Origin of the sequence: Haloferax mucosum ATCC BAA-1512 (assembly GCF_000337815.1) — an archaeon.
Taxonomy (GTDB): Archaea; Halobacteriota; Halobacteria; order Halobacteriales; family Haloferacaceae; genus Haloferax; species Haloferax mucosum.
Genome location: NZ_AOLN01000006.1, coordinates 282,804 through 340,474, shown reverse-complemented (window position 1 = coordinate 340,474; position 57,671 = coordinate 282,804). Strand labels below are relative to the sequence as shown.

At 59.7% G+C, this 57,671-nt stretch carries 46 protein-coding genes (2 of these 46 cut by a window edge); 20 read left to right on the top strand and 26 right to left on the bottom strand.

The window, feature by feature from the left end:
• On the bottom strand, positions 1 to 3,095 hold the 5' portion of the coding sequence (locus C440_RS04605; protein ID WP_049915302.1) for a surface glycoprotein. 844 nt of this gene lie to the left of the window's left edge; only the first 3,095 of its 3,939 coding nucleotides appear in the window; it begins with the start codon at positions 3,093 to 3,095; its stop codon lies beyond the left edge, outside the window.
• Positions 3,096 to 3,342: 247 nt separating this feature from the next.
• Complete coding sequence (locus C440_RS04600) at positions 3,343 to 3,543, bottom strand: hypothetical protein (RefSeq protein WP_008318699.1); 201 nt, start codon at positions 3,541 to 3,543, stop codon at positions 3,343 to 3,345.
• Positions 3,544 to 3,968: 425 nt separating this feature from the next.
• Between C440_RS04600 and C440_RS04595 the strand changes: the two genes are divergently transcribed.
• Positions 3,969 to 6,347, top strand: a complete 2,379-nt coding sequence (locus C440_RS04595; RefSeq protein WP_193788388.1) for a PGF-pre-PGF domain-containing protein — start codon at positions 3,969 to 3,971, stop codon at positions 6,345 to 6,347.
• 100 nt (positions 6,348 to 6,447) lie between these two features.
• Here C440_RS04595 and C440_RS04590 read toward each other — a convergent pair whose 3' ends face one another.
• The 7 genes from C440_RS04590 to C440_RS04560 all read right to left on the bottom strand — a co-directional run bounded on the left by C440_RS04590 (position 6,448) and on the right by C440_RS04560 (position 13,231).
• Positions 6,448 to 7,794 carry an alkaline phosphatase family protein gene (locus tag C440_RS04590; RefSeq protein ID WP_008318695.1) on the bottom strand — a complete coding sequence of 449 codons (1,347 nt, stop codon included), beginning with the start codon at positions 7,792 to 7,794 and terminating at the stop codon, positions 6,448 to 6,450.
• A 234-nt stretch (positions 7,795 to 8,028) separates the two neighbouring features.
• Positions 8,029 to 8,298, bottom strand: coding sequence for a hypothetical protein (locus tag C440_RS04585; RefSeq protein WP_049915300.1), 270 nt, complete (start codon positions 8,296 to 8,298; stop codon positions 8,029 to 8,031).
• A 175-nt stretch (positions 8,299 to 8,473) separates the two neighbouring features.
• Positions 8,474 to 8,803, bottom strand: coding sequence for a hypothetical protein (locus C440_RS04580; RefSeq protein ID WP_008318693.1), 330 nt, complete (start codon positions 8,801 to 8,803; stop codon positions 8,474 to 8,476).
• A 138-nt stretch (positions 8,804 to 8,941) separates the two neighbouring features.
• On the bottom strand, positions 8,942 to 9,442 hold the full coding sequence (locus C440_RS04575; RefSeq protein ID WP_008318692.1) for a metal-dependent hydrolase: 501 nt from the start codon (positions 9,440 to 9,442) through the stop codon (positions 8,942 to 8,944).
• The gene (locus C440_RS04570) at positions 9,435 to 9,965 is read right to left on the bottom strand and encodes a hypothetical protein (protein ID WP_008318691.1); all 531 of its coding nucleotides are present in this window, start codon (positions 9,963 to 9,965) and stop codon (positions 9,435 to 9,437) included. The genes C440_RS04575 and C440_RS04570 overlap by 8 nt, the downstream gene beginning before the upstream one ends.
• Before the next feature lie 112 nt (positions 9,966 to 10,077).
• Entirely contained in the window at positions 10,078 to 11,877 is a 1,800-nt protein-coding gene (gene glmS / locus C440_RS04565) for a glutamine--fructose-6-phosphate transaminase (isomerizing) (RefSeq protein ID WP_008318690.1), read from the bottom strand.
• Between the two features lie 190 nt (positions 11,878 to 12,067).
• The gene (locus C440_RS04560) at positions 12,068 to 13,231 is read right to left on the bottom strand and encodes a sugar phosphate nucleotidyltransferase (RefSeq protein ID WP_083893984.1); all 1,164 of its coding nucleotides are present in this window, start codon (positions 13,229 to 13,231) and stop codon (positions 12,068 to 12,070) included.
• Between the two features lie 260 nt (positions 13,232 to 13,491).
• Here C440_RS04560 and C440_RS04555 point away from each other — a divergent pair, with 260 nt between their 5' ends.
• The 8 genes from C440_RS04555 (at position 13,492) to C440_RS16980 (ending at position 22,489) form a co-directional block, all read left to right on the top strand.
• On the top strand, positions 13,492 to 14,079 hold the full coding sequence (locus C440_RS04555; RefSeq protein ID WP_008318688.1) for an acyltransferase: 588 nt from the start codon (positions 13,492 to 13,494) through the stop codon (positions 14,077 to 14,079).
• Positions 14,076 to 15,152, top strand: coding sequence for a DegT/DnrJ/EryC1/StrS family aminotransferase (locus C440_RS04550; RefSeq protein WP_008318687.1), 1,077 nt, complete (start codon positions 14,076 to 14,078; stop codon positions 15,150 to 15,152). Before C440_RS04555 ends, C440_RS04550 begins: the two co-directional genes overlap by 4 nt.
• Positions 15,145 to 16,125, top strand: coding sequence for a Gfo/Idh/MocA family protein (locus C440_RS04545; RefSeq protein WP_008318686.1), 981 nt, complete (start codon positions 15,145 to 15,147; stop codon positions 16,123 to 16,125). The genes C440_RS04550 and C440_RS04545 overlap by 8 nt, the downstream gene beginning before the upstream one ends.
• Positions 16,122 to 17,495, top strand: a complete 1,374-nt coding sequence (locus tag C440_RS04540) for a nucleotide sugar dehydrogenase (RefSeq protein WP_008318684.1) — start codon at positions 16,122 to 16,124, stop codon at positions 17,493 to 17,495. Before C440_RS04545 ends, C440_RS04540 begins: the two co-directional genes overlap by 4 nt.
• Positions 17,488 to 18,543: a glycosyltransferase family 2 protein gene (locus C440_RS04535; RefSeq protein ID WP_008318683.1), complete on the top strand. Its 1,056-nt coding sequence runs from the start codon at positions 17,488 to 17,490 to the stop codon at positions 18,541 to 18,543. The genes C440_RS04540 and C440_RS04535 overlap by 8 nt, the downstream gene beginning before the upstream one ends.
• A complete protein-coding gene (locus tag C440_RS04530; protein WP_008318681.1) occupies positions 18,540 to 19,577 on the top strand; it encodes a DUF354 domain-containing protein in 1,038 nt (345 codons plus the stop codon). The genes C440_RS04535 and C440_RS04530 overlap by 4 nt, the downstream gene beginning before the upstream one ends.
• Before the next feature lie 227 nt (positions 19,578 to 19,804).
• Positions 19,805 to 20,797, top strand: coding sequence for a glycosyltransferase (locus tag C440_RS04525; protein ID WP_161605910.1), 993 nt, complete (start codon positions 19,805 to 19,807; stop codon positions 20,795 to 20,797).
• Between the two features lie 132 nt (positions 20,798 to 20,929).
• On the top strand, positions 20,930 to 22,489 hold the full coding sequence (locus C440_RS16980) for an oligosaccharide flippase family protein (protein WP_008318679.1): 1,560 nt from the start codon (positions 20,930 to 20,932) through the stop codon (positions 22,487 to 22,489).
• Between the two features lie 63 nt (positions 22,490 to 22,552).
• Here the strand turns inward: C440_RS16980 and C440_RS17250 are convergent, their stop codons facing one another.
• Positions 22,553 to 24,424 carry a hypothetical protein gene (locus tag C440_RS17250; RefSeq protein ID WP_152417821.1) on the bottom strand — a complete coding sequence of 624 codons (1,872 nt, stop codon included), beginning with the start codon at positions 24,422 to 24,424 and terminating at the stop codon, positions 22,553 to 22,555.
• 251 nt (positions 24,425 to 24,675) lie between these two features.
• On the opposite strand from C440_RS17250, the gene C440_RS16975 reads away from it, so the two are divergent.
• Positions 24,676 to 25,881, top strand: a complete 1,206-nt coding sequence (locus C440_RS16975) for a glycosyltransferase (RefSeq protein WP_083893983.1) — start codon at positions 24,676 to 24,678, stop codon at positions 25,879 to 25,881.
• Between the two features lie 15 nt (positions 25,882 to 25,896).
• Here the strand turns inward: C440_RS16975 and wecB are convergent, their stop codons facing one another.
• Positions 25,897 to 26,955 carry a non-hydrolyzing UDP-N-acetylglucosamine 2-epimerase gene (wecB, locus tag C440_RS04520; protein ID WP_008318677.1) on the bottom strand — a complete coding sequence of 353 codons (1,059 nt, stop codon included), beginning with the start codon at positions 26,953 to 26,955 and terminating at the stop codon, positions 25,897 to 25,899.
• A 125-nt stretch (positions 26,956 to 27,080) separates the two neighbouring features.
• Between wecB and C440_RS04515 the strand changes: the two genes are divergently transcribed.
• The 4 genes from C440_RS04515 to C440_RS04500 all read left to right on the top strand — a co-directional run bounded on the left by C440_RS04515 (position 27,081) and on the right by C440_RS04500 (position 33,306).
• Complete coding sequence (locus tag C440_RS04515; protein ID WP_152417820.1) at positions 27,081 to 28,382, top strand: DUF6498-containing protein; 1,302 nt, start codon at positions 27,081 to 27,083, stop codon at positions 28,380 to 28,382.
• 186 nt (positions 28,383 to 28,568) lie between these two features.
• Entirely contained in the window at positions 28,569 to 30,233 is a 1,665-nt protein-coding gene (locus tag C440_RS04510) for an acyl-CoA synthetase (protein ID WP_008318674.1), read from the top strand.
• A gap of 912 nt (positions 30,234 to 31,145) precedes the next feature.
• On the top strand, positions 31,146 to 32,708 hold the full coding sequence (locus C440_RS04505; protein ID WP_008318673.1) for a sensor histidine kinase: 1,563 nt from the start codon (positions 31,146 to 31,148) through the stop codon (positions 32,706 to 32,708).
• A gap of 367 nt (positions 32,709 to 33,075) precedes the next feature.
• The gene (locus C440_RS04500) at positions 33,076 to 33,306 is read left to right on the top strand and encodes a hypothetical protein (RefSeq protein ID WP_008318671.1); all 231 of its coding nucleotides are present in this window, start codon (positions 33,076 to 33,078) and stop codon (positions 33,304 to 33,306) included.
• 100 nt (positions 33,307 to 33,406) lie between these two features.
• Here C440_RS04500 and phnE (C440_RS04495) read toward each other — a convergent pair whose 3' ends face one another.
• From phnE (C440_RS04495) to C440_RS04475, 5 genes are all read right to left on the bottom strand, one after another.
• Positions 33,407 to 34,213: a phosphonate ABC transporter, permease protein PhnE gene (phnE, locus tag C440_RS04495; RefSeq protein ID WP_008318669.1), complete on the bottom strand. Its 807-nt coding sequence runs from the start codon at positions 34,211 to 34,213 to the stop codon at positions 33,407 to 33,409.
• Positions 34,214 to 35,026, bottom strand: coding sequence for a phosphonate ABC transporter, permease protein PhnE (gene phnE, locus C440_RS04490; RefSeq protein ID WP_008318668.1), 813 nt, complete (start codon positions 35,024 to 35,026; stop codon positions 34,214 to 34,216). It abuts the gene before it with no gap.
• Between the two features lie 3 nt (positions 35,027 to 35,029).
• Complete coding sequence (phnC, locus tag C440_RS04485) at positions 35,030 to 35,824, bottom strand: phosphonate ABC transporter ATP-binding protein (RefSeq protein ID WP_008318666.1); 795 nt, start codon at positions 35,822 to 35,824, stop codon at positions 35,030 to 35,032.
• A gap of 18 nt (positions 35,825 to 35,842) precedes the next feature.
• Positions 35,843 to 36,988 carry a phosphate/phosphite/phosphonate ABC transporter substrate-binding protein gene (gene phnD / locus C440_RS04480; RefSeq protein ID WP_008318664.1) on the bottom strand — a complete coding sequence of 382 codons (1,146 nt, stop codon included), beginning with the start codon at positions 36,986 to 36,988 and terminating at the stop codon, positions 35,843 to 35,845.
• A 103-nt stretch (positions 36,989 to 37,091) separates the two neighbouring features.
• Positions 37,092 to 38,339 carry an MgtC/SapB family protein gene (locus tag C440_RS04475; protein WP_008318663.1) on the bottom strand — a complete coding sequence of 416 codons (1,248 nt, stop codon included), beginning with the start codon at positions 38,337 to 38,339 and terminating at the stop codon, positions 37,092 to 37,094.
• Between the two features lie 259 nt (positions 38,340 to 38,598).
• Here C440_RS04475 and C440_RS04470 point away from each other — a divergent pair, with 259 nt between their 5' ends.
• Together C440_RS04470 and C440_RS04465 are read left to right on the top strand one after the other, a co-directional pair.
• Positions 38,599 to 39,036, top strand: a complete 438-nt coding sequence (locus C440_RS04470; protein ID WP_008318661.1) for a universal stress protein — start codon at positions 38,599 to 38,601, stop codon at positions 39,034 to 39,036.
• Between the two features lie 120 nt (positions 39,037 to 39,156).
• On the top strand, positions 39,157 to 39,876 hold the full coding sequence (locus C440_RS04465) for a helix-turn-helix domain-containing protein (protein WP_008318660.1): 720 nt from the start codon (positions 39,157 to 39,159) through the stop codon (positions 39,874 to 39,876).
• 12 nt (positions 39,877 to 39,888) lie between these two features.
• Here C440_RS04465 and arcD read toward each other — a convergent pair whose 3' ends face one another.
• A complete protein-coding gene (arcD, locus tag C440_RS04460) occupies positions 39,889 to 41,358 on the bottom strand; it encodes an arginine/ornithine antiporter ArcD (protein WP_008318658.1) in 1,470 nt (489 codons plus the stop codon).
• Positions 41,359 to 41,702: 344 nt separating this feature from the next.
• Here arcD and C440_RS04455 point away from each other — a divergent pair, with 344 nt between their 5' ends.
• Positions 41,703 to 42,506, top strand: a complete 804-nt coding sequence (locus C440_RS04455) for an IclR family transcriptional regulator (RefSeq protein ID WP_008318657.1) — start codon at positions 41,703 to 41,705, stop codon at positions 42,504 to 42,506.
• Between the two features lie 277 nt (positions 42,507 to 42,783).
• Positions 42,784 to 44,109 (top strand): class-III pyridoxal-phosphate-dependent aminotransferase, encoded by a 1,326-nt coding sequence (locus C440_RS04450; protein ID WP_008318656.1) that lies wholly within the window; start codon positions 42,784 to 42,786, stop codon positions 44,107 to 44,109.
• A gap of 4 nt (positions 44,110 to 44,113) precedes the next feature.
• Here the strand turns inward: C440_RS04450 and C440_RS04445 are convergent, their stop codons facing one another.
• The 3 genes from C440_RS04445 to glpK are packed head-to-tail and all read right to left on the bottom strand — an operon-like array spanning position 44,114 to position 47,980.
• Positions 44,114 to 45,316, bottom strand: coding sequence for a Cdc6/Cdc18 family protein (locus C440_RS04445; RefSeq protein WP_008318654.1), 1,203 nt, complete (start codon positions 45,314 to 45,316; stop codon positions 44,114 to 44,116).
• Between the two features lie 49 nt (positions 45,317 to 45,365).
• Positions 45,366 to 46,439 (bottom strand): hypothetical protein, encoded by a 1,074-nt coding sequence (locus C440_RS04440; protein WP_008318652.1) that lies wholly within the window; start codon positions 46,437 to 46,439, stop codon positions 45,366 to 45,368.
• Positions 46,440 to 46,441: 2 nt separating this feature from the next.
• Positions 46,442 to 47,980: a glycerol kinase GlpK gene (glpK, locus tag C440_RS04435; protein ID WP_008318650.1), complete on the bottom strand. Its 1,539-nt coding sequence runs from the start codon at positions 47,978 to 47,980 to the stop codon at positions 46,442 to 46,444.
• A 474-nt stretch (positions 47,981 to 48,454) separates the two neighbouring features.
• Here glpK and C440_RS04430 point away from each other — a divergent pair, with 474 nt between their 5' ends.
• On the top strand, positions 48,455 to 49,474 hold the full coding sequence (locus C440_RS04430; RefSeq protein ID WP_008318648.1) for an NADP-dependent oxidoreductase: 1,020 nt from the start codon (positions 48,455 to 48,457) through the stop codon (positions 49,472 to 49,474).
• 78 nt (positions 49,475 to 49,552) lie between these two features.
• Here C440_RS04430 and C440_RS04425 read toward each other — a convergent pair whose 3' ends face one another.
• Positions 49,553 to 50,119 carry a TATA-box-binding protein gene (locus C440_RS04425; RefSeq protein ID WP_049915338.1) on the bottom strand — a complete coding sequence of 189 codons (567 nt, stop codon included), beginning with the start codon at positions 50,117 to 50,119 and terminating at the stop codon, positions 49,553 to 49,555.
• Positions 50,120 to 50,307: 188 nt separating this feature from the next.
• Between C440_RS04425 and C440_RS04420 the strand changes: the two genes are divergently transcribed.
• Positions 50,308 to 52,842 (top strand): methyl-accepting chemotaxis protein, encoded by a 2,535-nt coding sequence (locus C440_RS04420; protein ID WP_008318645.1) that lies wholly within the window; start codon positions 50,308 to 50,310, stop codon positions 52,840 to 52,842.
• Positions 52,843 to 52,869: 27 nt separating this feature from the next.
• Here the strand turns inward: C440_RS04420 and bluB are convergent, their stop codons facing one another.
• The 5 genes from bluB to C440_RS04395 form a co-directional block, all read right to left on the bottom strand.
• The gene (gene bluB, locus C440_RS04415; protein WP_008318643.1) at positions 52,870 to 53,553 is read right to left on the bottom strand and encodes a 5,6-dimethylbenzimidazole synthase; all 684 of its coding nucleotides are present in this window, start codon (positions 53,551 to 53,553) and stop codon (positions 52,870 to 52,872) included.
• Between the two features lie 166 nt (positions 53,554 to 53,719).
• Complete coding sequence (locus C440_RS04410; RefSeq protein ID WP_008318642.1) at positions 53,720 to 53,935, bottom strand: hypothetical protein; 216 nt, start codon at positions 53,933 to 53,935, stop codon at positions 53,720 to 53,722.
• A 292-nt stretch (positions 53,936 to 54,227) separates the two neighbouring features.
• Positions 54,228 to 55,340, bottom strand: a complete 1,113-nt coding sequence (locus tag C440_RS04405) for a FecCD family ABC transporter permease (RefSeq protein ID WP_008318641.1) — start codon at positions 55,338 to 55,340, stop codon at positions 54,228 to 54,230.
• Between the two features lie 6 nt (positions 55,341 to 55,346).
• Positions 55,347 to 56,543 carry an ABC transporter substrate-binding protein gene (locus C440_RS04400; protein WP_008318639.1) on the bottom strand — a complete coding sequence of 399 codons (1,197 nt, stop codon included), beginning with the start codon at positions 56,541 to 56,543 and terminating at the stop codon, positions 55,347 to 55,349.
• 407 nt (positions 56,544 to 56,950) lie between these two features.
• A protein-coding gene (locus tag C440_RS04395) for a helix-turn-helix transcriptional regulator (RefSeq protein ID WP_008318637.1) crosses the window boundary here: on the bottom strand, positions 56,951 to 57,671 show its 3' portion. It continues 140 nt past the right edge of the window; the window shows 721 of its 861 coding nt (coding positions 141-861); its start codon lies beyond the right edge, outside the window; its stop codon occupies positions 56,951 to 56,953.

Below are 57,671 nucleotides of genomic sequence, written 5' to 3'. Positions count from 1 at the left end.
AGGACCGCGTCCGTCGGATGCGGGTCGGTCGTATCGACGCTGGACATCTCGACCAGTCGCGTTCCACCGACGGGTCCGGCGACCGAGTAGCGGCCGTCAGCGTCGCCGTCGGCGTCCGACGGAATCGTGACCGTCGCTTCGTACGTTCCGGGTTTGACCTTGGTGAACTGAGAGGCGTTCACCAGCGTCTCGAATCGCTCGTCGAGTTCGAACTGTTCGAGCGAGTCGAGTTCGCGGTTGGTCTCGCGCACCATCATCCCGTTCGTCGCGTTTTCGATGTCGTTCGGAGACACGACGGTCAGGGTCATCGTCCTGCCGCTGACGTTGACGCGGAGGTCGGATTCGATGCCGATGGTGTAGGTGGCCGCGTTGGCAGAGCGTCCGGCCATGTCGTAGACCCCGTCGGCCGCGACGGTGACGGCATCGAATTCGAGGTCGTCGGGCGTGAGTTCCCCGTTAGTTTCGAGAACGACCGTCTGCGGACCGGTCTGACTCACTGCCTCGATGGCGGTGACACCGGAACTGTTGTTCTCGGTGTACCCGAAGTCGTCTACGGTAAACGAGTCGTTCTCACCGGGTGTAACGAGTTCAGAGAACGTGAGGACGATCCGCTCGTCGCCCGGTTCGGCGGTGACGCCCGACACCGTCGGGTCGTCGATGTCCACGAGTATGCTCTCGTTGTGAATCGGGTTCCCAGCGGGGTCCGTGACGCCCGATGCGGACAGCGTCACGTTGCTGTTGTTGATCGCCGTCGCCGGAATCGTCTCGTTCAGCGTGAGCGTCGTCTTTTCGATGGTTCGCGTCGTGTTGACCTCGGTCGTGAGGTTGGAAAACGCGAAGTCGGACGCTGACGTGTCGTTGATGTACTCGGTGTACCGTACCGTAACAACGTCGGACCCCGCGTTCGTCGAGACGACCGTGAGTCCCGGCGCGACCGTGTCCTTCTGGGTGAACGTCTCTGTGACTCTGCTGTTTCCGGCGACGTCGGTCAGGTTGACTGCGACCGTGGTGAACCCGTCTTGGAGCGTGGTGGCGTTCAGCGTGAGCACCGTTTTGCCCGTCACCGCGTCGTTACTCGTCGAGACGCTGTTTCCGCCTTCCCCGACGAGGGTTACTTCGACATCGGTCTGATGGGCAGGCGCGTGCACGACCACGTCGTAGCTATCGACGTTGCTCATGTTGATGGCGGTCAGGTTGACCGCCTCGGGCGTCGGCGGAATCGTATCTGCGAGCGCGACAGCGATCGGACCGACCGCGCGAGCGCCGCCCTCGTGAGTGTCTACGAGTTGCCCGCTTCGCGCGCTCACGGCGTCGCGTCCGAGGTCACCGAGCGTGACGTTGGCGTCGAGGTGGAGCGTTACCGTATCCTTGCTGTGGGCGACGACGCCCGAAATCGAACTCGCGCCGGCGTCGTTCCCGTCTTGGAACGCGAAGTCGGCACGAGTGATGTCGGCGTCGCCGTCACCGGCGACGACCGGTTCGGAAAAGCGGACGGTTACGATGTCGCTTCCGGCCTTGGCCTGCACCGAGTCGATACTCGGTTTCGCGGTATTGACGCCGATACGTCCGACTTCGCTGACGTTGCTCTGTCGGCCGGTCGCGTCCGTCACACCGACGAAGACGCTGTAGTTGCTGTTGTCGGGCACTCGGTAGGCGAGACCGACGGTGTGCGTTCGGTCGCTGACGACACCGTGATCAACCGACTGCTCGTAGGCCGCGTAGGTCGCGTTCTGTCGGTCTCCGGCGGTGAAGTTCGCGGTGTCGCCGCTCTCGACGACCCACACCGTGATGCTAGAGGCGTTCGGCGCAGACCCGTAGTCGTAAGAGAAGTTCACCGACCCGTCGAGCGGGATGTCGGTTCTGTTGCTCGTGATGGTCACGTTTTCGAGCGCCGGGCGCTCGTCGTTCACGACGACGACGGGGCCAGTCGTTCGAACCGTGTCCGTGTCTCCAGACGCGTTCGTGACGGAGATATCGACGTAGTACGCGCCGTCAGTGAGATTTCCGGCGGGTTTGTCGAGGTCGAGACTAACTGTTTCGACTGCGCCCGCCTCGTAGGCGGTCTTGCCGAGTGAGTAGTTGTACGACGCGCCCGCCCCGTCGGTGAGGGAGATTCGCGCGGACGTTACGTCGTCGGGAGCGTTTGCGACGTAGCCGTAGGCCACATCGAGGAAGCCGTCGGACCGAACGACGGTCTGGTTCGCCGGACGGACGATTTGGAGGTCCGGCGCGGCGGACGACTCGTCGAGCGTCGCAGTAGCGGTTTCGGAGGCATTCTGCGCCGTTCCGTTCGTCTCCGCCGCAGTCGTCTCGTTCTTCACGGTCGGACGCTCCGTCGTCTGCCCGTCGGGGTGAGCAGTGGCGTTGCCGTCGGAGCCGTCGCCGGCACCGGCCGTCTCGTTACCTGGCTTGGCTGTCTCGTTGTTCGATTCAGCGGTTTCGTTGCCGGACTCGGACGTTTCGTTGTTCGATTCAGCGGTTTCGTTGCCGGACTCGGCCGTTTCGTTGCCGGTTAGTCCGCTGGCGGACGCTTCGAGTGTTTCGGTCGCTCCGTCGGTGACGGCGGCCGTCTGACCGGCCGTCCCGTTTTCGGTCCAGTTGACTTTCGTCGAAACGCCGAGCACTGCGGTCTCGGAGACGTTGTCGGCCACAGTAACCGAAATCTGGAGCGTGGTGCGACCGTCGTCCGGGACCGACACGCCCGAGAGGTCGAACGTCTGGCCCGCGCCGAACAGACTGTCTGCGGCGGTGTCGCTCGCCAGTTCGTCGCCGTCGGCGTCGAGAATACGAACCGACGAGACGTCCGCCGCGGACGCCGTGTTGTCGGCGGCGGCGGTGACCGTCACGCCGGTCACTTCGACCGCGTTCGTGTCGTTTTCGTCCGAATCAGTTATCTCGATGGTCTGTACGACTGCCGTGTCACCGGGCGCGAGCGCGCCGGCGTCTGTTCCCGCATCGGCGATGCCGTCGGGACCGGCTGGTTGTGCGGCGATAGCACCGCCCGTAAACGCGATGGAGCCTCCCACGACGGAACACACCATCAGCGCCGCGAGCACTATCGCGCGCACCTGTTCAGTATTGCTACCTCGTATCATAGTTTAGTCTACGTACAGCGAATAGCGGGCCACAGCGCACCACGTTCACTAATGGTATGTTATGAGTACCCACTACCCACGTGTATCTCAGGTGTATACCAAATCGGATTAAAACAGTTTCGACTTCGATAGTTTGAAAATCGAACGACAGAATCGGAATCGGTTGCTTCGAGTCGCTCTTTGGCCGAGATACGGCTCACGCTAGTCGTTTGGGTACAGTCGGCGCGCCGTATCGTTGGAACCGGCTCTAAGAAATAACTTCGAATCGTCCGACCGATAGGTCGAGGGCCAGTTGCTCGCGCGGGTAAACGTACTCTTCGTCGTCGCCCGTGGTTCGAATTGTCTCTTCTGCTATCTCTACGACGGTCTGTTCCGTACACAACGTCGCGTGTCGAATCGTCGAACCCTCCGTGATTACGTGGGGGGCGACTTCGAGTGTCCGTGTCATCGAGTCAGAAACGTGTTGGAAGAATTAAATTTCTTTCGTCAGTTCCAGTATTTTGGGTCTATAGCCGTATGTACTCTCAGTATGTATGTCGAGTGATGGATTAGGCTCACCTTCAATTTCTCGCGCCGTCAACAATCACTGCTAACTGTCGTTTTCGGCGAGAGAACCCCGCTTCGACGCCGTTTCGAGCGGTGTCTGGCGTTAGTGTCGAGGCAGGTCATCGTCGGATTCTGCTTAATTGGTAGTACTCCGTTCATAACGAAACTCTTGGGTGCGTATCAGTCAGCTACCACTGATACTATGATTCCTCCAACCGTGTCTCAGACCGGCATTTCCGCGACGACAACCACCGCCAAACGGAACGGTTCGTTCCAGTATCCGTCACGGCCGGTGAGACCGACGGCGAAGCGCGACTGATGGTCTCTATGGTCCCCCGAAATCGCCTACTCGTCGTCGCGGTCGCGTTCTTCGTGGTCTTGTCCTCGACGACGGGCGGTGCCTTCGCACAACAGGATTCCCCCGAGCCGTCGGTTTACGCCGTCAGTCAGGGTGGGATGTGCTACACCGTCGAACTGTTCGGTGACGGGACGACGACCGTCGAGTCGTTCTACGACTACCGGAACAACGAGACGTCGCCGGTCGGGATTTACTCGTCGTACGGGACCGGCTACTTACAGGAAAATCAGGTGAGTAGTCTCTTCTTCTACAATGGCTCGCAAGGTATCAGTCTCGTCGTCCTCCACGACGAACTCGGCGACGCGCCATTCGCCGGGACCGCGACGATGATGTTCGAGGGCCTGCCGTCGGGTGACGGTTGGGTCGTCCAAGACGACTACTACGGCAACGGCACGCAGGACGACGACTGGGTCACCAGTGCCTCGACGGTGACTATCGACTGGAAATGGGCACCTAACCGGACCGACGGCGGCGCGTACCGCGGGTTCGAGAACCTCGGCGCAGACGAGGTTGTCACGATTACGCCCGCATTCAACGAGCAGGCGGCCCACTCCGGCGAGTGGACGTGGAGCACTGGCGACCACCGCGTCTCTGAGTTCCGGCTGATTCACGCGAACGAGAGCACGGTGACGCTCGATATGGATTCGGAACTCACGATTGCCCCCGGTCCGTGTGAGGGGGCGACACCGACACCAACTCCAACACCGACACCGACGCCGACACCAACTCCAACACCGACACCGACGCCGACACCAACTCCAACACCGACACCGACGCCGACACCAACTCCAACGCCGACACCGACGCCGACGCCAACTCCGACACCGACACCGACGCCAACTCCGACGCCAACGCCAACTCCGACACCGACACCAACACCAGAACCAACACCAACACCAACTCCGACGCCAACGCCGACACCGACGCCGACACCGACACCAGAACCAACGCCGACACCGACACCAGAACCAACACCGACACCGACGCCGACACCGACACCAGAACCAACGCCGACACCGACACCAGAACCAACACCGACACCGACGCCAACGCCAGAACCGAAACCGGCCCGTAGCTCCGGTGGAGGCGGTGGTGGCGGCGGAGGCAGTGGTGGCAGTTCGAGCGGCGGGAGTTCCGGCGGCGGGAGCGCCAGCGCCGCACCGCCCTCGGCGAACATCAAAACCACGACGGTGACGGGCACCCACGTCCGGTACGACGTTCGCAGTGCCAAAGCAGGGTCGCCGGTCGAAGTCCGACTCCCGTCGTCGGTGACCGCCGATTCCGGCATCGAAGTCACCCGCGTGGGTCTCACGTTGGCCGAGTCCAGCTCGTCGTTCACGATGGAGGTGAAAGGCTACACGAAAAAGCCCGTCCCCGTCGAGACGCTCACCGGAACCGACGACGTGCCGCTGTATCTCGAAATCAAGGGTGACGAGGCGATGAACCGGTCGCTCGACGCCGCCACCGTGGATTTCAAATTAGCGAAAGCTGATCTCAGCGCCCGCGGAACGGCACCCGAAAACATCGGGTTCTACCGCTACCACAACGGGACGTGGGACCCCCTCGACACGACGACGAGAGAGACGAACACGCAGTACAAGATGACGGCGACGACGCCGGGCATGTCCTACTTCGCACTGGGCATCCAGCAACCGGTCGCAACCGTCTCGAACGTCACCACGTCGGAGGCAGTCGTCGGGGAGACGACGACGCTCACCGGCGACGTGACTAACACGGGCCACGCAAACGGCACCGTTACGGTCAATCTGACTGTCGATGGTGCGGTCGTTGCGAACCAGTCGATGACACTCCAGTCCGGCCAGACAAGCCCCGTCACGTTCGACCACCGGTTCAACGAGACTGGGACGTACGCCGTCACCGTCGGCGACGCGAGCGTCGAGACCGTCGTGCGCGAACCCACGGCGCTCGCACTCACGAACGTGGAAGCCGACGCTTCGACCATTGGGCCGGGCGAGAACGTCACGCTCATCGCAACTGTCACTAACACCGGTGAGACGGAGGAGACGACGACTCTCACATTCGAGGGTATTGACGGTGTCACCGAGTCGAAGACGATTACCGTCCCCGCCGGACAACGGCAAGCCGTCACCTTCGAACAGCGGGTCGAGTCGCCCGGTGAGTACGAATTCCGGGTGAACGACCAACCCGTGGACGTGGTCGTCAAAGAGGGGAGTTCGAAGTTCGACACCCCGCCGACGGATTCCACTGGCGCGAACAGTGACGGTCCGTCGCAAGGTCCCGACTACGGCCTGATGGGTGTGGCGGCACTCGCCGTCGCCGCGCTCGTGGCCGCGCTCAGTATTCGCTGGTTAGGCAGAGGGCGGTGAGTCGGCCGAAAATAGATTCAATCCCGCGCGTGCCCCTCGGGTCTGGATGTCTCTCTGGGTTGGAGAACCGTTCGCGCTCCGGGCGGTCCGCGCGGGAGCGTTAGACGAGACTTCGGCCGTCGAATTCGGCGTCGGTCTCGATTTCCATGAGGTCGAGAATCGTCGGCGTGATGTCGTAGAGGTCGATATCGGCTTCGACAGCCACGTCCGGGTCGTCGATGAGCAGTGTCGCGTTGTCGAAGCTGTGCATACCGTTTCGCGGGCCGGTGCCGAACACGTCGTCGTGGCCCTTGAAGCCGGATTTGAGGTCGAAGCCGTGGTTCGGGACGACGACGAGGTCCGGTGCGAGGTGGTCCTGTGCGCCGTCGAACGCGTCTTCCTTGACGACGACGCGTTCTGCGACTTTCTTGCCATCGGGACCTTCGAGCGCTTCGAGTTCGGTTTTCAGTTCGTCGCGGACCGCCTCGTAATCGTCTTGCGAGACCGACCCGCGCGGTTCGCGGCCTTCGAGGTTGATGAAGAACCGACCGGGGATAAGCGAGTACGCCTTCGATTCGGACTTGATGTCGGAAAGCGAGTCGTGGTCGTCGGACTCATACGAGAGCCAGCCGTTCTCTTCGAGCCACACGTTACAGTGAACCTCGTAATCGAGCGACGTGAAGCCGTGGTCGGACGCGACGACCATCGTCACGTCGTCCGGGAGCGCGTCGTGGAGGTCGCCGAGGTAGGCATCGACGGTGCGATAGAACTCGACGAACTCCTCGCTGTAGGTGCCGTCGCGCTCGTAATCTTTGAACAGGAAGTGGTTGACGCGGTCGGTCGTCATGAAGACGCCGAAAAACAGGTCCCAATCGTCGCGTTCGATGTACTGCTTGAAGGCCTCGTAGCGCCGCTTGAGCGTCTGTTCGGCGTTTTCGATGAACGACGACTTGTCGTCTTTGTGGCCGAGTTTGGCGTCGGTGTCGATGCGGTAGTTCCCCTCGTTTAGGGAGTCGGCGAACGACTCCGGGTGGGCGGCCGTATCGACGCCGGGCGAGAGGAACCCGGAGACCATGCGCTGGACGTCTCGTTGCGGCGGGAACGTCACGGGAACGTTCATCACGGTCGCCTTGCGGCCGGCGTCGGTCACGCGGTCCCAAACGCGAGTCGCTTGGACGTCTCGGCCCATCGGAACGTACGTGTCGTACGACCCGACTTCGCGGTCTTGGAAGCCGTAGACGCCGGTCTCGCCGGGGTTGACGCCGGTCGTCAGTGCCGGCCAGCAGGCGCTCGATTCCGGTGGAACGATGCTGTCGATTGGGGTTCCCGTCCCAGCCGAGGCGATTCGCGTGAGATTCGGAAAGATATCGGGATTCTCGCTGATGAGCGAGTACGGTACGCCGTCGATGCCGACGAAGGCGACCCGAGGGTCGCCACTGCCGCCGGTGAGGCGATCAAATAGTCCCATGTCGAACGAGTGATGAGTGCGCATTATGTGTCTTTCTCTTTTTTGAGCCGCGTTCGGGGCGTTTCGACTCACGAGCGAGCCTGTCGCGTTCCGCTGGTGGCGACACGGTGTATCGAATACCCCGCACGCACTAGAATGGTGTGTCAGACGTATGACCGTTATACCACTAACAAAAACGTTCGCTGGTCGTCTCGTCGGTATCGTGAGGCTCGCGCCGTCGCTACATCCGCAGGATTATCGGTCGAGAATCCACTCGCACTTCCCGCACGGCGTCTTTCCGCTTCGTTTCGCCTCACCGCGGGTCATCTCCACGAAGTGGCCTTCACTGTGGCCGCCGCAGACGAGTTCGCCGTCGTCGTCGAGTTCGTGATAGGCGTATCCGCCGGTGTACGCGCCGCTCGGCGTCGTGGCGACGATATCCGAATCGTCGCGGGAGTCCTCTGCGGCGAGTTTCGCGCGCTGTTCGCTCGTCGGCTTCTGATTGATCTGCTTTCGTGTATCCATTCGCAGTCGGTGCATCTCTCCCCCGGCATATTTTGATTTTGGCCGTGTGAATGGTTGGTAATGGTCGTTCACACAGTTTCTGCGTGCCGGTGCTGACGTGCTTGTCCTTTCGCATTCGGTTCGTACCCGCGTTGGCGCACTCTCTCGGTCGCGGGCCAACCGAAGCCACGAGGTCTCAGACCGTTCCGTTTCGACTGAGAGCGAGGTACGAAACCAGCGCGCCGATACCGACCAACAGCCCGCTCCCGAGCGTCACCGACAGCGCTTCGTACGGCGTGACAGCGATTGCTCTCGGCTTGATGACTCTGAAATACAGATAGCGAACCTCGTCTTCGAACACGTAGGCTCCAAAGAACCCCAACAAGTCGGCTCCGGCGACCAGAAGCGGCGAGAGACGGCGCGCCTTTGGCGATTTATTCCCGTGGGTCGCGTGGGCGTAGACGATTCCCGCGAGCACGATGCCCGAGACGACTCCCGCCACGAGCGTAATTCCGAGTAGACTCATCGTGATTCGACGCTCCAACGGCGGCCCGATTATCGTTTGGTTTTGCGTCCGCACTTGTGTTTGTCCGTCGGTAAGATTGCGTCTGCCCGTCGGTAGTTTTCAGTCGCGGGTGTCCGGTGCGGCAGACGCTCCGGGACGTTACGACCCCTCGCCAACCAGCCCCGACCGAGTAAGCCCGTACACGACGAGTGCGACGACAGCCAGCACGATTGCGGGTGCCGTATCGGTGCTCAGGTACAGTCCGGGCGTCGGCGGGAAGACCCGAGAGACTGGCCAAACGACCGGGTACGACCGTCCACTCGGTTTCAGGAGGAACGCGTCGGCAAGCAGGTGCGACCCCGCCCCAACCGAGAGAAGCAGAAAGACGCGCACCCGCTCTCGTCGGCCGACGAGGAGCACGCCGACGAGAACGGAACAGAGCACGCCGCCAAGTGTGTGCAGGCCGAACCAACTGAATGGGATGCCGACGAACTGTTCGACGCGGTAGTTGGGGACGACGAGCGCGGCCTTCGCCATATCGGGGACGAACGCGCCGGCCATCGCCACGGTGACGTACGGGCGCGAAATCCAGTCGAAGCGCCACGAGGCTATCGTCGCAAGGCTGTAGGCTAACAGCGCGTGTGCAAGCAGGTCAGGCATTGCGGTCCTCCGTCGTCCGATTTCGAATCCACCGTCGCGCCGCGAACGACTCAGACCGCGGCTTCAACGACCACATTCCCCTGTCGAAGCGCCACGTTCGGACGAGGCGTCCGAGCACCCAAAGCCCGGCGACGAAGGAGACGCCGTACATGTAGCCGTATCTCGAACTCGGGACGACGTAGGCCGTCTCCGCGCGAATCGTTCGGTCCGACTCGACGACGCCGAAGACGGCGAGCCGGTCGCCGGGTGACGGCCGACGGTCGGTCTCAGTCACGCGAAGCCGAAGGTGTCCACCGGAGCCGTCACCGGTGGCGACCGTAAGCGGGTCAGTCTCGACGACTTCGCCGGTGAGACTCGTTTTTTCGCCGACCCACGCCCCGTAGTTCGAACCGAGGGCCGCTTCGTCGGGATACGCTCCCATCTCGGGGGCCGGCGCGAGCGACCCGAACCACCCCATGAGGAAGACGAGACAGCCCAGTAAGACGACGAGGCAGACGAGACGCCGACTCGGTGTGAGTTGCATTACGCCGCAGTAGTGGTGACGAAGATAAGAAACCAATCGACCGCTCGGTCGGACCCAAAGAGTCGATATTCGCCTTCCGGTTCTCGAATCTATCGAACGGCCGCGACGCTCGTCATTCGACGGTGACGGACTTTGCGAGGTTCCGCGGTTTGTCGATTGGGCGGTTCATCTGGTCTGCGACGTGGTAGGCGAACAGTTGGAGCGCGACGTTCGCCACGAGCGGTTCGAGTCGGCCGATATCCGGAATCTCGATGGTGTGGTCGCAGAAGGACTCGGTGCCGCCCGAGGTGGACAGACAGATGACGGGCGCGCCCCGCGATTCGACTTCCTTCACGTTGTTGAGCGTCTCTTCGGGCGAGGCGCTCTGGTTGAGAAACGCCAGTACGGGCGTGTTTTCGGTGACGAGCGCGAGCGGGCCGTGTTTCAACTCGCCCGCGGCGAAGCCCTCGGCGTGTTCGTAGGAGATTTCCTTGAGCTTCAGGGCGCTTTCCAGTGCGACCGGATAGGCGGGACCGCGGCCGATGAAGAAGAACGCGTCACTGTCCGTGTACGTCTTGGCGAGTCGGCGAATCCGGCCTTCGGCGTCCAGAATCGACTGGACGGCGTTCGGAAGTTGCCGGACGTTTTCGAGGATGCTGACGCCCTCGCACGCAGAAACCGTCTCGCGGAGCCGTCCGAGGTACGTTGCGAACAGCGCGAGTGCCGTCACCTGCGAGACGAACGTCTTCGTCGCGGCGACGCCGATCTCCGGGCCAGCTTTGATAAATAGCGTGTCGTCTACTTCCCGCGTAATCGTACTCCCGACCGTGTTTGTCACGGCGAGCGTCGTCATCCCCGAGGCTTTCGCGCGGCGGATGGCGGACAGGGTGTCTGCTGTCTCGCCGCTTTGGGTGACTGCGACGACGAGCGTCCGGCGCGTGTCGTGGCCGTTTCGGACCTCGTACTCGCTTGCGAGGTCAACCCGCGTCGAGACATCGACGAGTTCTTCGAGCAGTTCTTTCGCGTAGAGACCGGCGTGATACGAGGTGCCGCAGGCGACGATGTGAATCTCGTCGATGGCTTGGAGGAACCGGTCGTCGAGCGCGATGTCGAGTGAGGCGTTTCCGGCGAGTTCGTCGATGCGACCGGAGATGGCCTGCCGGAGCGCATTGGGCTGTTCGTGAATCTCCTTGTGCATGTAGTGGTCGTGGCCCGCCTTGCCCGCGGCGGCGGCGTCCCAATCGACCGTCTGGACCTCGCGTTCGACGCGCTCGCCGTCGTTGAAGACGGTGATGTCGTCCGCGTGGAGGTGCGTAACGTCGCCGTCTTCGAGATACGACACCTTCCGCGTGTACTCGACGAACGCCGTCACGTCGCTTCCGAGGTACATTCCGTCGTCGCCGTGGCCGATGACGAGCGGACTGTCCTGTCGGGCGGCGACGATGCCCTCGTAGTCTACGTGCGTCGCGGCGAGCGCAAAGCTCCCTTCGAGTCGGTCGAGGACGCGCGTGACGGCCGCACGGAGGTCGGCACCCGCGGCGATTTCTTCTTCGAGGAGGTGCGGAATGACCTCGGTATCGGTCTCGCTCTCGAAGATGTGTCCGCCGAGTTGTCGCTTCAGTTCGTTGTAGTTCGAGATGATGCCGTTGTGAACGACCGCGATATCGCCGCTACAGTCGGTATGCGGATGGGCGTTTTCGTCGGTCGGTTCGCCGTGCGTGGACCAACGCGTGTGACCGATACCGTGAGTCGCATCTGTCTCGTTCGGGATGGTCAGCCCGTCGATAGTCCCTTCTTGTTTGTGTACGTTGACCTGGTCGCCGACGAGGGCGACCCCGGCCGAATCGTACCCGCGATACTCCAGATTCTTCAATCCCGACGCGAGGATCGAGGCGCTTTCTCCCACACCGATGTAACCGGTAATCCCACACATTGTTTCGTAACTCCTGTTGCTAGCCGCTGGCGAGCACCAACGGTGTCGCTGATATCAGTGCTTTCGGATGAATCTATTTAGTGTTACTGGCGTGACTCTTCTTCCGGTTAATATGTATTCTAGTTGTATAATTACTGTAGTAAAACAGCATTATGTTCGTTATATCTATGGGTCGCGCGCTGAATTTCGGTCAGCCGCGGAAGACGTGGGTTCCGCTCGGGACGTGCCCGGCGAGCGTTGACCCGCTTTCGACGCGAACGTCGTTTCCGACTATCGTTCCCGGTTCGACCGTGACGTTGGCGCTCATCTCGACATTGTCGCCGACGAGACCGCCGAACCTGACGTCAGTGTAGAGTTCATCGTCAAGGAGGACGTCGCTGTGGCCGCCCTCGATAGCGGTGAGCGACCCGATTTCAGAACCAGCGCCGATGACGCAGTCGGTGACGACCGCGCCGGGTTTGATGACCGTATCTTCGAGGACGACGGCGTTCGTGACGACTGCGTTCGCGCCGACGGTGACGTTGTCGCCGATAACCACGTCGCGGAAGACCCGCGCGCCGGGTTGGATACGAGAGTGCTCGCCGACGACGACCGGGTCGCCGAGCGTCGCGTCCTCGCTTACGACCGCGGAGTCGGCGACCACCGAGTCGCTTCGGGCGAGGATACCGTTGTTGACCGACAGGAGGTCCCACGGGCGAGAGAGTTCGAGCCACATCCCGTCGTAGCGGACGGCGTGAATCGGGTGGTCGTCGATGAACTCTCTGAGCGTGTCGGTCAGCCTGAGTTCGCCGTAGTGGTCGGTTCGGCGGATGGCCGCGAAGATATCCGGACCGAAGGCGTAGACACCGATGTTGACGAGATTCGACCGGATTTCGTGTTCGGCCGGTTTCTCTTTGATGTCGGTTACGCGGTCGACTTCGACCGTGACGGTTCCGTACTGGGTCGGGTCTTCGACCTCGGTGATTGCGAGGCAGGCTTGGTTGGTCGCTCGGTGACGCTCGATGAGTCGTTCGATGAGTTCCGGTTCGACGATTCGGTCGCCGTTGATGACGATGCAGTCGCCGCTGACCACGTGTTCCGCTTCGAGGAGTGCGTCGCCGGTTCCCCGTGGGTTCTCCTGGACGACGTACTGAATCTCGGCGTCCCAGTCTTCGCCGTTCTGGAAGTGACTCTGAATCCGTTCTCGTTTGTGGCCGACGACGAGAACGATGTCGTCGATTCCCGTCGCCGTAACCGATTCGATGATGTGTTCCAAAAGCGGTTTTCCGCCGATAGGGAGCATTCCCTTGGGTCGCGTCGCCGTAAGTGGGGCAAGCCGGACTCCCTCTCCGGCGGCCAGAATCACTGCCTTCATGACTGCTCGTTCAGCCTCGACTTATATTAAGCCCGGCACTCGCGCGGCACGCATTGTTTATTCTATATGATTTTATCTTGTAGAATATAGACGATGTGAGGGACAATTACCTGATTTTTGCCCACTATAGGGCTTTACGGGGCAGTTTAGATTTCACGGCAAATCTCTCGATATAGCCGACATATTCTTTACAGATGATGTAGAGTTACGAGACAACGTGAATTACCCCCAAGTAAAGAAATTTAGGAGGGCGTAACCGCATGACCGACTCACCAATTGTCGGCGACGGTTGCGACATCGCAGTGAATGCCACGGTTGGCCACGCCTACGACTCGGACACACAGCCGCCGATTATCGGCACCGAGAGCACGATTCGAGCCGGCACAATCGTCTACGACGACGTTGCGATTGGCGACCGGTTCAACACCGGCCACAACGCGCTCGTCCGCGAACTGACGGATATCGGCGACGACGTACTCGTCGGCACGAACACCGTCATCGACGGTCGAGTCGAAATCGGGTCGGGTGTGAGCCTCCAGACGGGCGTCTACATTCCGACGCACACCACGATTGGCGACGACGTGTTCATCGGCCCGCGTGCCGTTCTCACCAACGACCCCGTTCCGGTACGGGCCGAGGTCGATATGGCCGGGCCGACAATCGAAGACGACGTCTCGATTGGCGCGAACGCGACTATCCTCCCGGGCGTGACCGTCGGGGAAGGGTCGTTCGTCGCGGCGGGTGCGGTCGTCACCGACGACGTGCCGCCGCACACGCTCGCGGTCGGCGTCCCCGCGAGACACGAGGAACTGCCAGCGAAATTAGACGGACCAAATCTGATTCGATGATTCCGATTGCAAATCCACAGATGGAACAGGCCGAAAAAGACCGCGTACTCGACGTGATGGAAAGCGGGATGCTCGCCGACGGGCCCGAAGTTCGGGCGTTCGAAGACGAGTTCGCCGACTACTGCGGCACCGACGAGGCCGTTGCGACGTCGAACGGAACGACCGCGCTCCACGCCGCGCTCAAAGGTGTCGGCATCGGCTCCGGTGACCGCGTTCTCACGACGCCGTTTTCGTTTATCGCCACGGCGAACGCGATTCGTCTGGCGGGCGCGACGCCGGTCTTCGCCGATATCGACCCGGCGACCTATAACCTCGACCCGGACGCCGCCGAAGCGGTGCTCCGAGACTCGGGCGACGAAATCGACGCGATTCTCGCGGTCCACCTCTACGGACTTCCCTGTGACCTCGAACGACTGTCCGAACTGGCGGACGAATACGACATTCCGCTCGTCGAAGACGCCGCCCAAGCCCACGGCGCGGTCTACGACGGCGACCGCGTCGGCTCTATCGGCGACGTCGCCTGCTTCTCGTTTTATCCGACGAAGAACATGACCACCGGCGAGGGCGGGATGGTCACGACCGACGACGCCGACATCGCCGACCGAACCGCTCGGTTCGTGAACCACGGCCGGACGGCGAAGTACGGCCACTCCGAGGTCGGTCACAACTTCCGGCTGACCAGCATCGGTGCCGCAATCGGGCGAGTTCAACTGGACCGCCTCCCGTCGTACATCGAAGCGCGCCGGTCGAACGCCGAGCGACTGACTGAGGGGCTGTCGTCAACCTCGCTGACGCTTCCGGTCGAACCGGACGGTAGTACGCACGTCTACCACCAGTACACCGTCCGCGCCGACGACCGCGACGCGCTCAAATCACATCTCGAAGCGCACGACGTCGGTTCCGGCGTCTACTACCCGACGTGCATGCACGAACAACCCGTGTACGAACATATCGACCACACGGCCCCGGTCGGCGAACGGGTCGCAAGCGAAGTGCTTTCGCTTCCGGTCCACCCCGAACTCGACGACTCGGACCTCGACCAAATCATCGACGCAGTCCACAGCTATGAGTAAGCAATCTCCACTCGACGTTGGCGTCATCGGTGTCGGCTCGATGGGTCGCCACCACGCACGCGTGTACAGCGAACTTTCGAACGCGAACCTCGTCGGCGTCTCAGACGTCGATACGGAACAGGCCCAGACGGTCGCTAGCAAACACGAGACCGACGCGCTCGACATGGACGACCTGCTCGACCGCGCCGACGCGGTCTCCGTCGTCGTTCCGACGCAGTACCACCTCCCGACCGCCAAAGCGTGTCTGTCGGCGGGCGTCGCACCGCTCATCGAAAAACCGGTCGTCGAAGACCGCTCGGAGGGTGACGAGTTGCTCTCGGCGCGCGAGGCGGCGGGGACGCCGGTTCAGGTCGGTCACATCGAGCGATTCAACCCGGCGATTCGGGCGCTCACGGACATCATCCCCGGCCTGAACGTCCTGAGCGTCACGGCCGAGCGCCTCGGCCCGCCGCCGGAGCGGACGATAGACGACAGCGCCGTCTTAGACCTGATGATTCACGACATCGACATCGTCCTCTCGCTCGTCGATAGCGACCCGGTCGATGTTCACAGCGCCGGCGTGCGGGACAACCGCCACGCGACCGCGACAATCGAATTCGAATCCGGAACGGTTGCGAACCTGACGGCCAGTCGGCTGACACAGCGAAAGGTGCGGCGACTCGTCGTCACCGCCGAAGAGTGCGTCGTCGAGGTGGACTACATGGACCAGTCGATAGAGATTCACCGCCAGTCGGTTCCCGAGTACATCGAAAACAACGGCGACATCAAATACCGTCACGAAAGCATCGTCGAGCGTCCGACCGTCAACCGCGGCGAGCCGCTGAAGAACGAACTCGAATCGTTCGTCGATGCCGTCGCAACCGACTCGACGCCCGTCGTCACCGTCGAAGACGGGCTTGCGGCGCTGGAACTCGCACGAACGATAGACGACACCGCGACCGAACAGCAACCGACACTCGACGCAGTACAATGAGCACGAAACTTATCGACCGACTCTACGACTCGGACCACGACGAAGCCGCACAGCGCGACGCCCTCACGAACGGCGAGATACCCGTTGCCGTCTACGGACTGGGAAAGATGGGCCTGCCGCTCGCGTCCGTCTACGCGGAGACGACCGGGAACGTCATCGGGGCCGATATCGACCCCGCGGTCGTCGAGACGATTTCCAACGGCGGCTGTCACGTCAAGCGCGAGCCGGGGCTGGAAGCGCTCGTGTCCGACCTCGTGGCCGACGACGCGCTCGCCGCGACGACCGACCCGCGAGACGCCGCCTCGCAGGCGAGCGTGCACGTGGTCATCGTTCCGACGCCCATCACCGACGAACACGAACCCGACCTCGCAATCTTAGATGCGGTGGTCGAAGACATCGCAACCGGCCTGTCGGCGGGGGACCTCGTGGTCATCGAGTGTACGGTCCCGCCGCAGACGACAGAACAACGCGTCGGGGCGGCGCTCGAAGCCAACTCCGACCTCGAACGCGGCGAGTTCGGACTCGCGTTCTGCCCGGAACGAACGTCGAGCGGGCGCGCGCTCGAAGACATCCGCGGTGCGTATCCGAAGGTTGTCGGCGGCATCGACGACGAGAGCACGCGCGCCGCGACGCTCATCTACGAGGAGATCAACACCGAGGGCGTCCTTCCGGTTTCAGACGCGACGACCGCCGAGGCCGTGAAAGTCTTCGAAGGGCTGTACCGAGACGTGAACATCGGACTCGCAAACGAACTCGCAACGCTGACCGACGAGCTCGGAATCGACGTGAACGAGGCTATCGAGGTTGCGAACACCCAACCGTTCTGTAACATCCACGACCCCGGCCCGGGCGTCGGCGGTCACTGCATCCCGTTTTACCCGTACTTCGTCATCAAACCGTTCGAGACGGAGACGCCGCTTTTGGAGACCGCGCGCGCGGTCAACGACTCTATGCCGCAGTTCACCGTGAACAAACTCCGCGAAGAGTTCGACGCCGAGGGGCTGGCGTTCGAAGACGCGTCCGTGCTCCTCTTGGGACTGACCTACCGCCCCGGCGTCGAGGAGATTCGAGCGTCGCCCGCGCTCGATATCGCGTCGATTAGCTCCGACCTCGGCGCGGACGTGTACGGTGTCGATCCGATGTTGGACGAGACGGACGCGTTCGACCTCACGCGCCTCGACCACTCGGAGATTTACGACCGGTCGTTCGACGCCGTCGTCATGGTCACCCACCACGACGACTTCGATACGATTCGGTGGGACGACGTCTCCCGGTCAGACGGGCAACTCGTCGTCATCGACGGCCGCGACACGCTCGACCTCTCTGATACCGACCACCGCGTCTACACCATCGGAGGGGGATATGTATAGGGACCACACCGTCGGCGTCGTCGTCCCCGCCTACAACGAAGCCGGATTCGTGGGCGAGGTCATCGACACGATGCCCGACTACGTTGACCGCATGTACGTCATCGACGACTGCTCGACCGACGACACGTGGGCGGAGATTCAGGAGTACGCGGCGAAGGTCAATGGCTCGGCTCCCGAGACCGAATCCGACTCCGAGACGTTCTCGTTTCGAGAAGGGTCACCTGAACCGCTCACCGACGGTGGGACCGCCTTCGCGGACCGCGTCGTCCCGATTCAACACGAGGAAAACCAAGGCGTCGGCGGAGCGCTCAAGACCGGTTACCGCCGCGCGCTCGAAGACGAGGTGGACATCACCGCCGTCATGGGTGGCGACGGCCAGATGGACCCCGATATCTTGGACCGCTTTTTGGACCCCATCGTCGAGGGCGACGCCGACTACACGAAGGGCAATCGCCTCCTATACCGGGAGTTCCGCGAGGGGATGTCGAAGTGGCGCTTTTTCGGCAACTCCATCCTGACGTTCCTGACGAAGATCGCCAGCGGCTACTGGAAGATGATGGACCCACAAAACGGGTACACCGCGATTTCACAGTACGCCCTAGAGAACGTCGGCATCGAGAACATGTACGAGTACTACGGCTACTGCAACGACCTCCTCGTCAAACTGAACGCGAAGGGGATGCGCATCGCCGACGTTGCGATGCCCGCCGTCTACGGCGACGAAGAAAGCAGTATCAAATACTCCGCGTACATCCGCAAGGTCTCCGGGATGTTGCTTGCGAACTTCCTGTGGCGGCTGAAAGTGAAGTACCTGATACTGGACTTCCACCCGCTCGCGTTCTTTTACGTCTTCGGAGCGCTGACGACGCTCGTCAGCCTCCTCGGCGCGGGGTGGTCGGTGTATGCTAAGTTCGCGTGGGGCGACTCGCTTTTCGTCCGCGGGTCGCTCAGCCTGATGCTCTTTATGACCGGGAGCCTCTTCATGCTGTTTGCGATGCTGTTCGATATGCAAGTAAACGAGAGTAAGGAAGTCCAAATCCGCGAATGAGGGTCCTCATCACCATCCAACATCCGGCACACGTCCACTTCTTCCGACCGATTATCGAGAAGTTCAACCGGAATGGTGACGACGTGAGACTCTTGGCTCGGGGAAAAGATATCGTCGAGGACCTCCTCGACAGCTACGAACTCGACTACGATTTAGTGGCAAAAAAGCCAACGTCGATGGTCAGTCTGCTGGTGAACCAACTCAAATACGAGTATCACATCATCCAGCAGGCGAGGACGTTCAGTCCTGACTTACTCCTCGCAATCGGCGAACCCTCGATTGCACATGCGGGAACGTTGGTCGGTGGGACGAGCATCGTCTTCACCGACACGGAACACGCCACGCTCCAAAACTCGATTACGTTCCCGTTTGCAGACTACGTCTGCACTCCCGAGACGTACACCGAAGACCTCGGCGAGAAACAGCTTCGATACCCCGGGTTCCACGAACTATCGTATCTTCACCCGGACGAATTTTCGCCGGACCCGACGGTTCTCGACAAGGTCGGTCTCGACTCCGACGACACAGCGGTCATCCTTCGGTTGGTGTCTTGGGAGGCCGTCCACGACATCGGGAACAAAGGGTTGGATAGGGTCGCCAAGCTGGTCTCAGACCTCGAAGCGCAGGGCGTTCGCGTTCTCATCACTTCGGAGGCGGACCTCCCTTCGAGCGTCGAGCATTGCCGTGTGAACCTCCCCGTCCACGAGATGCACGACCTGATGTACTACGCCGACTTGCTCTTGGGTGAGAGTGGGACGATGGCTATCGAAAGTGCCGTCCTCGGGACGCCGTCGATATTCGTCTCGTCGCTTTCGGCTGGCGTCCTCGACGAAGTGGAACACGAGTACCAGCTTTGTTCGCAACTTCCGCCGGACTGTGCGTACGACGAGCTACTGGGCGTGATTGAGGGACTTCTCGACACGCCCGACGACACGTGGGACGCGAGGCGGAAGGCGTTACTTGACGACAAAATCGACGTGTCCGAGCACGTTCTGGAGTTGGCTGGAAACCTCTCAAAGAGTAGGGCTAACTAACAATGACAGCTACAACAGCGAACGAAACAGCGCAAACCCGTGGTGAGACTCTCGTAGCGGATTCAGACCTGCTTGTCGTCTCACACCAGTACAATAGCTTCGTGAAGAGCCAAGTAGACGAACTCTCGAAGTACTACAACAGCATCACGGTCCTCGCTCGGTTCAATAAAATCGCAAACGTCGCAAACCACCTCCCAATCAAGCGACTCCGACCGTACTGCTCGGATGTGAAGATCAACGATGAGGACGAAATCCCGGAGAACGTATCGGTTATTCCGGTCCCATTGATTTACTTTCCCCTCAGCTTCAGTCGGCGAAGACTTGGCGACAAACACGCGAACAAGGTCGCCCGTATAATCGAACGTCGAGACATCGAGTTCGACATCATCCACAGCCACATAACGTGGACCGCAGGACACGTTGGAAATAAACTCAGCAAGCGATACGATGTCCCTCACGTTCTGACCGTGCACGAAAACCGAGAGTGGCTCTACGACGAGATTGAATCAAATAACACGAAGTTGCAGAACGTCTGGCGCGAGGCGGACAGTCTGATCCGCGTCAACCAAGCCGACATCCCGAAACTGAACGAGTTCACCGAGCACGTCGAATATATTCCAAACGGGTTTGAAGTCGGGCGATTCGAATACGTTCCTACCTCGGAGGCGCGATCTCAGCTTGGTATCGACGACGATGAGACTGTGTTGTTCTCGTTGGGGAACCTCTCCGAGCGAAAAGGGTTCCAGCATACGATTGAGATTCTAGACCGGTTGCCGGAGGACTGCCGGTACGTCATTGGCGGCACGGGACCGATGGAATCGAAGCTACGGCAGAAAGCGAAAGGCAATGGTGTCGCTGAGGCCGTGGACCTTCTCGGCTACGTTGCAAACGAGGACTTGAAATACTGGATGAGCGCGGCAGATGTCGTCGTACACCCGAGTTACAGCGAAAGCTTCGGGTTGGTTCCACTGGAAGCACTTGCCTGTGGTACACCGGTCGTCGCAACGAGAAATGGGGGCAGTGAGGAGATTATCGTTTCCGACGACTACGGCCGGTTGTTCGACAGTCCAGAGCAGTACACCCAATTCACCGAGGCAGTTCAGAGTGTTATCAGTCAGGACTGGGATAGTGACGCACTCGTCGGGTATGCGGAGAACTTCACTATCCCAAAAATCTGTGGAGAGGTTGTCGATTTACACCAATCTTTGATCCGTGATTAACTCACAGCTTCGGCTTACTCTAAGTCGTAGGATTCAACTTAAGAACGTTGACTTGAATATTAGAATTGTACCGTTTGCGTAGATAGCATTACAGGCCACCCAACTGGTTACACAAAAACAGAATTATAGTTCATGGATACGGAATCAACAAACGACGCCGCAAAAACTGACGGGGAAAGTGCTTACTCTCAGGTTGTCAGTGGAACAACAATCATATTCATAGGGAAGGTTCTTGGTCTCACTCTTGGATTCTTTGCACGTTCAGTCCCCGCTCGATTATTAGGTCCTGATAAATATGGATCTTTGACGCTTGGCTGGACCGTGGTTTCGGTAGTGACATTTATTTCCGCCCTTGGACTGAAGGATGGAATCACGCGTTATATTCCAAGATGTGATACAAATGAAGATAGAAAGAGTATATTACTGACAGCTGTAAGCAGTGCTCTTCCGTGGTCTATCCTCCTAACGATGACTGTTGTGTTCTTTTCAGAATATATTTCTATCACAATTTTCTCAGGGAGTGTCTCCCCAGGACTAATATCGTTGTTCGCTTTACTCATCCCTGTTGTCACAATAAACAATTTGATTGTTTCTTATTTTAGAGGGTTGAAAAATGCACGGTTGAACGTATTCGTAACGAATGTTTTCAACCCTGGATTTAGAGTGATACTTGTCACAGGTTCAATACTTGCAGGGTATTCTGTTTTTGGTGCGGCTGTTGGATGGGTTGTGGCGTCTGTGTTGACGCTATTATCTGCTATTTATTTCCTCTGTAAAAGAACCCCAATTTTGCATGTTGATAGTAATGGAACACGATTCGCTGAATTACTCAAATTCTCGATGCCACTTATGCTGGCTAGTTCAATGGGTATCGTTCTTGGTTTTGGTGATAATCTGCTGATTGGTTTTTATTTAGACAGCGCAGCAATCGGTAGATACGACCCTGCCTTTTTATTGTCTAGTATGGTGACAACTGGTCTCACTGTGTTCTCTTACATGTTCCTACCAACATTTTCGGAACTCCACGGAAAAGGAGAGTACGAAGAGATGGACAACCTCTATGGTGTAGTTACTAAGTGGATTGTTTCACTCACGCTTCCAGTATATTTAGTCTTTGCCGCATTCCCTGCTTCTGTTCTAGAGATATTTTTCGGTGACGCATACACATCTGCAGCACCAGTACTTGTGATACTTGCAACCGGTTCTTTGATCAATGCTGCTGTTGGATTATGCGTGCAAGGATTGGTAGCTACTGGCTCGACACGTTTTATTATGTATACAAACTCCTTTGCGGCAATCTCGAATGTAGTATTAAATATTTTATTAATACCACAGTTTGGTATTATTGGGGCGGCACTAGCATCAGCGACAACAACAGCTGGATATAATCTACTCTATGCATACCGCGTTTATCAAGAAATGAACATTGCACCGGTTCCACGTGCGGTGTTCCTCCCAAGTTTAATCCCTGTTGGTGGGGCGATATTACTCCGGCGTGTACCACCGCATAATCGCCAGACATTAATCTTCCTAATATTAGCTGCAGTACTATTCATCGTACTGTATCTCTCTGGGTATCTGTTGTTTGGAGCCGCAGAAAAAGAGGACATTGGTCTTGTTGAGACGCTTGAAAATCAAATTGGGGTCGATCTTAGTCTAATAAAACAGGTTTTGAAATACCGGATTGGTTAACATATCTCCGTTCAGATTTGGAAATATGTTATATTTGCGTTAGTTGCCCTAACTGTGAATCTATTAGGTTGTGACGTATCCGGTCGTGTTGTCACCTTGATAAACCTTGTGCGCTGTCTTTGATGGTGGTGCGATCACATCGGCGCGAGCTACCCGTCCGTACCAAGGTCGATGTGAATAATCCTTTGATGGGTATACCTTTAGGCCTCGCTGAGCTAACTCTTCATCTCTAAGAAGAATATATTGGCCGCTATCACCAGAGACTATCTCGTATGTATCTGGGTCTACAATCAGTATGTGGCTCTTTTTCGTATTCGCATCCAAATAACGCGTGACTGTATAGTCAGACATAATGAATCCAGGAGCAACCTTAACTGCGTGGTCGATTGCTACTCCTTCTCCTTGTGACAGGTATGGTGTTACTGCGCCGCCACTGAAATCTGGGTTGTCCGCTGCAATTAATGGATTCGTAAGGCTAGTAAAAATCAACAACCCAACTAGTAGAAGTATCGATAAATGGGCTGCTGGCTTTCTTACTCTTCTAATTAACTCCGAAAGGCCTGTTGCAGCAGCAAGGCTAGTGAAAAACTGCGTATAGATCTCCCAGCGATCAAAATTCAATTTCTCGAAAGCGTCTAGGGTTTTCAATGGATTTGGGAATGCAATAGCTGCGAGTACTACGCTGATGAGTATTGCTGATTTGTGTATGCTTGACCGTTGTTCATCTCGTAGTGTGTATCGAACTGAGAATAACACAAGACCAATCAACAGACTATAAGGAAGATATTGGTAGAGGTCAGAAAGTGATGGGGCCGTTAATCCAGTACCAAACGAAGTGATTGTCTCTGGTCCTCCTCCTCTGGTCGTATGAGCTATTGTTCCAGCTATTGCTTGGCTAATGGAGACAGCAGAAAATGTCCAATACGTGATGACAATTAAACTAAATACCGCGCTTAGAATGACTAAGCGCTTTTTGAGCTTACTCGCTGGTTGTCTATGATAAATAAGTAGGACAGTACAAACTAAAGCCAATACTGGTAGAATAAACGGAGGTGAAGATGGGTGGAAGATAATCGTTGCTAAGCTTAAAATAGAGAAGAGCAAGATATTTCTAAGTTCGTTTGATGAAAATAGTTGATATAATAATGAAAGTAATAAGACCAATACAATACTTCTCGCAATGGAGTATGCACCATAGTAAATGACTGTTGTATTAACAACAGAAAAGAGAGCAGCGTACTGGCTAATCCGAACTGACTGGCTGAGCTTTTTAGCCAATGAATAGACAAGAATGGGTACTCCAGAGAATATCAAACCACTTGTAAGCGCTACTACTTTATGTAGATCTACTGATGATCCAGTTATTTTGTCTACCATTATGACGAATATATGCCAGAGTGGAAATTTTTCGTAGACAGTTGACGAGGGCATACTACCATTGTTCATAATACTTCTAACAAATGAGGTGTGGACAAAAATGTCGGTCCCACCAACAAAATACCAGTAATTCATCGATATACTAAAGATAAGTATCGAAATGTATATCGACATCTCAGTCAAAATTAGGCCTGGATGAGACTCGCCAAACTTTCTGATCTGAAAATAAATCACCATCCCTGCTGCAGACATTAGCACGAAGAACGTGAGTGTTCTTAGCTCTTCGAGCCACAGGACTGCCAAACCAGCTGTTAATAATACCCCGAACAATTTCACTAGGTATGCACATTTGTATTCAGACCCGTTTGTCCCTGGGTATTTTTCCGACCCAAGTAGACGAGAAATAACATAGAATAAGATAGCAGGGACAAGTGCATAACTTCCAAAGAACAGGTAACGCAATTCGCCCAAGAACCAGAGAACTGCGGTCAGAAGACATATGAACAATAATAGAGAGGACACCAGCAACTTCGAAGTTAATCTAAATGAGTCTCTCATTGTTGTATTAGGCTGATATCTCTCTATACAAAAAGGTTGAGTAGTAAGACACCACCAAATCCTGATTGAGATTGTCAAAAGCAGATCGCTAAATTTGAGAATGAAAGACAGCCAAGTTTCGACAGTTTGTTGTCTTTGGCAGGGTGATGAGTTCCTTCCGTCTGTGAGTGGTTCAACTCTAAACCTACTTGTTTCGTAGAAACTGTTACTAAGCAAAATATCTATTAGAAGGTAAACATCATATCCATCAAATGAGTAGACGCGTCCTTATTCCCACATACTACTATCCACCTTATGGTACTGTAGGTATATTCAGAATCTCAAAATTCATCAAATACTTGCCAGAGTATGGATGGGAACCGTATGTTGTTACTGTCCGTCCAGAATTCCACGAAGGGTCTGAGAGCGTACAACAATTTGAGGCAGTTCACAACGCAGTAGAGAGAACTATTCGGACGGACATTCCGCTCAACACCATCTCAAAAGGTGCCAAGCATGTGTTTAATTCAGAACCATTGAAAAAGAATCTTAATCACGCGTTATGGCTCCCAGAATTGTACCGAACTTGCGTCCAAGCTATTGAGGACCTAGATATTGACGTGGTTCTATCCTCTGGTGGCCCCTTTATCCCGCTTGTTGTTCTACCACTCCTCCAGCAGAAAACCGAGACACCTTACGTAGTCGATCTTCGGGACCCTTGGACTACCGAGTTTCAGAACATAGACCGGTCACCGAATCCTATTCGAAAGTTCCTCGCAGAGACAGCAGAACCTCGCGTACTGAAAAATGCCTCGTCAGTTATTACTGTGACTGACACGTTAAAGCGGCAGTACAGCTCAAGATACCCCTCTATTTCGTCGTCCATCAATGTCATCTACAACGGATATGACCCAGAAGATCACGTAGATACTGGGAATGTGACGCGGTCCGATTCTGCTTTTGAGATTATCTATCCGGGCTCGTGTTACTCAAAAAAGCATGCAGAACCGTTCTTTAGTGCTTTATCGAGCGTGAGTGAGAAACGCGATATCAAATTGTCTCATTATGGGCGGAAGAAAGATTGGGTTGAAAACCTCATTCAAAAATATGATTTAGAAGAGATTGTGGAGCAAAACGGCTACTGTAGTCGTTCCGATGTTTTCTCTGGTATTGAATCTGCTGACGCAGGACTAGTCATTAGTCGTAATAGCAATGCTGTTTCGACAAAAACTTTTGATTTTATGGGGGGTGACACCCCTATATTGGGTGTTTGTGAAGATAGCGGAGAGTTATCTTCTGTGCTTAGCCATGCCGAGCATGGGTACACTGCATCAAAAAATGATACTGTAGCGATTGAACGTATGCTGTCGAGGATCCATAGTGAAAATCCAGATAGCCTAAAAATGAATGTTAATAAATTCAATGTGGAAAAACAATCTAAGAATCTCAGTGGAATACTTGATAGTTGCAGAATGTAACCGTAGTGGACGATTCTATGAACTCAAGACTTCCACAATCTTCTCACCCGCAGTTCCGTCTCCGTAGGGAGTCGCATCCGAGGTCGAAATCGGCGGCGACGCCAGCGCGTCTCGAATCTTCTCAGGGTCTGCCCCGACTAACACGTTCCCTCCTTCTTCGACGGTCTCCGGCCACTCCGTCTCCTCTCGAAGAGTAACACACGGGATGTTCAGGAAGAACGCTTCTTTTTGAATCCCACCCGAGTCGGTTACGATAAGCTCTGAATTGGCCTGTAGACCGATGAAATCACCGTAGCCAACCGGGTCAATCAGCGTCAGTTCCTCGTCAGCGCGTTCTAACAGTCCGTGGTCCGCAAGACAACTCACTGTCCGCGGATGGGCGGGGAACACCACTTCACGTGGGTCGTCACACAGGCAGTCGATAATCGCCGCCAGTCGCTCGGCATCGTCCGTATTCCGCGGTCTGTGAACCGTTGCAAGGATGTAGTTGTTCGGATCTAAGCCGAGACGTTTCAGAACCGCCGGTTCGTCTGCGCTTGATTCCTGAACCCAAAGCAGGGCGTCGTACATCACGTCGCCGACGTTGTAAACCGATTCGGTGATACCCTCGGCTTCGAGGTGCTCGATAGCCTGTTGACTCGGAACGAAGAGGTAGTCGGAAACGTGGTCTGTCAGGATTCGGTTGACTTCCTCCGGCATGTCGCGGTTGAAGCTTCGAAGCCCCGCCTCGACGTGTGCCATCTCCGCGTCCATCTTCGAAGCGACGATACTCGCGGCCAGCGTTGAGTTCGTGTCACCGTACGAAAGCACAACGTCCGGGTCGTATTCAGTAACGAGTTCCTCCAGTTGGATCATCATCTCGCCGGTCTGCTTTGCGTGGCTTGCTGACCCGACGCCGAGATTGTGGTCTGGTTTCGGGATTCCGAGTTCCTCGAAGAACACGTCTGAAAGTTCTTCGTCGTAGTGTTGTCCCGTATGGACGAGTATCTCCTCATGGTGTTTTCGAAGCTCCCGCGAGACGACCGATGCTTTCACGAACTGAGGGCGTGCTCCAATGACCGAGAGGACTTTCATAGAACGTCTATCAACACGAAAACAGGGTCCATATATCATTCGGAAATCAGAATCAGTGAAGGTGTTCCCCCTGGGAGCACTCAGCTTATTAACGTGAATTTATTTGACTTCTCGACAATCATGTATTGACTAGACTAGTACCGATGATTCAGTGGCGCTCTTACAGAACTATTCTGACACGCGCCAACCTGCTGTTTCTGGTTGCTGTTTTCCTTCCGGTAGCGGGCCTGACCGTCTTCGACTGGTCGGTCGTCACCCTCGGGACGTTCGTTTGGGCCGAGGCGGGACTGGTCCTCGTGTGGTCGGCGCTCAAAAGCCTGTGTACGTCCCCCGACTCGGAGTTACGGTTCCGCGGAGACGGCCGGTTTCGGTTCGCTGGGTTCACCGAGAAGCGGGGCGGCATCCGCGTCGTAAGCGGGGTCCCACCGGTGTACCCCCGAAACTTCCCGAACCTCTTCATGTATCTCTTCGTCGGTGCGGGATGGCTCTTGTTTGCCGTCGTGTTCGTGATCGACTCGCCGTTCGCGTTCGTTGCGAACACGCAGACACCGAATGGTTCGACACTCATCTGGCTCCTCGCGTTTTCGGCGGTCGTCTGTGCTCGGCACGTATTCGAGAGTCTCGACGTGTACGTCGGTAACGAACAGTACAAGACGCACACGTGCTACTCGTTGAACCACCGCGCTATCGAGTACTGTATCGTCCTCGCGCCGCTGGTGTTCTTGACCCGCGCTGAGATACCGACGACCGAGACGCTGGCTTGGAGTCTGTTCGGCATGAAAGCCGGCTACGAACTCCTGCGACACCGCCCCGGGCAACTGGACCACTGGAATAACAGTGTAACACAGAAACTGGGTCTCGCACCGACAGAGACGCGCCCAACTCGCCTCGATGCAATAGATGGACAGTCCCAACTGAGTGTGCCGACGGATTCCCGTGCGACACTCTCGGCGGCGTGGCCGTTCGCGTTGACGAGCGGGTTGATACTCCCCTATTGGCTCTTCACCGGACTCTGTCTGCTCCCGGTCGTGGTCACCGGCGGCGCACAACGACTCGTCCGAGTGTTCGTCCCGATTTGGCTTTTTGCAACCGCTATCGTCGCGGTGTTGTTTCCTCCCCTCAAACTCGGAGAGTACGTCCTCCACTACCACTGGATGGAGTACTACCTCGTGGACACCGAACTCGTCGGCTACGACAGGCTTCTGGAACAGGTACAATGGCGAGTCGAGCGGAACGAAATCACCGAAGTCGCGGGGGTATCTTCACTTGTACGCTACGCCGACCGCGCTCACGACACGCAGACCGTTCACATCACAACCGACGATACGTCGGTAGTCCTCGCGCACCTTCCAACGGATGTCGATATCGACGAGTTAGTGCCGGCCGGTGCTTCCGAGACTCCTCACCTGAAGACGGCTCTCCAGTAATCTCTCGTCGGACCTGACGACGCGGGTGCTCACACTCTGTCTCACAGGACGACCGGAGACACACGATTACAGAACGTCCGAACACCATACGACCGACGACACCGACGCAGGGTCTGACAACCGTCCCAGTATTCACTGTTTCCAACCCTCACAATTATTTAGACACACTCCATCACTCCGGCCGAAATGTCAACACACAACTTAGAAGACTACGACGTCGCACGAGAAACGTTCTCGTGGGACGACATCTACGCTGAAGCGTCGTGGGACGCCCCCGACGAACTCAACATCGGCCACGAGGTCGCCGACCGGCACGCGACCGACCGAGACCGCGTGGCCCTCTATCAGGTCGATACGGACGGCGAGTTAACGACGCTGACCTTCTGGGAACTCGCGGACCGCTCCAGTCAGTTCGCACACGTCCTCGACGACCTCGGCGTGGCCGAGGGCGACCGCGTGGTTTCGTACATGCCGCGCATCCCGGAACACTACGTCGCACTCGTGGGGACGCTCAAACACGGCGCGGTGTGGGGAAGCGTCAACGAACGCTTCGGTCCCGACGGCATCTCCTATCGGCTCGACGACTGCAACGCCTCGGTCGTGGTCACGACGACCGACAACCGCGACACCATCGCCGACGCACTCGCCGACGCGCCGAGCGTCGAACACGTCATCACCGTAGACCGCGGTGGCGGCGCGCCGGCCGACGACGTCGTCTTCAACACGGCGCTCGACCATTCCAGCACGGACTACCGACCCGCGCGGACGACCGGCGAGGATAACGCGCTTTTGTACTACACCTCGGGGACGACCGGACTGGCGAAGGGCGTCCTGCACAAACACCGCTGGATTGCGGGCGTCGCGGCGACCCAACGCGATGCGGTTGACCTGCAACCCGGCGACGTCTATTGGAGTACCGGCGACCTCGGCTGGCTCACGGGGGCGATAAACACCCTCGGCGCGTGGTTCTGGGGGTCGGCGCTTTTCACCTACGAAGGCGAGTTCGACCCCGAGACGTGGGCCGACCTGCTCGATAGCTATCCTGTCACGGTTCTGTTTTCGGTCCCGACGGCCTATCGCATGCTCCGCGAACACGAAGACGTGCTTTCGGACACCGACTTGGACCTCCGACACGCGCTTTCTATCGGTGAACCCCTGAGCGCGGGCGTGGTCGAGTGGGCCGAAGACACTCTCGGCGTGACGATTCTCGACACCTACGGCCAGACCGAGACCGCGAACATGATACTCAACAACTATCCGACGATGCCCGTCCGACCGGGGTCGATGGGAAAACCTCTGCCCGGCATCGAAGCCACCATCGTTGACCCCGAAACCGGCGAGGTTCTCCCGCCGGGCGAGACGGGTCAAATCGCCCAACGCGGTGACTATCCGTGTTTCTTCGCGGAGTACTGGAACAAACCCGAGCAGACGCGCGCCTGCTGTATCGACGGTCCCGACGGCCGATGGTATCTCTCGGGCGACCTCGCGCACGTGGACGAAGACGGGTATTTCTGGTTCGAAGGCCGCGCCGACGACGTGATTCTCTCGTCCGGCTATCGCATCGGTCCGTTCGAAGTTGAAAGCTCGCTCGGCGAACACCCCGCCGTCGCGGAGGCGGCCGTCGTCCCCAAACCTCACCGCGAGCGCGGGAACATCGTCAAGGCGTTTGTCGTTCCGAGCGCCGACGCGACACCTTCGGACGCCCTCGCCGACGACATCAAAACGCACGTCAAATCCGAACTGTCGGCGCACGAGTACCCCCGCGAAATCGAGTTCAGCGAGTCGCTTCCGAAGACCGTGACCGGCAAGATTCGACGGACGGAACTCCGAGAGACCGAAAACGAGACCTGACGACCCTCGTGGTACTCGACGACCCGACCTCGTTTCAGCCTGAGTCTCTCTTTTTCCCGCCTGATGCCCGCGACGCCGACACACAAAGTCACCCGCCGAAGTCGCAGGCGCGCGTGACAGGCCGAGCGAACCGACCTGCGACAACGGAACCGACGCCGCAACGACACCGGGACGACACGTGGCGGAGCTTGCCGGACGCGGACTGCCTCCGCCAGACCAAACACGTCCTGACGGACCCTCGACTGACCCCGCCGGACCCCAATCAGCTACACCCTTGCTCGCATATCGCGCACGAAGGTATAACACCAATATGCATGTTATATATTCGCGCCAAAGTTCGGGTGTGACGCAATTCACATTTCGTCATACTTCGTCATACACCACCCAGAATGTCCTCTCGGATTTGACGTGCTCCAAATCCATCCTCGTTGGTTACATATTTGGTGCCAGCGTCACGCAACACGAGTCCGAATATATTGCAGTATTATCCGAATTTAATCGGTATTTCTGCATCTAAATTCCACGATACCGAACTCCGAAACGACAAACCAGTCATTATACATAACAATTCAACCACGTGAGAACCCGTCTGTCAGCGTGAGTTCTCTTCGAGTGGTATGTGTGTCTAAAGTACGCAATTCCGAGTAGCGGTCTTAGTCGGCGGAAACCTCCCAGTTTCGCCGCGCACACTGGGACGTGACTGGCCCTATTGACTGTCGTCTGCACGCGGTTCGTCGTCCACTCGATATGAGTACATAATCGCTCGATTGCTGACATAAACCATAGCAAAAACTGCAAACAGACTAACTGTTCCTCGTCTGAGGCGCTTACTTCTTCGTCTCTTCACCTACCGAATCTGTCACGTTGGCGCGAGAGCGCTATCTTCAAGCGCGCCGGGACGAACCGGATAGTATGGATAAGTTGTCTCTGTCGTACGGGAACCGTTGTGCCGACGGAGACGTTCGTTTCGATGGGGGGTGGAACGCGTCTTCGAACCGGGAGATGGTCGATCAGTTGTACTTCCGTGAGGCGGTCGAAAGCTCCGGGCACGTCGTGATGTTCACCGACCTCGATGGGACGATTCAGTACGTCAACTCGGCGTTCGAGGAGACGACTGGCTACGACGCCTCGGAAGCCGTCGGTAACGACCCGAGCATGCTTCGTTCGGGCGTCCACGACGACGACCACTACGCCGAGATGTGGGAGACCATCTCGTCGGGTGACGTGTGGGAAGGAGAACTCGTCAACAAGCGCAAGAACGGAGAGACCTACGTCATCGAACAGACTATCGCACCCATCACACAAGACGGGGAGAGACACGGCTACGTCGCCATCAACATCGAAATCACCGAAAAGTGGGAGCGCGAGCGGAGTATCGAAGCCCTGCACAGCGCGACGCGAGACCTCTTTCAAGCCGAACGGTTCGCCGACGTCGCTACCGGCGTCGGCGAGGCGATTACGGCCATCCTCGGCTTTCCAATCAACGTCGTCCGACTCCGCGAGGACGACCAGTTGATTCCCGTCCACGTCGATGAGCGGACCACGGACCTCCTCGGCGACCGCCCCGTCTACGACATCGACGACAGCCTCGTCGGCGACATCTTCACCGCGGGAGACCCGCGTGTCTACGACGACATTCGCGCGGCCGCAGACGACGATATCGACACCGGACCCCGCGGGTCGATTCGGTCGTGGCTCTATGTCCCGCTCGGCGAATACGGCATCATCAGCGTCGGCCAGACCGCCCCCGACGCCTTCACCGACACCGACACGCAACTCGTCGAAATCCTTGGGATGAACGCCGAAGCCGCCTTGCGAACCCTCGAACACGAACAGGAGCTAGCCCACGAAAACGAGCGACTCGAACGGTTCGCACAGACCGTCTCCCACGACCTGCGGAACCCGCTGAACGTCGCCGAAGGGACGCTTGGACAGATGCGCGATTTTACGGAGCAACTCGACCGAATGACGCGCGCACACAAGCGCATGGAGGAGGTCATCGAGGGCGTCTTGATGCTCGCGCGCGAGGGAGAGCGTGTCATGGACCCCGAACCAGTCGATATGAAGACACTCGCGGTCGAATCGTGGGACCACGTCCAAACGGGGGCGGCGACGCTCACAGTCGAGACGGACGGGACAGACGAGTTCACCGTCGAAGCCGACGACACCCGGAGTCGGCATCTCTTCGAGAACCTCTTTCGGAACGCGATTACCCACGGCGACGCGACGGCTGTCACCGTCGGCCCGCTCGACGACGGCTTTTTTGTCGCCGACAACGGTTGTGGCATCCCGACCAAACAGCGCGAGCAGGTTTTCAACCCCGGCTATTCGACCGCCGCGCAGGGAACCGGTCTCGGTCTATCGATTGTCAAGGAGATCGCCGACGCCCACGGGTGGGCCGCCGCCGTCACCGAGGACCCGAGCGGCGGCGCGCGGTTCGAGTTTCGGCCTAAGCGGTCGTACGGTTCTGTGTAAGTTCGGGGTGTCGCGTGAGGCGACGCTTCCTATCACCGGCATTGACTGACCGCTGTTTTCCCTCGGAACCAACCACACAGCCGCGAAGTCCCACGATTTGATGGGTGTACCAATATAGCTACTAGTACCGGGCAGAAACGCAGAGACACAGGACGTACTGTCCGGTCCTGTGACGCGTACCATATGATTTCACGGACGGCGCGGGTCGCGCGCGTTCTCGGTCGAGTCCGTTCGCGGACCGACCACAGAGTCGTGACCCGCCTCCCTCCCCCTTCGTGACTGCGCTGTCGTGTTTCCCGATACCACCGCAGTCGTATCTAACAACGTGAATTTTAAACTGGGCGACGATAACTAGAGACGAACGAAGATGTCACTCGCCCACCGCGTCTGGTGGGGACTTCCGGTGTCGGCTCGGCTTGCCGTCTTCGCGGGAACCACATTCGGCGCGCTGTCTCTCGTCTGTCTGGGATGGGTGAGCTACCAGTTTCGCCTTTCGACGCCCGCAGAGCGGTCGCTGTTGGTCGTTCCGCTACTCGCAAGCGGGATGTATTTCGTCGCTCTCACCCTCTATCTCGCTCGCACCGTTCCGAACCGATGACCGCAGACGAGCGGAGAGACGCACACAGGACGTGTTCGACGCGATGAACGCGGACGACACGTCGCGCCCGAAAAATAGTCGCCGACGGGTTGGCGCGCGGTTAGCTTACCTTTCTGCGGAGGTACGCCGAGACACCCTCGCTGACGAGGACGATGCCGAGGATGGCGATGAGAATCGTGAGCACGGCGTCCCACTTGAAGTAGTTAATATTCGTCTGGAGGGCGACGCCGATGCCGCCCGCGCCGACGAATCCGATGATGGTTGACGCGCGCACGTTGATGTCCCAGCGGAAGGTGGCGACGCTGATGAACGCCGGCTTGATCTGCGGCACGATGCCGTAGATGAACGTCTGGAGTGTCGATGCGCCGGTTGCTCTGATAGCTTCGACTTCGCCGGGGTCTATCTCCTCGATGGCTTCGCCGAGGAGTTTCGCGGTGAATCCGACAGACCGGACGGCAATCGCCAGCACGCCGGCGAGCGCGCCGGGTCCGAACACCGCGACGAAGATGAGCGCCCAGATGATGACGTTCACGGACCGCGTGAACGAGACGATGAACTTCCCGAGCAGGTACGTCGCTCGATTCGGCGTCGTGTTGCTGGCGCTCAGGAACGCGACCGGAAGCGCCATGACGATTGCGAGTGCCGTTCCGAGAATCGAGATATTGATCGTTTCGAGGAGCGGGCGGGCGATTTCCCGCGTGTACATCACGTTCGGCGGGTACATCCGCGTAAAGAGGTCCATCACTTCTTGGGGCGCGGACGCGACGTAGCCGTAGTTGATGTCCATCGCCCGCCACGAGGCGGCGAGGACGACCAACGCGCCGAGCGTGACGAGATACCGAAGCAGGCGCTCGCGGGGTTCGAACCGCTCCCACTGCGCGCCCGCGTCCGAGGATTCACTCGACATCTATTGGACCCTCCGTCGGGCGTAGGCGCTCGCGGCCTCACCGATCATGACGATGCCGACGATGACGAGGATAATCATCGAACTGTACTGGAAGTCGTACTTCTGGAACGAGTTCAGGAGGGTGATACCGATACCACCCGCGCCGACGATGCCGACGACGGTGCTATGTCGCAGATTGATGTCGAGGCGGTAGATAGACAGGCCGATGATGCGCGGGACAATCTGCGGGAGCACGCTGTAGAGGTACACCTGCATGCGACTGCCGCCGACGGCCTCGATAGCTTGCATCTGTCCGGTGTCGATATCCTCGATTTCCTCCGAGAGGAGCTTTGCGAAGAAGCCGACCGTCTTGAACCCGAGGGCGAGCACGCCCGCGAGCGGGCCGAACCCGACCGCTTTCACCATGACGATGGCGACGATGAGTTCGTGAAACGACCGCGAGACGGCGATGATGCCGCGCCCGACGAAGTAGACCGGCCGCGGGGCGAGGTTGTTGGCCGCCATGAACGCCACGGGCGCGCTGACGATGATGCCGAGCGTCGTGGCGACGATGGACATGAGAATACTCTCGACGATTCCCTGTACCATCAGTTCGAACTGAACTGGCGTCAACGCCGGCGGGAGCATGTTCGAGACGAGGTCGATACCGGCCCCGATACCGCGGCGGAACCGGTCTATCGGGATGCCGATGCTCCAGAGGCTATAGAGGACGAACGCGACGACGGCGGTGTAGACGAGGTACTTCGTCGTTCGATTGTAGAAGGCGGTCGGGCGCTCCCATTCGCCGTCGGCCACGTCGGACCTGGTCGCCATCGCTTACTCCCCCGCGCTCGCTTGCTGTTCCGCTTTGGCGGCGTCGCGTTCTTCGCGCGATTGGCCGTCGCGGTAGATGATGTCTTTGGCGCGTTCGTCGAGTTCGTCGGCGTCGCCCTCGAAGACGAGTTCGCCGTCGCTCAGCCCGACGACGCGGTCTGCGTACTCGGTTGCGAGATCGACCTCGTGGATGTTGATGAGGACCGGGATGTCGTCTTCGCGCGCGATTTCGGTCAGTAGGTCCATCACCTCGATCGACGTCTCGGGGTCGAGCGCGCTCGTCGGCTCGTCAACGAGGAGGATTTTCGGACGCTGGATGACGGCTCTGGCGATGCCGACGCGCTGACGCTGGCCACCCGAGAGCTCGTCCGCGCGGTCGTTTTCGACGCCTTCGAGTCCGACGCGACGTAGAACCGCTCTCGCCTTGGCGATGTCTTCACTGTCGAAGTTACGCCGGAAGGCGTCGAGTGTGCTCATATATCCCAGCCGCCCCGAGAGGACGTTCTCCATCACGGTCAGGCGCTCGACGAGGTTGAACTCCTGGTGGATTAGCCCCATATCGCGGCGGGCCTTGCGGAGTTCCTTGCTCGACAGGGCCGTAATCTCGGTGTCTCCGAGCCACACTTCGCCGCTCGACGGCTCGGTAAGACGGTTGATACAGCGGATGAGCGTACTCTTCCCCGCCCCGCTCGGCCCGATAATCGAGACGATTTCGTTGCCACTGACTTCCATCGAGAGGCCCTTCAGGGCCTGGTCGCCGGAATCGTATACTTTTTTGATGTCGTTGACGGTCAGCATTGAACTGGGTGGTGTGGATTATTCCCCGAGGTTGTCCGTCTGGTACTCGACACCGTTGTTCTCCTGAATCTGGAGGATGATGTCGTAAGCGGTCGCGTAGTCGATTTCGGTGAACTTGCCGCGCCCCTCGAAGGTCTCTGCGATTTGCGTGTCGGAGTAGTCGTAGTCGGTGAACGCGGCCCGGATACCCTCCTGAATCTCGGGCGTGAGGTTGTAACGATACGTAAAGCTCGTCGTCGGGAAGGGATTGCTCGCCCAGACGACCTTGATGTTCGAGGGGTCGAGGTTCCCGGCGTTTGCGACACGCGTCACGCATGTACTGCAGACGGGTGCGGCGTCGTAGTCGCCGTTGGCGACGCCGAGGACGCTCTGTTCGTGACCGCCAGAGTAGGCGACTTCGTAGTCGTCGCCGGGGACGACGCCCTGATTGGCGAAGAGCGCGCGGGGCGCTTGGTTGCCGGAGTTCGACGACGGTTCGGAGTGGGCGACGCGCTTGCCCTGCAGGTCCGAAAGCGAGTTGATGTCGTCGTTGTCGGCCTGCGTCGCCAGCCAGAGGCGGTAGCCGAAGTCACCTTCTCCGGAGACCTGCAGGGAGAAGGGCACGGCACCGGCGAGGTTCACGGCGAACGGCGTCGGTCCCGTAGAGAATCCGGCGATGTGGAGTCGCTCGGAGCGCATCGCTTCGACCTGCGACGCGTACGACTGGAGCGGGAAGTATTCGACTTCCTTGCCGGTCTCTTTGGCGATGTTGTCCATGAGCGGCTTCATCGTCGTCCGGTAGGCCGCCGGGTCCTCGGACGGCGTCATCGCAAACGCGAGTTTGTCGGGGTCGAGGAGTTCGCTTTCTTTCGACGGCGTCTCCTTGACTGGCTTCCCGTAGCGGGGCTTTTCCCGCTCTTCCATGTTTTCGAGGTCCGAAAGCGACCCCGTCTCGAACCCGGCGCTGATGAGCGTCGCCATCGGTTGCGGGAACTCGGGATTCGCCGGGTCGAAGCTCGATGCGCCGTCGCCTCCCTCGGACGAACTGTCCGAGCCAGTCGTAGACTCGTTGGATTGGCCGTCGCTGTCGCCGCCACCGCTCTGGATACAGCCTGCGAAGCCCAGAGAGATGGCCGCCGCGCCGCTAGCGAGTAGTGAACGTCTCGTGTGGTCGAATTCGGGCATTAGTGTATTCCATTGAGACATACATTCGGTATAAACGTTATGAATGATTATATAGTAGTATATTTCAAACATATCTCAAAATAGTAATATGTATTACGGGCACTTAGAGCGCGGCTAGGAGTGCGCCGCTGAGGATGCCAGCGGCGATGAGCGCGCTGCTCGCTTTCGCAACGGGTCGGAACAGCGAGCGGTTAATGCTGGCCGCGAGGACGATTTTGATGAGGATGCTCGCGCTCGTTCCGGCGAGAATACTCGCCGCGGCGGTGTCGGCGGACACCGTCCCGGCGAGGTAGAGCGTGACCGCGGTCGTCGTCGTCGAACCGCTCGAAATGAGGCCGCTCAGGAAACTCGTCGTCACCAACCCTGCCGCACCGAAGAACTGCTGTGCGCCCGCCGAAGCGACGAGAATCACGAGGAAGAGCGCACCGAACTTGAGCGCGTTTGACAGGCTGAACGGCGAGTCGAAATCGAGCTGTAGCTCGGTGTCCCAGTCGGTGAGATAGACGGACAGTCCGACGCCGACGATGGCGATAATCCCAAGCGGGGTTCCGACTTCCGGAACGACCTCGGGGATGAACACCCCGACGAGAAACAGGTTTCTGACGGCCATCGCCGCGTCCGCGAGCAACACCGCCCCGACCGAAAGCGAGAGGATATCTCGGTTGCGTTCCGCCCGGTCTGCGAACTCGCCGATGACCGCGGTCGAGTTGACGAGACCGCCGAAAAAGCCTGTGATTGCGATGCCGCGGCTCCCGTAGCGTTGCATGATGACGTAGTTGACGAAGCCGAGTCCGCTCACGGCGACGACGAGCAACCAGACGAGTTGCGGTTGGATGGCGTCCCACGGCCCGACCGGCTCTGACGGGAGAATCGGGTAGATGACGAACGCGAGAATCGCAAACTCGGCCGCGCTCTTTACCTCCTCTTTGGAGAGTCCCCACGCGAACTGGTGGAGTTCTCGCCGCAACACCAACAGGACCGACGAGATAATCACGAGGATGACCGCTTCGAGGACGAAATCCGCGGCGACCATCACGCCGGCGCTGTAAGCGACGAACAGCGACGCCGATGTCGTCAACGAGAGACTCCGCGGCGACTCCCCTTCGAGGAGTCCATCGGCCCCGAGAAGCACCGCCTGTAGTAAGACGAGCACGCCTCCGAGCGTCAGGAGGACGTTGTTGTCTATTGTCGTCGAAATCGCCCCGATGAGGCTCGTGAGCGCGAAGGTTCGGATTCCGGCCGACTTCTGTGACCACTCGCGTTCGAGACCGAGAAACATCCCTAACGCCGCCGCGATGAACAGTTGCGTGATGCGAGGACTAATCGGGAGGACCGTCACATCGATTTGCATCAGTACCGCCTCCGGCGGGCGAACTCCCGCCCGGGTCGCGCTCGCTTTTGGAGGGTGACCGCTCCGACTTCCGTTCTTCGAATCATCTGATTAGCTGTGCACTCTATACGCCCACAATATAAATATTCTCTATAGACTATGTATGAGAATTGTCTTCACATCCTTCTATGTGGACTAGTCGCTATGTGGCCAGTCGCGGTGATTCGCTCCTGCGGATGCCCGACAGAGTCTTTTTGCCCGCGCCGCGGCGTCACCCACTATGTACGAATCCATCCTCGTCGCCATCGACGGAACCGACGCGTCGAACGCCGCGCTCGAACACGCGCTGTCGATTGCCGCGGCGTTCGACGCCGCCGTCCACGTGGTAACCGTGGTTGAGTCCGCGGGTGGTCGGCTCGGCTTCGACGTGGAGGACGTCGCCGAGTTGGACGCCGCGATTCGAGACCTCGTGGACGCGTCCGTCGCGGCCAGCGACCGGCCGACGGTGACTATCGACACCGAGGTCCGCCGGGCGCAGACGCCGTCCGACGGGATTCTCGCCCACGCCGAAGCGGTCGGTGCCGGCCTCGTCGTCGCCGGTCGTCACGGCAGTACGTCGCTCCCGGAGGCGATTCTCGGGAGCACGGCGGACCGACTCGCGCGACTGTCGCCGGTGCCGGTCGTCCTCGTTCCACGGCCCGAGGCGTCGAGCGAGTGAGTCCCACAGCCGCCGGGTGACTGTCGTGCCGCGCTCTCGGAGCGAGGTCGTCTCACACCGTCTTCCGGCGACGCCGACCGACAGTGATAGACTTACCACGACGCACCGCACAAGAGCCGTATGAGCGCGTCGATGACTGACACAGGCACTCACTTGACGCTCGACCTCTGGCACCCGAACTGTTGGGCTATTCAGGCGACTGCCGACCGGCCCGGAGGCATCATCGCCCACGCCGTCTACGAGACGCCGACGTACGGGACCGAGTCATCGACGGTCACCGGGCTGTACACGGCCTACGCCGAGTCGGATCGGGAGGTGACGCAGTTGATAGAGGCGGTCGGGTCGTCGCCGCTCGTCGGTACAATCGAGGAGATTCAAACGCAGTTCGACACGCGGAGACAGCGCGTCGCCCCCGGCGCAGTCGCCCGCGAGGTGTTCGTCGAATACGACCCCGACGACCTCATCTTCCCCCAGTTACGAAAACAGGGTTTCGTCCACAGTGCGCCGGGGAAAATCGAAGACGGACGAGAGTACTGGGACGTCCGCTACACGGGGACACGAAGCGAAATCGAAGCGGCGCTTGACGCGGTCAGAGACCGGTCGAACGCGGACATCAAAATCGCGCGCATCGGTGCGGTGAGCGGCGGGCCGCGAGACGTTCACCAACTCGAAACGCTCTCACCGCGACAGCGCGAGGTGTTCGAACTGGCCCGCGAGCGGGGCTACTATAATTGGCCACGCGAGGTATCGACCCGCGAACTCGCCGATGAGTTGGATATCTCGAAGACCACGGTCCTCGAACATCTCCGAAAGGCCGAGGCGAAACTGCTCGACCCCTGACTCACGTCGCTTTCAGTCGTCCGTCGTCGATGCCGACCCGGAGTGCGCGTCGGCACCGGCGGGGGCCGCGCCCGCTTTGTACGTGATTTGCCAGCCGGTGAGACCCATCAGCAGTAAGACCACTGGAGAGAGGATGCCGAAGAAGTAGTACGGAGCGTATTCGAGGGTGCCGACCCCGAGCGTCCCGGCCATAAAGAGCGCCCCGCTGTTCCACGGGATGAGCGCGCTCGTCGTCGTTCCGGCGGATTCGATGGCCCGCGAGAGGTTCTCGCTTTGGAGCCCCTGTTCTTCGTAGAGGTTCCGAAGCGTGATTCCGGGGACGACGATGCTGATATACTGCTCTGCGGCGAGAACGTTCATCGACACCGCGGAGACGGCGGTGACGCCGGTCAGACTGGCGACGCCGCGGCTGAGCCGACCGAGGTGGTGTGCGAGGACGGCGAGAATACCGGCCCGTTCGAGCATGCCACCGAGCGAGAGCGCGGCGATGGCGATGGTGACGACCCACGCGCCGCCAATCATGCCGCCGTTGGACAGCAGACCGTTGACGAGTTCCATCCCGGTCGCGGGACTCGTTCCGGACTGGGCAATCGTCCACACGTCGGCGAAGTTCGTTCCCTGCATCGTCACTGCCGTCGCCGCGCCCGCGAACACGCCCGCGCCGAGCGTCGGTAGCGCGGGGACGCCGTAAATGGCGAGTCCGAACGTGACCAAAAGCGGGACGAACGTGAGGGCTGAAATCTCGTACGACCCGACGAGTGCGCCTTGAATCTCTGCGATACGGCCCACCGGGATGTCACCGGACGCCTGGAAGCCGAGGATGGCGTACAGTGCGACCGCGATGACGAACGCGACGAGCGAACTGTCTCGCATCGCGTTGACGTGGTCGAACAGGTCGGTGTTCGTCACGGCCGCCGCGAGGTTCGTCGTGTCCGAAAGCGGCGACTGCTTGTCGCCCATGTACGCGCCCGACAGGATGGCTCCCGCGGTCATCGGCGCGGGGATACCAAGCCCAGCACCGATACCGATAAACGAGACGCCGAGGGTTCCGGCGGCCGTCCACGACGACCCGATGGCGAACGTGACGATAGCCGCGAGGACCGCCGTCACGGGCAGGAAAACCTTCGGCGTCAACAGTTCCAACCCGTAGTACATCAGACTCGGAATCGTCCCCGCGGCGACCCATGTGGCGATGAGCGCGTAGACGACGAACATGATGAGGATGACCTGAATCCCCATGTGGAGACTGTCCGTGATGCCGTTGTAGAGTTCCTCCCACGAGATGTCGAGCCAGTAGCGACTGAAGAGACCCGTGAACGTGATGCCCCAAAAGAGCGGGAACTGCGGGTCCAGTCCGTAGCCGGCGATACCCACACCGAGGAAGACGAGCATTCCGAAGACGGGGACGAGCGCCTCGGCGAGCGACGGTCGTTTTTCGGCGTCGATGTCCTCGTACAGCCGCGGCTCGAACGCTAATCCCATCGAGACACCTCCGAAGCGTACTGTCGGGAAGCAACCACCGGTGAACGGTCGAACTCGCCGGCCACCGCCGTCGGGGCGGTCCTACTGAGAGAGATTGAAAGCCGATACGCGAACGCTCGCAACCAGTCCCCCGCGGCGGCGTGCCGACGGCGGTCGTGTGGTTGGCAACCCATACCACTCAAACAATCATGAATGTCCTATATAAATTTTGTATTCGAACATTCTGTCCCGTTATGTTTGTGAATTCCAAACGCGTACTGGCCGAAAGCGGACTGATAAAACACGCTGGCCGTTCACTGTTTGATATACCAGAACTATTACGAGTCCGGTGAGAAGCGACACGTATGGACGATAGTCGGCAAGCGGACGCCCCCCGCCGCATCAAATCCGTGCAGACGGCGAGCGAGATATTGGCCACGATTCAGCGGCGGTCCGACCCGACGTTCGGCGACCTCTGTGACGAACTCGACGCGTCGAAGGGGACGGTCCACACGTACCTCGCAACGCTCGAAGACGAGGGATTCGTCGTGAAGTCGGACGGTCACTACCGACTCGGATTTCGATTCGTCACGATGGGCGAAACCGTCCGCAACGAGACGGACCTCTATCGAGCGGGGCAACTGGAAGTGGACAAACTCGCCGAACAGACGAGCGAGTACGTCCACCTGACTGTCTCCTATCGTGGCAAGGAGGTGACCATGTACGAGAGTCGCGGTGACAACGCCATTGCGATGGACTACCACCTCCGCATGCGCGAGGCACCCCAGTACCTCCACTGCACATCGACCGGGAAAGCGATGCTCAGTCACTTCAACGAGTCGCGCGTCCGCGATATCATCGACGAACAGGGACTCGCCGAGCAGACGGAAAACACCATCACCGACCCCGAGCACCTGTTTCGGGAACTCGAACAGATACGCGAGCAGGGCTACGCCATCAACGACGAAGAAGAACTCCGCGGGATGCGGTCTATCGGCGCGCCGATTCGCGGCGTTGACGGCGACGTCTCCGGCGCGGTCAGCGTGACGGCCCCGACGAGCAGGCTCTCCGGCGAGCGATTCCACACAGAGATTCCCGAACTCGTGATGCAAGCGGCGAACATCATCGAGGTGAACCTCGAAACGACCGTCTTCGAACGGAACCGCTGACTCGATTGGCTGTTTGATACTTGCAAAGCTCGTTCCGCCAACCGTCTCGCGGATACGACGGGAGTCGTCGGCTTCGTCATCGTTGGTATCCGCCGCCGAACTGTACGAAAGAGACATAGAGTTGTACTTTGTTAGATGTTCACTTGAGACTATCTTGTTCGAAATTATCAAAACTGGCTCGATGGGAACGAGACAATCGGCTCGCTCAGAGGGTCGTTCGAGCCGATACAACGTTTATCAGCTAAATTTATGTATGATTGTTAAGTACTGGGTGAGTATGGATCGAGATTCTGTCGAGCCGAGTGTGACGTCGCTTCCCGGTCCAAAAGCGACGGAGTGGGTCGAATATCATCAGGAGACGGCCGCGACCAGTACGTACGTCTACGAGTTCGTGTGGGACATCACGAAAGACGCAATCGGGCCGTTCTGTACCGACCCGGACGGCAACGTGTTGCTGGACTTCACCAGCCACGTCGCCGCCGCGCCGCTCGGCTACAACAACCCCGAACTGAAAGCGCGTCTCGACGGTCTCGACCTCGTTGACCCGATGAAAATCGCCGGACAGGACTTCTACGTGAGCACCGGCGGCACGCCGGAGACGACGTCGCTTCCCGGTCCGTCCCATCTCATGGACCTCCTGACGGACGCCACGGACCACTACGGCATGGATACGGTCTTCCTGTCGAACTCCGGCGCCGAGGCGGTCGAAAACGCCATCAAAATCTGCTACGACCACTGCGAAACGCCGAAGTACGGCATCACCTTCGAAGGCGCGTTCCACGGTCGAACCCTCGGCGCGCTCTCGCTCAACCGCTCGAAGTCCGTCCACCGGCGGAAGTTCCCCGAGATAAGCGGGATTCACGACGCTCCGTACTCGATGGCGGGACTCGAAGGGCTCCGCGAGAAACTGGACGCGAAACACGGCCATCTCCCAGCCGAGCAGGTCGCCTTCCTCATCCTCGAACCGGTCCAAGGCGAAGGCGGCTACCGCGTGCCCAGCGAGGAGTTCATGCGCGAAGTGCAGGCTATCTGTAGCGAACACGACATCCCCGTCATCGCCGACGAAATCCAGTCCGGTGTCGGCCGTACCGGCGAGATGTGGGCGTCCGACCACTACGACCTCGAACCCGACGTGATTACCAGCGCGAAAGCCCTCCGCGTCGGCGCGACGGTGTCGAACGACGACCTCTTTCCCGATACCGAAGCGCGCCTCTCCTCGACGTGGGGCGCGGGCGACATTCTCGCGTCGATTCAGGGCGCGCTGACGCTCGAACTCATCGAAGAACAGAATCTGATGTCGAACGCGACCGAGAAAGGGACGTACCTCCGCGACCGTCTCGACACGCTCGCCGGGCGCGCGGACTGCGTCACCGACGTTCGCGGTCTCGGTCTGATGACGGCGATTGAATTCGACACCAAAGAGCACCGCGACGAGGCGCTGAAAGCGGCGTTAGGCGAGGGTCTGCTCACGCTCGGTTGTGGCAAGCGGTCGCTCCGGTTGCTTCCGCCGCTCGACGTGACCGAACGCGAACTCGACCTCGCTATCGACATTCTCGAAACTGCGCTCGATAGCGTCGTCGGCGTGACACAGACGCACGCCTAACCTGCTACTGCGCCTGCGCCGCGTCCGAGAGCTTCGTCGCGTAGTTCAACGCGAACAACCGCTCGAAGACGACCGTCGGGAAACACGGTTCGAGCCGACTCGGTGGTCGCCCTTTTCGATTCGTTCGCTCGGCAGTGACGCGTCTCACGATGCCGTCTTCGGCGAGTTCGTAGAGGATGCGCTTGATCGTCGCGGCCGAGAGGGAAACCGACTCCGAGATGCGTTCGCTCGCCTCTCGCACGGAATCGGGTTGGTCGGTCTGTAGTTCGAGCAGATGCCTGAGCACCCGCTGGCGATTCGTCGGCAACGCGAACGCGCGCCCGAGTGAGATACCGGGTCGCGGGACAGCCTCGATACCGGCGTTGACGTCCGCGGCCGTTATCGTCGCGTGCTGATTGAGCATCGCGCTATCGGCCGCACCGAACAGCGCGGCGAGCGCATCGTGAGCGTCACCGTCGGCCCAATCTGCGATGTCGCAGGCGAGACGGTGGTCTAATGACTGCCGAGAGCCGCCGGCCGAAGCTCGCGTCATCAACACGTCAACCAGCACTTGGCGCTGGTAGCGCTCGATTTCTATCTGCGCCGCGGTGTAGTCGGTCAACGGCGTCTCCGACGGTTCCGTCCGCGAAATCGCAATCCAACTGATGTTGCTCGGGAGGCCGGCGCAGATGTCGATGAACTCCGAGTCACCGATTGTTCCGGGTTCGCCGAGGTGGTCAACCGCGAGTACCACCCCAGATTTCGGGCGCTCTAACACCTGTTGAAGCCGCGATTGGAGCGTCTCGGTCTTGACGCCCTGTCTCGGGATGTCGTCGTCCACGATGGCGTCCAACACAGCGTGATAAAACGCGAACCCGCTCGTCGTCTGTCGCGTATCGACGTAGACGAATTCCGGAGAGAACGTCGCCCGAACGCGAGTCGTCGTGTGAATCGCCGCGTGGTTCGTCGTCGAGAGACACGACAGGCGTTCGAAAAGCGTCGTCACGACGGCCGATTTGCCCGCTCCCTTTGGACCGTAGAGGTACGCGTTAGGCGGGAGCGTGCCGTCGAACACTGGGTCGATGTGGTCGAGCAGTCGCTCTAAAACCGGTCCGCAGTTGACCGGTTCGTCGAGATGCGTGGTCGGGGACAATGGCTCGTAGTCCAGAACCAAGCGTTGCTCGCCGTCTCGGCGTTGTCGTCGCTTGATTCTCGATTCTATATTCATGAAATAATGTCGAACTGCCTAAATAATTGGTTTCGTTCGGCCGGCTGGCTCAGGGGAGCGGAACTGCACCGCTCGTGGAGAAGACTCCCATGAGCGCCAGCACGCCGATGATGAGCGTGGTCGTCATGATGGACGCCGCCGGCGGGTCAACGTGGGTGTCGCCGTGGGCGTAGAGCACGCGCTCCCAGAACTCTCCGATGAGTGCGCCGAGGACACCGAAGGCGGCACCGGCCACGAGTGCCACGGGGACGCTCGACCCGTCGATCATGACCATGCTGGCGATGAACGTCGCCGGCAACGCCATGTGGTGAGTGACAGGGAACTTCTCGACGCCGAGGTTCAAGAACAGCAGGCTCGCCGCGGAGATACCGAACGGGATGAACAGGCTCCCGGTCCGCGCGAAGATGTACGCGCTGAGGATACCGACGGCGAAACCGATCGTGGCAACACCGCTCCATTTGTACTGGTGGGGGAGCCACGGTTCGACGGCCAGTCGGTACGACTGCGTGCTTCCGCCGTCCGCCAGCGTCGTGCGCTTCTTACCGCGTTCGAACGGCGTCATGTCGAGGATACCGTCGCCGTTCGGCGAACCGATGATGCTGTATCCGAACACTGCGCGCGCGAGGAGCGCAGTCAGGATGACGCCGACCGCGGGCGGGTCCATCGGAATACCGAGTCCGCCGGAGGTCTGGCGAATCGCCATGCCGATGACACCGAAGACACCACCGACAGCGAGGATGTCTGGCCGCGTGCCGAGGGCGTACGCGATGTCTTTTGCGGGGTGGTAGTCACCGTCTTCGGGTTCGGGCATCCCGTCGTACTTTGCGGCGTAGGCCGCGGCGGCGACACCGCCTGCGAAGGCGACGTGCGGGCCGAACACCGGACCGAACGCGAGCGGTCCGACGATACCTGCGCCGTAGCCACCCGCGGCGTCTGCGATGAGACCGCCGCCGCCGACGAACTCGCTCGAGACGACGTTGCCCGCCTCACCGATGAGCACCATGAAGCCGGTGAAGATGAACGCCGGCAGTGCGCCGATAGACGCACCGAACATGCCGCCCGCGAACGAGGCCATGACGAGGACCAGAATGTCGATGGCTTCGAGTCCGAATACGATTGCCATCGTTATTCCGCCTCCTCCTGTGCCCAGTCGCGGGACCGCTCGACCGCGTCGTGCCAGCGGTCGTACATCTTATCGACCGTCTGCGGCTCCGCTTCCGGCGTGAACTCGTGGTCAACCTGCCAGTTCTTCCGGAGTTCGTCAACCGTATCCCAGTAGCCGACGGCGAGACCGGCGGCGTAGGCCGACCCGAGCGCCGTGGTTTCATCGACTTCCGGCCGAACGATATCCGTCTGGATGATGTCGGACTGAAGCTGACAGAGGAAGTTGTTCTTGACCGCTCCGCCGTCTACGCGAAGCGACGTCAGTTCGACGCCGGAGTCGGCTTCCATCGCCTCGGCAACGTCGCGGGTCTGGTACGCGATGGATTCCAGCGTCGCGCGGACGAGGTGTTCCTTTCGCGTGCCGCGGGTCATACCAACGATTGTGCCGCGCGCGCGACCGTCCCAGTGTGGGGCACCGAGACCGGTGAACGCGGGCACCATGTAGACGCCGTCGGTCGAACCCGCCGAGCGAGCGAGTTCTGCGGTCTGTGCGGCGTTGTTGATGAGGTCAACGTCTTCGAGCCACTCGATAGCCGCGCCGGTGATGAAGATCGAACCTTCGAGGGCGTACTGGACGGGTTCACCGGACATCTGGAAGCCGATGGTCGTCAGCAGACCGTGGTCGGAGCTGACGGCTTCGGTTCCGGTGTTCATCAGGTAGAACGAACCCGTGCCGTAGGTGTTTTTCGCGTCGCCTTTGTCGAAACAGGTCTGGCCGAACAGGGCGGCCTGCTGGTCGCCGAGCGCGCCCGCGACGGGAATTTCCGCGCCGAGGAAGCCGTCGGCGTCCGTGTGTCCGTAGAGGTTCTCGTCGGACGAGGGTCGAACCTCCGGAAGCATCTCTTCCGGCACGTCGAACTCGTCGAGGAGTTCGTCGTCCCATTCGAGGTCCTCGATGTTGTAGAGCATCGTCCGCGAGGCGTTGGAAACGTCCGTGATGTGGTTGCCGGTCAGGTTGTAGATGAGCCAGCAGTCGATGGTCCCCATCAGGAGTTCGCCTTCCTCGGCCCGACTGCGGAGGTTGCCGCCGCGCGAGCTTTGGAGCTTGAGCGGTTCCGCGTTGTCGAGGAGCCACTCAGCCTTGGTCGCAGAGAAGTACGCGTCGGCTTCGAGACCCGTTTTCTCGCGGATCCACTCGACCTTGTCGGCCTCTTGGAGTTCTTCGACGCGCTCGGTCGTCCGGCGGTCCTGCCAGACGAGCGCGTTGTGAACCGGCTTGCCGGTCTCTTTGTCCCAGATGATGGTGGTCTCACGCTGGTTCGTGATGCCGAGCGCTTCGAGTTGCTCCGCGTCGATGCCGGCGTCGTCGAGTCCGGCCGTGATGACCTCCTTGGTGTTTTCCCAGATTTCGAGTGGGTCGTGTTCGACCCAGCCGGGGTTCGGGTAGATTTGCTCGTGTTTCTCGTAGGCGTTACCGACGACCTGCCCGCTGTGGTCGAAGACCATAAACCGGGTCCCGGTCGTTCCCTGGTCGATCGAACCGACGTATGTGTCTACCATGTGTAGTATGTTGGCACCAATATTTTATGGATGCTCTGGTTCCGTTAGTAAACAATATATTGATTCATTATAAACGTTGCTTTCGGTTCAAACGACGGACCGAATTCGACCACTAACGGGTTGTCCCGCCTCGTCTACTTGCGAGCACAAATAACCCCGTGAAACGAGTTTAGAGGACTTACGAAGCCGAATACAACATTTGTGATGCAACAGAATTTCTTTACTCGATATCAAATTTCGTTTGGATACCGAATCTCTGTCACTGGATTGACTATGATAGTTACGGGCGGTGACATTCGAAGAGTCATTAATGACGAGGGTCTCCAGCCGTTTGGTCGAGCGCACCTCCGACCGGCCCGTCGAACTCCTGCCGTCATACGGTTACAACGCTCGAAAACGCCTCTTGAGTTGTCAAATGGCAGAAAGGCGTGCCGCCGCCCGAAGGCCCTTTTACGGGACCCCCGGAAGGGCGGTATGCGAGACACGAACCGTACGTGGTACTTCGCCGAGCGACCGACCGGCGAACCGGACGCAGATTGTTTCGACCTTCGAGAGACCGACCGACCGGAACCGAACCCCGGCGAACTGGTCGTGCGCGTCAACTACCTCTCGGTTGACCCGTACATGCGCGGGCGCATGCGAGACACCGAATCCTACGCCGAACCGTGGGACGTCGGCGACGTCCTGAAAGGCGGCGTCGTCGGCGAAGTCGTCGAGAGCGAAAGCGAGCAGTACGACGTCGGTGATTTCGTCACCGGCGAAGGGACGTGGGCCGATTACAGCGTCATGGACGCCGACGACGTGGCTCCTGTTGACCCGACAGTGGCAGACCTCCCCGCGTACCTCGGCGTGCTCGGTATGCCCGGTCGAACGGCGTACTTCGGTCTCCTCGACGTGGGCGAACCGACCCCCGGCGACACGGTCGTTGTCTCCGGCGCGGCGGGAGCGGTCGGCTCCGTCGTCGGCCAGATTGCCAAACTGAACGGCTGTCGCGTCGTCGGCTTCGCCGGTTCGGACGAAAAGACCGACTGGCTCACCGACGACCTCGGTTTCGACGCCGCAATCAACTACAAGACGACAGACGACTACCGCGCGGCGCTCGACGAGGCCGCGCCGGACGGTGTAGACGTGTACTTCGACAACGTCGGCGGCCCGATTACGGACGCCGTGTTCACGAAACTGAATCTCGACGCACGCGTGGCCGTCTGCGGGCAGATCGCCCACTACAACGACGAGGAGGTCCCGATGGGGCCGCGGAAGCTTCCCATGCTTATCGCTCCGCGCGCGAAGGTACAAGGGCTGTTAGTCGGCGACTACGCGACGCGATTTGGCGAGGCGAGCGAGCGGCTCGCAACGTGGGTTGCCCGTGGCGACCTCGAACACCGCGAGACCGTCGTCGAGGGACTGGAGAACGCGCCCGATGCCTTCCTTGGACTCTTCGCCGGCGACAACATCGGAAAACAGGTGGTTCGAGTGTCCACCCCCTCGGCGTAGCCATCTGATTCGCGCCAAACCGCGCGTGCGACGCGTTCGCTACACAGCCGTTCCCTTTCGAGTGGGACTGACCGGCAGTTAGCCGAGCAGGCCGAGCGCGTCGATTTCGTCGGTGACGACGTTAATCGCTTCGCGCGCGTGTTCGACCTGCTTCGCACCCGTGATAACGATTTTACCGGAGCCGAACATCAGAACGACGACGCTCGGGTCTTCGATTCGGTAGACGAGACCGGGGAACTGCTCGGGTTCGTACTCCACGTCTTCGAGACCAAGTCCGATAGCGAGCGCGTTCAGGTTGAGCGTCGTTCCGAGGTCGGCGCTCGACACGATGTTCTGAATCGTTGCTTCTTCGCGGTCGTCAGTCGGGATTCCGAGCTTACTCAGCTCTCCGAAGACCTGTTCGAGCGCGCGGTCAACGTCATCGACGCTGCTCGCGCCGGTGCAGACGATTTTGCCGGAGCGGAAGATGAGACTTGCCGCTTTCGGGTCCTGTGTCCGGTAGACGAGTCCGGGGAAGTTGTCCGGGTCGTAGTCCGCGCCGACGAGGTCCATCGAAAGCGATTCGAGGTCTAACTCCTGACCGACGGCCGTGGAGGCGACGACGTTCTGAATCTCAAGAGACTCGAGACGAGCTTCGTGCGACATCATACTTCTGTTTTATATACTACTACTTAAAGAATCCCCGAGCGGACGCGCCCCACCCCCGTATAAATACTGTTCGATTGTCAAGTCGTGTGCGAGCAGTGGTACAGCATTCGTATCACTACCTAGTTAATATCAACTCTGATACCTGGCTCCAAGTGGTTATTAGCCGTGATAAATGAACCCCAACAATGAACAGTGACGACCGAATTCGACACCAATTGTCATCGGTCCGGGCGGCCCTCGAAACAGCACTCGTCACGAACGACACGTCGGACACGGACGACTCGAAGCGGGGTGAAGCAGACGGCCCACCGGCGTCTCTGCCACACGACGGTAAGACTGTCCTCGCGCGCGAGGGCGACGGGGGGCCACACGAACACGCCACGAGTGGTGCATCGAAAGCGCAACTCGACGAACTCTCGGACGCGGTCGCCCGATGTATCGACGGCGACCTGACCGTCCGCGTCGATATCCCCGAGGACCCCGCGCTCGAACGCCACGCGCGACTACTCAACGAACTGTTCGAGGGGATGCAGGCTTCGATACGCAACGTCGATGCGTTCGCAGAGCAGGTCGCGGCATCGACCGAGGTCGTCGCGGACTCGGTCGAAGACAGTCGGACCGAGAGTCGAACGGTCGCAGAATCGGTCGATGATATCGCAACCGGCGCGCGACAGCAGAGCAACAGCGTCGATGAAGTCGCAGACGAGATGCGAAACTTGTCGGCGACGATTGAGGAGGTCGCGGCGTCCGCGGACGAAATCAGACACTCGACAGACGAGGCGGTCACGCGGGGCGAGCAGGGAAAACAGGCCGCCGAGAACGCAATCGAAGAACTCGACGCAATCAGCGAACAGACCAACGCGACGGTCGAACAGGTCGAGACGCTCAACCAGCACATCCGGGAGATTACGGGCATCGCCTCGAAGATTTCGGACATCGCCGAACAGACGAACATCCTCGCGCTCAACGCCTCTATCGAGGCGGCCCGCGCCGGCGAGGCGGGCGAAGGATTCGCCGTCGTCGCAGAGGAAGTCAAGTCGCTCGCCGAGCAGACGCAGTCTGCGACGGACGACATCGAGACGACAATCGAGGCGGTCCAATCCCAGTCGGTCGAAACGGTCGATGAAATCACGGACACGAAACGCCGAATCGAAGACGGAAGCGAGACCATCCAAGACGCGCTTCTCGCGCTCGATAGCGTCGTCGAGGACATCCACGAGACCAACAGTAGCGTCCACGAGATTAGCGACGCGACGGATTCGCAGGCGGCGACGTCCCAAGAGGTCGTCAATCAGGCAGACGACGTCGGCGCTATCAGCGAAGAAACCGCCGCGCAAGCGACCGAGGTCGCGGGGTCGGCTCGGAGACAGACCGTCTCGCTGTCAGAAGCGGTGACCAAAATCAATAGCCTCACCGAGCAGGCAGACGCGCTTCAAGAAACCATCGACGACTATCGGTTACATTCGGAGACGACGACCCGAACCGGCCAGACGGTCGTCCGATTCTGGCACGCCATGTCGGGGTCGAAGGCGATGTTGCTGGATTCGTTGGTCTCGACATTCAACGCCGAACACGACGACATCCGCGTCGAGACGTCGGCGAAAGGGAACTACCGCGGGACGTTCGATGCGACGCTCGCCGCCGCGCGGTCCGGAACGCCGCCGACGATTGCGCAACTCTACGAAATCGGTACACAGCGCGCGCTCGACAGCGGCGAGTTCACACCCGTCGAATCGGTGCTTCCCGGAACCGCGTCTGCGGACTCGCTCGTACCCGAACTCGCCAATTACTACCGCCACGACGGGACGCTCTGGTCGATGCCGTTCAATGCGTCTAATCCCGTGTTGTACTACAACGCGGACGCGTTCCGCCGTGCCGGACTCGACCCGAACTCGCCGCCGGAGACGCTAGACGAGGTGACGAGCGTCGCGGCGGAACTGACGACGAACGGTGTGACTCCCTACGGGGCGACGTGGGCCAACTACAGTTGGTTCATCGAGCAGTGGTTCGCGGCCGCGGGCGAGTGTCTCTTCGACGCCGAAAACGGCCGCCGCGGCACCGCACAACGGGCGAACTTCGACAGCGAGACCGCGCGAACCGTCTTCGGGTGGTGGCGCGACCTCGAACAGAACGGTCTCCTGTACGACCCCGGCGTCGAGGCGCGCGGCGAGGCACGGGACGCGTTCCTCGACGGAAAAGCGGCGATGCTCATCGACTCCAGTTCGAGCACGATGTCGGTCATCGAGGGCGCGGACGCGAACGGCTTTACCGCCAAGGTCGGCAAACTCCCGGCACCCGGGTCTCGCTCGGGCGTCGTCGTCGGCGGGGCCTCGCTGTGGGTCGCAGACGACGTTTCGAACCGAGAACAGGCCGCCGCGGGCGAGTTCCTCGCGTGGCTCACGCAACCGGAACAGCAAGCCCGTTGGCACCGCCAGACGGGGTACTTCCCGGTTCACAGCCAGACGAAACGACACCTCGACCGCGACGGCTGGTTCGACGAACAACCCGAGTTCGCGGTCGCATTCGAGCAGTTGGCCGAGAGCACCGATTCGCCCGCCACCCGCGGTGCCCGCATCGGACCGTTTACGACCGCTCGAACGATTATCTCCGAGGGACTGTCCGAACTCTTCGACGGACGCGACCTCGACCGCGTGCTCACGCAGATGGACGACCAGATTTCGACGCGACTCTCCGAGTACGACTCTTCGACCGGTCGCTAACGCGACTCGCTTTCGGTTTGTCGTCAGCTATCGAGACGCATCTGTCGAGCGTTCCGCACCGCGACCTCGATTCCAGCCTCCGTAGTGAACGAGGTCGCCACCGTCGATGCGCTCGCGCCAGCCTCGTTTTTGAAGCACCGGTTCGTCGGGAAAGCCGCCGTCGGGATAGCCGACACAGAGGTAGGCAATCGGCTGGACGTGCGGCGGAATACCCAGTACCTCGCTGACCTCGTGTGGGTAGAGAAACGAGACCCAGCCGACGCCGACGCCCTCGGCGCGGGCGGCTAACCAGAGGTTTTGGACCGCGAGACACGTCGAATAGCGGTCCATCTCCTGCATCGTGTTGCGGCCGAGAACGTGGGGAGCGTCTCGGGTCGGGTCGCACGTCACGCAGATGTTCACCGGCGCGTCGGTGATGCCCTCCAATTTCAACTCGCCGAAGTCTGATTTTCGCGGCTCTCTGTACCCCTCGCGCGCGGCGGCAATCGCTCGCGTTGCGATGGAGGCGATATCCCGTTTCGTCTCGTCGTCCTCGACGACGACGAAGTCCCACGGTTGCGAAAACCCGACGCTTGGCGCGTGATGGGCGGCGTCGAGCAGGCGCGCGAGCACGTCGTCGGGGAGTTCGTCGTCGGAAAACCGTCTGATATCCCGACGCGTGTGGATGGCCTTGTAGACTGCCTCTCGCTCCGTCGATTCGAACGCGACCATACCTCCGATGGTGTCGCGGTAGTCTCATATCGACTGTGATTGGGGCGTCAGCGGCGTCGGTGCGCCCGCGTGACGCGTCTTCGCGGTGGTGTCTCGACGGGCCACGCCGTCGTCAAAATCACGCGTGTTGCTATCGCTGACACGGGGACCGAGGAACCGAGCGCCGCTACTCGATGTATCCCATCTCGCGGAGATTCTCGAACACGTCGGTCTCGATTTCCTCGTCGTCTTCGACGATTTCGAGGTCGTCTTGATGCTGCACTCTGAGCGCCGACAGGAACTGAAGTGCCGTCCGAATCTTGAAGTGAACTTCGGAGTCCTCCGTCTCTTCGAGCACCCCTTCGAGTAGTGTTTCTATGTTGTCAATAGTTGCACCGTTCATATACAATATTCTCGCACACTGTACATTAAAGCTCTCAAACCTTTCAGTGTGGCAAATTGTCTGTGTCGGGAGTAATGTATAATAGTTGAATATTGGTCGTATATCGTAGCGTTCGCAACTGGGGACACAGCAGACTACAGGACAGCGTTTGGTCGCGTGGACACTGACGTGAATCTGCGACTCTCGGTCGGTCGTGGCGGCCCTCGGGACCTCGGAGTCTCGGAGCCTCGATCCATCGGGGTTCCGGGACCACGGAACGGTGGACCGCCCACAGTGTCGCCGCGCGTCGCGTTCAGACCTCGCCGACGCGTTCGCGCTTCCGCATCAAATAGAGGAAGTACGGCCCGCCGACGAGACCGGTGATGATGCCGACCGGGAGTTGCACCGGACTGAGCGCGAGGCGCGCGCCGACGTCGGCACCGACGAGGAGCGCGGGACCGAGGAACAGACAGCCCACAAGGAGCCGTTTCGAATCGCCGCCGAGGACGTTCCGAACCATGTGCGGGACGATGAGACCGACGAACCCGACGAGACCGGCGACCGCGATTGCGGCGGCAGTCGAGAGAATCGCAATTCCGGCGACCGCGAACCGGACTTTTTCGACGGGCATCCCGAGTGAACTCGCGGTCTCTTCGCCGAGTAGAAGCACGTCCAGTTCTCTCGTCACGGCGAACGCCAGCACCATCGCAAGTATCGTAAACGGAAGCGCGATGCGGACCTGCGCCCAGTCGGTTCCGAGAAGCGACCCCGACAGCCACGTCTGGGCCGACATGACGACGCTGAGGTTATCGATAAAGAAGAACAGCGCCCGCTGGACGGAGCCAAAGACGGTCCCGACGACGACCCCCGCGAGGACGAGCCGAACCGGACTCGTCCCGTTTTTCCACGCGATGAGGTAGACAAGCAGGAACGCGGCACCACCACCGAGCGCGGCGAGGACGGGCATGTAGGCCTGCAGACTGCTGAAGGCCGTAAGCGTGAGCAGGACGACCAACCCCGCGCCGTCGCTCACGCCGAGAATGTAGGGGCTTGCGAGTTCGTTTCGCGTGATAATCTGGAATATCGCGCCCGAGACGGCGAGGTTCGCGCCGACGAGGATACCGACGAAGATGCGCGGCAGTCGGATATTCCAGACGATGAGCTGTTGCCGCGAGAGCCACCCCGGAATCGCTTCGCCGAGCAGGAACGCTTCCCACACCTCGCGGTTGAACAAAAGCGTCGGGTCGAAGACCGTCCGCCACGCTTCGGCCAGCGACAGCGGATACGCCCCGAAGCTCACCTGCAGGAGCGCCGCGGTCAGCAGTACCCCGAGGCTCCCGAGGATGACCACGGCGAGCTTCGAATCGGCGTACCGCTCTCCCGCGTCGAGTCCCTCTTCGGCCGACGCGTCGGACACCTCCGTCATCGACGATTAGACGTTCCCGTTAACGAGGTCCGAGACCCGTTGCCGGTCGAAGAGGCGCTCCGATTCGGGGATGTCGGCGGACGACCCCGGCCACTCACCGAACGTCTCGGGGTAGACCATCTTTGCGAGCGCTTCGGTTGCAAAGAGGTCCACGATGGGACCCATGAACTGCCCGCCGGTGCGGACGAGATTCCCTTCTTGGACGGCCGTCAGTTTCTTGCCGTTCTCGTTGGCTTCGAACGGTTCGACGACCGTGTTGACGAACTCGTCGTGGGTCTGTGACGTGAGTCCGCCGACAGCGCCGATGTAGTCTGGGTCGACGTCCAGCAGTTCTTCGTATCCAATCGGACCGTCCGGCGTGTTGCCCGCGAACGCGTCTTTCATCCCGAGACGGCGGTAGGTGAGGGTGTTGTTCTGGAGCGGGTGGAGCGGTGCGACGCGGAACTGTCCGGAGTCGGGGTTGACGCCGCGCCAGATTGCGGCGACGGTCGGTCGCTCTTCTTCCGGTGGGAGTTCGGCCGTGATTTTCGACATGAACTCGTCGTGGAACGACTGCCACGCCTCGAAGCGGTCCTGTCGCTGGAATATCGTCGCCGCCTTCTCGAACGCCCCGTAGAGGTCGTAGTATGGTTCGCTGTCGGTCACCGAAGTCGAAGCGAACCGAATCGACGACCCGAGGAACGGGCCGACCCCGGTCGTAATCTCGTCGAGGTCGGACTCGTCCCAGTTCGCGTAGAACATCAACATCCGCCGGTCGATGAGGTGTACGTCGCAGTTCGCCGCGTAGAAGTTCTCCTTGTCGAAGCCCGACTCCGACCCGTCTGCGAGCTTCGTAATCTCGCTTTCGTCGAAGGTGACGTCCGGGAGCAACTCGTAGAATTTCAGCGGCGCGCGTTCGAGACTCGCCGTCGCCGACGGCTGTTTGCCGAGGGCCATCCCGATGTCCATCCAGACGCTCGGAATCGTCGCGTACGTCTCCGGCACTTCCTCGAACGTGTGCGACGGATTCGGCTCCACTGTCACGGTGTACGGTTCGAGCGCCTCCTCGGTCTCTGAAGCCGTCGCCTGCGTCGATTCGGCCGTCTTCGTCTCTGCGTCGGTCGCCGTGGATGTGTTCGAGCCGCCGTCGTTTCCGAGACAGCCAGCCAGCCCGACTGCGATCAGTCCTGCGCTACGAGAGAGTAGTTGGCGTCGATTCGGCATACAATTTAGGCGTGCCTAAATACGCTTAGTGATTCCTGGCTTACGGTGAAACACGCCGTGTTACACGTATCATCGCGTGTTCGTTCTTTTCAGCGAAGGCTCATTTCTTGCACTCCGGGCGTCGTCACGCTGTATCGTCTGCGCGGCGGACTGTGGAGGGATTGCTTGGACGAGCGCTCGCCGGTTTGAAAAACGCCGGTGTCCGGGACAGAGGGAGGACAGACGGTGCAGTGTGAAGACAGAGACGGAGCGGAGACGACAAAGAGGTTGGGTAGAGAGAACAGACGAGACGGAGAGAAGATAGAGATGGAAGAGACGGAGACAACGAGACAGAGGGAGGACAGAGACGGGACGAGACAGAGCTGAAAAGACGCGACAGAGGGAGGACAGACGGAGACTGCTCGGTGTCACTCCGGTTCGACGCGCTGGGCGAGCGGCGTCGCCCGCGAGTGGTACGTCTCGAACGTCTCCTGTGCCCACTCGACGACGTCCGGATGTGTCGAGCGGATGATGTCGAAGCCGCGGTCGGCGTCGCGGTCAACGGTCAAAAAGACGGTGTTCCCGTCGATGAGGTCGATACTACAGGGGACGCGCTCGTCGAGGCTGTAGTAGACCGCGTCGTCGGTGGCGGTCTCGATTGTCTGCCACCGGTTTCGGAGGTCCGCGTCGGTGAGCATCTGCTCTGTGACGCCGGGGTCGAACACGACGGTCGTCTCTGGTTCGGTCCCCGCTCGAAGCGCCTCCTCGAACGTGTACATCGGAAACGCGATGAACGTCCCGAGAAGCGACGTGCAGGTAGACGCGTTCTGCACGGCGTTCGCAACGACCCGGGCGGCCGAAAGCGGGTCCGCGCTCTCGCCGCCGACGAGTTCTCCGTCGGCGAGACAGCGAAGGTCGAAGTCGAACCAGTCGGTCGGCAACCGTTCTACGATGTCGGGGTACGCGCGGCCGACCGAGACGGTTCCGAGTAGTCGCTTGAAATCCGAGTACACGAGCGCGCCGAAACTCGTGAGCGCGTACGTCCGCTTCGAGCCACGGGTAATCCACCCACGGTCCTCGAAATCGCCGAGGATTCGACTCAGCGTCACCCTCGTCACGTCCATCTGTTCTGTCAGTTCGGTGCGGGTT

Coding starts and splice junctions, on each gene's coding strand:
- phnD (WP_008318664.1), bottom strand. CDS start 36,988: ATGCCCGAATTCGACCACACGAGACGTTCACTACTCGCTAGCGGCGCG.
- bluB (WP_008318643.1), bottom strand. CDS start 53,553: ATGGTCGCGTTCGAATCGACGGAGCGAGAGGCAGTCTACAAGGCCATC.
- C440_RS04430 (WP_008318648.1), top strand. CDS start 48,455: ATGCGAGACACGAACCGTACGTGGTACTTCGCCGAGCGACCGACCGGC.
- glpK (WP_008318650.1), bottom strand. CDS start 47,980: ATGGTAGACACATACGTCGGTTCGATCGACCAGGGAACGACCGGGACC.
- C440_RS04590 (WP_008318695.1), bottom strand. CDS start 7,794: ATGGGACTATTTGATCGCCTCACCGGCGGCAGTGGCGACCCTCGGGTC.
- C440_RS04465 (WP_008318660.1), top strand. CDS start 39,157: ATGAGCGCGTCGATGACTGACACAGGCACTCACTTGACGCTCGACCTC.
- C440_RS04420 (WP_008318645.1), top strand. CDS start 50,308: ATGAACAGTGACGACCGAATTCGACACCAATTGTCATCGGTCCGGGCG.
- C440_RS04535 (WP_008318683.1), top strand. CDS start 17,488: ATGTATAGGGACCACACCGTCGGCGTCGTCGTCCCCGCCTACAACGAA.
- C440_RS04555 (WP_008318688.1), top strand. CDS start 13,492: ATGACCGACTCACCAATTGTCGGCGACGGTTGCGACATCGCAGTGAAT.
- C440_RS04550 (WP_008318687.1), top strand. CDS start 14,076: ATGATTCCGATTGCAAATCCACAGATGGAACAGGCCGAAAAAGACCGC.
- phnE (WP_008318669.1), bottom strand. CDS start 34,213: ATGTCGAGTGAATCCTCGGACGCGGGCGCGCAGTGGGAGCGGTTCGAA.
- wecB (WP_008318677.1), bottom strand. CDS start 26,955: ATGAAAGTCCTCTCGGTCATTGGAGCACGCCCTCAGTTCGTGAAAGCA.
- C440_RS04425 (WP_049915338.1), bottom strand. CDS start 50,119: ATGTCGCACGAAGCTCGTCTCGAGTCTCTTGAGATTCAGAACGTCGTC.
- C440_RS04570 (WP_008318691.1), bottom strand. CDS start 9,965: ATGCAACTCACACCGAGTCGGCGTCTCGTCTGCCTCGTCGTCTTACTG.
- C440_RS04475 (WP_008318663.1), bottom strand. CDS start 38,339: ATGCAAATCGATGTGACGGTCCTCCCGATTAGTCCTCGCATCACGCAA.
- C440_RS04560 (WP_083893984.1), bottom strand. CDS start 13,231: ATGAAGGCAGTGATTCTGGCCGCCGGAGAGGGAGTCCGGCTTGCCCCA.
- C440_RS04510 (WP_008318674.1), top strand. CDS start 28,569: ATGTCAACACACAACTTAGAAGACTACGACGTCGCACGAGAAACGTTC.
- C440_RS04445 (WP_008318654.1), bottom strand. CDS start 45,316: ATGAATATAGAATCGAGAATCAAGCGACGACAACGCCGAGACGGCGAG.
- C440_RS04405 (WP_008318641.1), bottom strand. CDS start 55,340: ATGACGGAGGTGTCCGACGCGTCGGCCGAAGAGGGACTCGACGCGGGA.
- C440_RS04585 (WP_049915300.1), bottom strand. CDS start 8,298: ATGGATACACGAAAGCAGATCAATCAGAAGCCGACGAGCGAACAGCGC.
- C440_RS04540 (WP_008318684.1), top strand. CDS start 16,122: ATGAGCACGAAACTTATCGACCGACTCTACGACTCGGACCACGACGAA.
- C440_RS04500 (WP_008318671.1), top strand. CDS start 33,076: ATGTCACTCGCCCACCGCGTCTGGTGGGGACTTCCGGTGTCGGCTCGG.
- glmS (WP_008318690.1), bottom strand. CDS start 11,877: ATGTGTGGGATTACCGGTTACATCGGTGTGGGAGAAAGCGCCTCGATC.
- C440_RS04530 (WP_008318681.1), top strand. CDS start 18,540: ATGAGGGTCCTCATCACCATCCAACATCCGGCACACGTCCACTTCTTC.
- C440_RS17250 (WP_152417821.1), bottom strand. CDS start 24,424: ATGAGAGACTCATTTAGATTAACTTCGAAGTTGCTGGTGTCCTCTCTA.
- C440_RS04545 (WP_008318686.1), top strand. CDS start 15,145: ATGAGTAAGCAATCTCCACTCGACGTTGGCGTCATCGGTGTCGGCTCG.
- C440_RS04400 (WP_008318639.1), bottom strand. CDS start 56,543: ATGCCGAATCGACGCCAACTACTCTCTCGTAGCGCAGGACTGATCGCA.
- C440_RS04470 (WP_008318661.1), top strand. CDS start 38,599: ATGTACGAATCCATCCTCGTCGCCATCGACGGAACCGACGCGTCGAAC.
- C440_RS16975 (WP_083893983.1), top strand. CDS start 24,676: ATGAGTAGACGCGTCCTTATTCCCACATACTACTATCCACCTTATGGT.
- C440_RS04575 (WP_008318692.1), bottom strand. CDS start 9,442: ATGCCTGACCTGCTTGCACACGCGCTGTTAGCCTACAGCCTTGCGACG.
- C440_RS04505 (WP_008318673.1), top strand. CDS start 31,146: ATGGATAAGTTGTCTCTGTCGTACGGGAACCGTTGTGCCGACGGAGAC.
- C440_RS04450 (WP_008318656.1), top strand. CDS start 42,784: ATGGATCGAGATTCTGTCGAGCCGAGTGTGACGTCGCTTCCCGGTCCA.
- C440_RS04580 (WP_008318693.1), bottom strand. CDS start 8,803: ATGAGTCTACTCGGAATTACGCTCGTGGCGGGAGTCGTCTCGGGCATC.
- phnC (WP_008318666.1), bottom strand. CDS start 35,824: ATGCTGACCGTCAACGACATCAAAAAAGTATACGATTCCGGCGACCAG.
- phnE (WP_008318668.1), bottom strand. CDS start 35,026: ATGGCGACCAGGTCCGACGTGGCCGACGGCGAATGGGAGCGCCCGACC.
- C440_RS16980 (WP_008318679.1), top strand. CDS start 20,930: ATGGATACGGAATCAACAAACGACGCCGCAAAAACTGACGGGGAAAGT.
- C440_RS04410 (WP_008318642.1), bottom strand. CDS start 53,935: ATGAACGGTGCAACTATTGACAACATAGAAACACTACTCGAAGGGGTG.
- C440_RS04595 (WP_193788388.1), top strand. CDS start 3,969: ATGGTCCCCCGAAATCGCCTACTCGTCGTCGCGGTCGCGTTCTTCGTG.
- C440_RS04455 (WP_008318657.1), top strand. CDS start 41,703: ATGGACGATAGTCGGCAAGCGGACGCCCCCCGCCGCATCAAATCCGTG.
- C440_RS04600 (WP_008318699.1), bottom strand. CDS start 3,543: ATGACACGGACACTCGAAGTCGCCCCCCACGTAATCACGGAGGGTTCG.
- arcD (WP_008318658.1), bottom strand. CDS start 41,358: ATGGGATTAGCGTTCGAGCCGCGGCTGTACGAGGACATCGACGCCGAA.
- C440_RS04440 (WP_008318652.1), bottom strand. CDS start 46,439: ATGGCAATCGTATTCGGACTCGAAGCCATCGACATTCTGGTCCTCGTC.